The organism is Pseudomonas sp. McL0111, from assembly GCF_052567255.1.
In genome coordinates, this window is the sequence record NZ_CP199585.1 from 1,083,387 (window position 1) to 1,140,491 (window position 57,105).

General features: G+C 60.1%; 53 protein-coding genes and 2 pseudogenes (2 of these 55 running past the window's edge). 24 read left to right on the forward strand and 31 right to left on the reverse strand.

Annotated features, from left to right (window positions below; genetic code table 11):
• The 3 genes from ACTWLJ_RS04895 to rpmE form a co-directional block, all read right to left on the reverse strand.
• On the reverse strand, positions 1-509 hold the 5' end (the start) of the coding sequence (locus tag ACTWLJ_RS04895) for a malic enzyme-like NAD(P)-binding protein (protein ID WP_445180076.1). 760 nt of this gene lie to the left of the window's left edge; the window shows 509 of its 1,269 coding nt (coding positions 1-509); the start codon lies at positions 507-509; its stop codon lies beyond the left edge, outside the window.
• A 184-nt stretch (positions 510-693) separates the two neighbouring features.
• Positions 694-1,494, reverse strand: coding sequence for a thermonuclease family protein (locus ACTWLJ_RS04900; RefSeq protein ID WP_445180077.1), 801 nt, complete (start codon positions 1,492-1,494; stop codon positions 694-696).
• Positions 1,495-1,508: 14 nt separating this feature from the next.
• A complete protein-coding gene (gene rpmE, locus ACTWLJ_RS04905) occupies positions 1,509-1,739 on the reverse strand; it encodes a 50S ribosomal protein L31 (protein WP_401219621.1) in 231 nt (76 codons plus the stop codon).
• 284 nt (positions 1,740-2,023) lie between these two features.
• Between rpmE and ACTWLJ_RS04910 the strand changes: the two genes are divergently transcribed.
• The 10 genes from ACTWLJ_RS04910 (at position 2,024) to ACTWLJ_RS04955 (ending at position 15,025) form a co-directional block, all read left to right on the forward strand.
• Complete coding sequence (locus ACTWLJ_RS04910) at positions 2,024-4,243, forward strand: primosomal protein N' (RefSeq protein ID WP_445180078.1); 2,220 nt, start codon at positions 2,024-2,026, stop codon at positions 4,241-4,243.
• A gap of 210 nt (positions 4,244-4,453) precedes the next feature.
• Positions 4,454-6,190 (forward strand): arginine--tRNA ligase, encoded by a 1,737-nt coding sequence (gene argS / locus ACTWLJ_RS04915; RefSeq protein WP_445180079.1) that lies wholly within the window; start codon positions 4,454-4,456, stop codon positions 6,188-6,190.
• 1 nt (position 6,191) lies between these two features.
• Positions 6,192-6,899 (forward strand): SPOR domain-containing protein, encoded by a 708-nt coding sequence (locus tag ACTWLJ_RS04920; protein ID WP_401219613.1) that lies wholly within the window; start codon positions 6,192-6,194, stop codon positions 6,897-6,899.
• A 285-nt stretch (positions 6,900-7,184) separates the two neighbouring features.
• Positions 7,185-7,721 (forward strand): ATP-dependent protease subunit HslV, encoded by a 537-nt coding sequence (gene hslV, locus ACTWLJ_RS04925; protein ID WP_401219611.1) that lies wholly within the window; start codon positions 7,185-7,187, stop codon positions 7,719-7,721.
• Positions 7,722-7,769: 48 nt separating this feature from the next.
• Positions 7,770-9,107 carry an ATP-dependent protease ATPase subunit HslU gene (hslU, locus tag ACTWLJ_RS04930; RefSeq protein WP_445180080.1) on the forward strand — a complete coding sequence of 446 codons (1,338 nt, stop codon included), beginning with the start codon at positions 7,770-7,772 and terminating at the stop codon, positions 9,105-9,107.
• Between the two features lie 143 nt (positions 9,108-9,250).
• Complete coding sequence (locus ACTWLJ_RS04935) at positions 9,251-9,622, forward strand: gamma-butyrobetaine hydroxylase-like domain-containing protein (RefSeq protein WP_445180081.1); 372 nt, start codon at positions 9,251-9,253, stop codon at positions 9,620-9,622.
• 256 nt (positions 9,623-9,878) lie between these two features.
• Positions 9,879-11,558, forward strand: a complete 1,680-nt coding sequence (phaC, locus tag ACTWLJ_RS04940) for a class II poly(R)-hydroxyalkanoic acid synthase (RefSeq protein WP_401219602.1) — start codon at positions 9,879-9,881, stop codon at positions 11,556-11,558.
• 137 nt (positions 11,559-11,695) lie between these two features.
• Positions 11,696-12,550, forward strand: coding sequence for a poly(3-hydroxyalkanoate) depolymerase (gene phaZ / locus ACTWLJ_RS04945; protein ID WP_034152967.1), 855 nt, complete (start codon positions 11,696-11,698; stop codon positions 12,548-12,550).
• A 141-nt stretch (positions 12,551-12,691) separates the two neighbouring features.
• Positions 12,692-14,374 carry a class II poly(R)-hydroxyalkanoic acid synthase gene (gene phaC / locus ACTWLJ_RS04950; RefSeq protein WP_401219600.1) on the forward strand — a complete coding sequence of 561 codons (1,683 nt, stop codon included), beginning with the start codon at positions 12,692-12,694 and terminating at the stop codon, positions 14,372-14,374.
• A gap of 30 nt (positions 14,375-14,404) precedes the next feature.
• Positions 14,405-15,025 (forward strand): TetR/AcrR family transcriptional regulator, encoded by a 621-nt coding sequence (locus ACTWLJ_RS04955; RefSeq protein WP_401219597.1) that lies wholly within the window; start codon positions 14,405-14,407, stop codon positions 15,023-15,025.
• Positions 15,026-15,230: 205 nt separating this feature from the next.
• Here ACTWLJ_RS04955 and ACTWLJ_RS04960 read toward each other — a convergent pair whose 3' ends face one another.
• The 3 genes from ACTWLJ_RS04960 to ACTWLJ_RS04970 form a co-directional block, all read right to left on the reverse strand.
• Positions 15,231-16,160 carry a phasin family protein gene (locus tag ACTWLJ_RS04960; protein WP_445180082.1) on the reverse strand — a complete coding sequence of 310 codons (930 nt, stop codon included), beginning with the start codon at positions 16,158-16,160 and terminating at the stop codon, positions 15,231-15,233.
• A gap of 10 nt (positions 16,161-16,170) precedes the next feature.
• Positions 16,171-16,593 carry a phasin family protein gene (locus ACTWLJ_RS04965; protein ID WP_401219591.1) on the reverse strand — a complete coding sequence of 141 codons (423 nt, stop codon included), beginning with the start codon at positions 16,591-16,593 and terminating at the stop codon, positions 16,171-16,173.
• A 241-nt stretch (positions 16,594-16,834) separates the two neighbouring features.
• Positions 16,835-17,110, reverse strand: a complete 276-nt coding sequence (locus tag ACTWLJ_RS04970; RefSeq protein ID WP_401219589.1) for a polyhydroxyalkanoic acid system family protein — start codon at positions 17,108-17,110, stop codon at positions 16,835-16,837.
• Between the two features lie 167 nt (positions 17,111-17,277).
• Here ACTWLJ_RS04970 and ubiE point away from each other — a divergent pair, with 167 nt between their 5' ends.
• The 11 genes and pseudogenes from ubiE (at position 17,278) to ACTWLJ_RS05025 (ending at position 25,430) form a co-directional block, all read left to right on the forward strand.
• Positions 17,278-18,048, forward strand: a complete 771-nt coding sequence (gene ubiE / locus ACTWLJ_RS04975; protein WP_008080626.1) for a bifunctional demethylmenaquinone methyltransferase/2-methoxy-6-polyprenyl-1,4-benzoquinol methylase UbiE — start codon at positions 17,278-17,280, stop codon at positions 18,046-18,048.
• Positions 18,048-18,671 carry a ubiquinone biosynthesis accessory factor UbiJ gene (locus ACTWLJ_RS04980; RefSeq protein WP_445180083.1) on the forward strand — a complete coding sequence of 208 codons (624 nt, stop codon included), beginning with the start codon at positions 18,048-18,050 and terminating at the stop codon, positions 18,669-18,671. The genes ubiE and ACTWLJ_RS04980 overlap by 1 nt, the downstream gene beginning before the upstream one ends.
• Positions 18,668-20,272, forward strand: coding sequence for a ubiquinone biosynthesis regulatory protein kinase UbiB (ubiB, locus tag ACTWLJ_RS04985; RefSeq protein WP_401219582.1), 1,605 nt, complete (start codon positions 18,668-18,670; stop codon positions 20,270-20,272). The genes ACTWLJ_RS04980 and ubiB overlap by 4 nt, the downstream gene beginning before the upstream one ends.
• 80 nt (positions 20,273-20,352) lie before the next feature.
• Entirely contained in the window at positions 20,353-20,754 is a 402-nt protein-coding gene (gene hisI / locus ACTWLJ_RS04990; RefSeq protein WP_007909357.1) for a phosphoribosyl-AMP cyclohydrolase, read from the forward strand.
• A complete protein-coding gene (locus ACTWLJ_RS04995) occupies positions 20,747-21,079 on the forward strand; it encodes a phosphoribosyl-ATP diphosphatase (protein ID WP_007909355.1) in 333 nt (110 codons plus the stop codon). Before hisI ends, ACTWLJ_RS04995 begins: the two co-directional genes overlap by 8 nt.
• Positions 21,080-21,104: 25 nt before the next feature.
• Positions 21,105-21,386, forward strand: coding sequence for a twin-arginine translocase TatA/TatE family subunit (locus ACTWLJ_RS05000; RefSeq protein ID WP_401219579.1), 282 nt, complete (start codon positions 21,105-21,107; stop codon positions 21,384-21,386).
• A gap of 10 nt (positions 21,387-21,396) precedes the next feature.
• Positions 21,397-21,876, forward strand: coding sequence for a Sec-independent protein translocase protein TatB (gene tatB, locus ACTWLJ_RS05005; RefSeq protein WP_401219576.1), 480 nt, complete (start codon positions 21,397-21,399; stop codon positions 21,874-21,876).
• Entirely contained in the window at positions 21,873-22,661 is a 789-nt protein-coding gene (tatC, locus tag ACTWLJ_RS05010) for a twin-arginine translocase subunit TatC (protein WP_445180084.1), read from the forward strand. Before tatB ends, tatC begins: the two co-directional genes overlap by 4 nt.
• On the forward strand, positions 22,658-23,365 hold the full coding sequence (locus tag ACTWLJ_RS05015; RefSeq protein ID WP_445180085.1) for a 16S rRNA (uracil(1498)-N(3))-methyltransferase: 708 nt from the start codon (positions 22,658-22,660) through the stop codon (positions 23,363-23,365). Before tatC ends, ACTWLJ_RS05015 begins: the two co-directional genes overlap by 4 nt.
• A 265-nt stretch (positions 23,366-23,630) precedes the next feature.
• Positions 23,631-24,575: pseudogene (locus ACTWLJ_RS05020) on the forward strand (methyl-accepting chemotaxis protein); the annotation flags it as partial.
• A gap of 141 nt (positions 24,576-24,716) precedes the next feature.
• A complete protein-coding gene (locus tag ACTWLJ_RS05025) occupies positions 24,717-25,430 on the forward strand; it encodes a methyl-accepting chemotaxis protein (protein ID WP_445181317.1) in 714 nt (237 codons plus the stop codon).
• A 159-nt stretch (positions 25,431-25,589) separates the two neighbouring features.
• Here ACTWLJ_RS05025 and ACTWLJ_RS05030 read toward each other — a convergent pair whose 3' ends face one another.
• The 20 genes from ACTWLJ_RS05030 to hutC form a co-directional block, all read right to left on the reverse strand.
• Positions 25,590-26,324, reverse strand: a complete 735-nt coding sequence (locus ACTWLJ_RS05030; RefSeq protein ID WP_445180086.1) for an amino acid ABC transporter ATP-binding protein — start codon at positions 26,322-26,324, stop codon at positions 25,590-25,592.
• Positions 26,317-27,276 (reverse strand): amino acid ABC transporter permease, encoded by a 960-nt coding sequence (locus ACTWLJ_RS05035; RefSeq protein WP_445180087.1) that lies wholly within the window; start codon positions 27,274-27,276, stop codon positions 26,317-26,319. The genes ACTWLJ_RS05030 and ACTWLJ_RS05035 overlap by 8 nt, the downstream gene beginning before the upstream one ends.
• 146 nt (positions 27,277-27,422) lie before the next feature.
• Positions 27,423-28,220, reverse strand: a complete 798-nt coding sequence (locus ACTWLJ_RS05040; RefSeq protein WP_445180088.1) for a transporter substrate-binding domain-containing protein — start codon at positions 28,218-28,220, stop codon at positions 27,423-27,425.
• A gap of 175 nt (positions 28,221-28,395) precedes the next feature.
• Entirely contained in the window at positions 28,396-30,966 is a 2,571-nt protein-coding gene (mdoH, locus tag ACTWLJ_RS05045; RefSeq protein ID WP_445180089.1) for a glucans biosynthesis glucosyltransferase MdoH, read from the reverse strand.
• Entirely contained in the window at positions 30,959-32,767 is a 1,809-nt protein-coding gene (locus ACTWLJ_RS05050; RefSeq protein ID WP_445180090.1) for a glucan biosynthesis protein G, read from the reverse strand. The genes mdoH and ACTWLJ_RS05050 overlap by 8 nt, the downstream gene beginning before the upstream one ends.
• Before the next feature lie 321 nt (positions 32,768-33,088).
• Positions 33,089-33,526, reverse strand: coding sequence for a D-aminoacyl-tRNA deacylase (dtd, locus tag ACTWLJ_RS05055; protein WP_445180091.1), 438 nt, complete (start codon positions 33,524-33,526; stop codon positions 33,089-33,091).
• On the reverse strand, positions 33,523-34,494 hold the full coding sequence (gene pip / locus ACTWLJ_RS05060; RefSeq protein ID WP_401218624.1) for a prolyl aminopeptidase: 972 nt from the start codon (positions 34,492-34,494) through the stop codon (positions 33,523-33,525). Before pip ends, dtd begins: the two co-directional genes overlap by 4 nt.
• 104 nt (positions 34,495-34,598) lie before the next feature.
• Positions 34,599-35,501: an alpha/beta hydrolase gene (locus ACTWLJ_RS05065; protein WP_445180092.1), complete on the reverse strand. Its 903-nt coding sequence runs from the start codon at positions 35,499-35,501 to the stop codon at positions 34,599-34,601.
• A 183-nt stretch (positions 35,502-35,684) separates the two neighbouring features.
• Positions 35,685-36,644: a choline ABC transporter substrate-binding protein gene (locus ACTWLJ_RS05070; protein ID WP_445180093.1), complete on the reverse strand. Its 960-nt coding sequence runs from the start codon at positions 36,642-36,644 to the stop codon at positions 35,685-35,687.
• Between the two features lie 254 nt (positions 36,645-36,898).
• On the reverse strand, positions 36,899-37,699 hold the full coding sequence (gene hutG / locus ACTWLJ_RS05075; RefSeq protein WP_445180094.1) for an N-formylglutamate deformylase: 801 nt from the start codon (positions 37,697-37,699) through the stop codon (positions 36,899-36,901).
• A 10-nt stretch (positions 37,700-37,709) separates the two neighbouring features.
• The gene (hutI, locus tag ACTWLJ_RS05080; RefSeq protein ID WP_445180095.1) at positions 37,710-38,915 is read right to left on the reverse strand and encodes an imidazolonepropionase; all 1,206 of its coding nucleotides are present in this window, start codon (positions 38,913-38,915) and stop codon (positions 37,710-37,712) included.
• Between the two features lie 101 nt (positions 38,916-39,016).
• Positions 39,017-40,549 (reverse strand): histidine ammonia-lyase, encoded by a 1,533-nt coding sequence (gene hutH, locus ACTWLJ_RS05085; protein WP_445180096.1) that lies wholly within the window; start codon positions 40,547-40,549, stop codon positions 39,017-39,019.
• 117 nt (positions 40,550-40,666) lie between these two features.
• Positions 40,667-42,190 carry an HAL/PAL/TAL family ammonia-lyase gene (locus tag ACTWLJ_RS05090; RefSeq protein ID WP_445180097.1) on the reverse strand — a complete coding sequence of 508 codons (1,524 nt, stop codon included), beginning with the start codon at positions 42,188-42,190 and terminating at the stop codon, positions 40,667-40,669.
• A 145-nt stretch (positions 42,191-42,335) separates the two neighbouring features.
• Positions 42,336-43,166: a quaternary amine ABC transporter ATP-binding protein gene (locus tag ACTWLJ_RS05095; RefSeq protein ID WP_150692953.1), complete on the reverse strand. Its 831-nt coding sequence runs from the start codon at positions 43,164-43,166 to the stop codon at positions 42,336-42,338.
• On the reverse strand, positions 43,163-44,014 hold the full coding sequence (locus tag ACTWLJ_RS05100; RefSeq protein WP_401218647.1) for an ABC transporter permease: 852 nt from the start codon (positions 44,012-44,014) through the stop codon (positions 43,163-43,165). The genes ACTWLJ_RS05095 and ACTWLJ_RS05100 overlap by 4 nt, the downstream gene beginning before the upstream one ends.
• Positions 44,015-44,097: 83 nt before the next feature.
• Positions 44,098-45,066 carry an ABC transporter substrate-binding protein gene (locus ACTWLJ_RS05105; RefSeq protein WP_401218650.1) on the reverse strand — a complete coding sequence of 323 codons (969 nt, stop codon included), beginning with the start codon at positions 45,064-45,066 and terminating at the stop codon, positions 44,098-44,100.
• A gap of 70 nt (positions 45,067-45,136) precedes the next feature.
• A complete protein-coding gene (locus tag ACTWLJ_RS05110; RefSeq protein ID WP_445180098.1) occupies positions 45,137-46,609 on the reverse strand; it encodes a purine-cytosine permease family protein in 1,473 nt (490 codons plus the stop codon).
• Positions 46,610-46,772: 163 nt separating this feature from the next.
• Positions 46,773-48,452 (reverse strand): urocanate hydratase, encoded by a 1,680-nt coding sequence (hutU, locus tag ACTWLJ_RS05115; protein ID WP_445180099.1) that lies wholly within the window; start codon positions 48,450-48,452, stop codon positions 46,773-46,775.
• 479 nt (positions 48,453-48,931) lie between these two features.
• Positions 48,932-49,501 carry a HutD/Ves family protein gene (locus ACTWLJ_RS05120; RefSeq protein WP_445180100.1) on the reverse strand — a complete coding sequence of 190 codons (570 nt, stop codon included), beginning with the start codon at positions 49,499-49,501 and terminating at the stop codon, positions 48,932-48,934.
• Between the two features lie 9 nt (positions 49,502-49,510).
• The gene (hutC, locus tag ACTWLJ_RS05125) at positions 49,511-50,179 is read right to left on the reverse strand and encodes a histidine utilization repressor (protein WP_401218696.1); all 669 of its coding nucleotides are present in this window, start codon (positions 50,177-50,179) and stop codon (positions 49,511-49,513) included.
• 188 nt (positions 50,180-50,367) lie between these two features.
• On the opposite strand from hutC, the gene ACTWLJ_RS05130 reads away from it, so the two are divergent.
• The gene (locus ACTWLJ_RS05130; RefSeq protein ID WP_445180101.1) at positions 50,368-51,732 is read left to right on the forward strand and encodes a formimidoylglutamate deiminase; all 1,365 of its coding nucleotides are present in this window, start codon (positions 50,368-50,370) and stop codon (positions 51,730-51,732) included.
• 120 nt (positions 51,733-51,852) lie between these two features.
• On the opposite strand, the gene ACTWLJ_RS05135 is transcribed toward ACTWLJ_RS05130, so the two are convergent.
• On the reverse strand, positions 51,853-52,422 hold the full coding sequence (locus tag ACTWLJ_RS05135; protein ID WP_401218665.1) for a lipocalin family protein: 570 nt from the start codon (positions 52,420-52,422) through the stop codon (positions 51,853-51,855).
• A gap of 31 nt (positions 52,423-52,453) precedes the next feature.
• Entirely contained in the window at positions 52,454-52,708 is a 255-nt protein-coding gene (locus ACTWLJ_RS05140) for a hypothetical protein (RefSeq protein WP_401218668.1), read from the reverse strand.
• Positions 52,709-53,002: 294 nt separating this feature from the next.
• Between ACTWLJ_RS05140 and ACTWLJ_RS05145 the strand changes: the two are divergent.
• Both ACTWLJ_RS05145 and ACTWLJ_RS05150 read left to right on the forward strand, forming a co-directional pair.
• Positions 53,003-54,025, forward strand: a pseudogene (locus tag ACTWLJ_RS05145) (HAMP domain-containing protein); the annotation flags it as partial.
• A gap of 93 nt (positions 54,026-54,118) precedes the next feature.
• Positions 54,119-54,883, forward strand: a complete 765-nt coding sequence (locus ACTWLJ_RS05150; protein ID WP_401218698.1) for a methyl-accepting chemotaxis protein — start codon at positions 54,119-54,121, stop codon at positions 54,881-54,883.
• Positions 54,884-55,015: 132 nt separating this feature from the next.
• Here the strand turns inward: ACTWLJ_RS05150 and ACTWLJ_RS05155 are convergent, their stop codons facing one another.
• The 3 genes from ACTWLJ_RS05155 to ACTWLJ_RS05165 form a co-directional block, all read right to left on the reverse strand.
• Complete coding sequence (locus ACTWLJ_RS05155; protein WP_445180102.1) at positions 55,016-55,618, reverse strand: DUF924 family protein; 603 nt, start codon at positions 55,616-55,618, stop codon at positions 55,016-55,018.
• A gap of 3 nt (positions 55,619-55,621) precedes the next feature.
• Complete coding sequence (locus ACTWLJ_RS05160; RefSeq protein ID WP_401218679.1) at positions 55,622-56,632, reverse strand: class 1 fructose-bisphosphatase; 1,011 nt, start codon at positions 56,630-56,632, stop codon at positions 55,622-55,624.
• A 294-nt stretch (positions 56,633-56,926) separates the two neighbouring features.
• Positions 56,927-57,105 carry the 3' portion of a DUF3999 domain-containing protein gene (locus tag ACTWLJ_RS05165; RefSeq protein WP_445180103.1) on the reverse strand. Its footprint extends 1,186 nt past the window's final position, so the window shows 179 of its 1,365 coding nt (coding positions 1,187-1,365); its start codon lies off the right edge, out of view; its stop codon occupies positions 56,927-56,929.

Consider the following 57,105-nt stretch of genomic DNA (forward strand, 5'->3'; position numbering starts at 1 on the left):
GCGGTCACGATAGCGGTGCCGTGCTGGTCATCGTGGAATACCGGAATGTCGCACTGCTCGATCAGAGCACGTTCGATCTCAAAGCACTCAGGTGCCTTGATGTCTTCCAGGTTGATACCACCGAAGGTGATGGAAATGCGTTTTACGGTGTCGATGAAGGCTTGCGGGCTTTCGGAATCGACTTCGATGTCGAAAACGTCGATGCCGGCGAAGCGCTTGAACAGTACGCCTTTACCTTCCATCACTGGCTTGGAAGCCAATGGGCCGAGGTTACCCAGGCCGAGAATCGCGGTGCCATCGGAAATGACTGCAACCAGGTTGCCCTTGCCGGTGTATTTGTAGGCCAGTTCAGGATCGCGAGCGATCTCACGCACTGGTTCAGCTACGCCGGGGCTGTAGGCCAGCGACAAGTCGCGAGCGGTAGCAGTGGCCTTGGTGAGCTCGACACTCAGCTTCCCTGGACGAGGATTGGCATGATATTCGAGAGCGGCAGTTTTCAGATCAGACATTTTGGCATTCCGCTTTTTACTGTTGGACAGACTGGTCAGCGAGGATACGCGCCTCGCAAAGTCCCCACAAGACTGAGCGGTCACCCCTGTCAAGCGCCCTGTCCTACGACTTTGGGCCAAGAGCCACGGCGCACAAGGGCTAGACTGTTCACAATCGATAGAAAAAATGTCTACAATTTTTTCTTCAGCGAGCGCTTTGCAGCATCGACGGATCAGTCAGTGGCAACAACCAGCGTGGCTGGTCCGGATTCAATCCACCACGTCGCGAACGGTCGACGATCCAGCCGCGAGCCTCGATCTGCTTGCCCTTCAGCGCCTGCAATCGAGCACTGTCGAATTGCCCAAGCAGATTGGGTGCAACGCGCAGTACAAGCGAGTCCTGCAACTCGATCCAGATTCCACCTCGATTGCGTTGAACCTTGCTCACGCGCCCACTGACCACGGCAAAACCGGAAGCGTTGATCTGCTGCGCTTTCAGTACAGGAGACTGACGCCAAATGCCGCGACCGGCCTGCCGCGCATCGCGCTCAGCGGCTTGCTGGCAGGCGACAAGATCGACATTGGGCGCGACCGCAACCTGAAAACCCAGGCCGTCGGCGAGCATTTGCGCTTCGAGATTGGCCCCGCTGGCGCTATAGACATGCGCCAGCGTGCGCCCGTAATGGTCTTTGGCTTGCTTGCCCGGCTGAATGCCGACGCGGCCGCCGCTGTCGGCCACCAGTGCTTCCAGGCGCTTGCGCGCAGCAACCGCGAACGGTTCGTCGCTACGACCCTGCCTGCCCAGTTCCGGGGTATTGAGGCCGATCATCCGCACACTGCGCCCGTCGCTCAGGCGCAAGGTGTCGCCATCGACCACGCGTTGCACCGTGACGCTGCTCAGCCCGACAGGCGCCGGACAGAACGCCTGAGCGCCGGACAGCCAAACCGCGGACACAAAAAAGGCGCCCGCAAGGGACGCCTTTTTCAGCAACGAGGAAAAGCCCATCGGGCCTTTCAACCTTACTCTGCAGCAGCAGCAGGTTTCTTGCCGAAAGCACCGAAACGGTCTGCGAAGCGCTGAACGCGGCCGCCAGTGTCCAGAGTCTTTTGCTTACCGGTGTAGAACGGGTGGCATTCGTTGCACACGTCGATTGGCAGAGCTTTGCCGAAAGTCGAACGGGTTTCGAACTTGTTGCCACAGCTGCAGGTAACAGCGATGACTGGGTATTCTGGATGGATATCAGCTTTCATGATGAATTCCTCAGGCTAGCGTGCCGCCACCCAACACTATTGTTGAATACCGCACGTAATTAGGCCGCGGATTCTACCAGACAATGTCAATCGCGCAAGCTGTCCCTCAAACCGGTCGTCTGCTAGGCTCCCGACCCATTGCGCGATCCCTGTAGGAGTGAGCCTGCTCGCGATGGCGGTGTGTCATTGAGTTATCTGTAGCTGACCAACCGCTTCACGAGCACGCTCGCTCCCACAAGTTGTGTGTCATGCCATCCATTGTTTGTTGATCGAGATCCCCCCGCGTGCCCGACGCCATTCTGCGCCTCGCCCTGCCTTCGCCCCTGCGCCGCCTGTTCGACTATCGCGCGCCGGCCGGCGTGCTGCGCTCCCAATTGCAGCCGGGCATGCGCTTGCGGGTGCCGTTCGGCCGTCGGGAGATGATCGGGATTCTGGTCGAAGTCACCGACACCAGCGAAGTGCCGGTGGAGAAGCTCAAGCCGGCACTGGCCCTGCTCGATGCCACCCCGCCGCTGCCACCTGCGCTGTTCAAACTGTGCCTGTGGACTTCCCAGTATTACCAGCACAGCCTTGGCGACACCTTGAGCTGGGCGCTGCCGGTATTGCTGCGCCAAGGCGAACTGGCCGAGGCCCGGCAGGAACGCTTCTGGTCGATCGCACCCGGCGCCAGCCTCGATGACCCGCGCGTCGCCCGCGCACCTCGTCAGCGTGAAGCCTTGGCGACCCTGGCCCAGCATCCGCACGGCGTGCCCCATCAGTTGCTGAGCAAACTGATGCTGAGCAAAGACAGCCTCGATCTGCTGCTGGCCAAGGATCTGGTGCAAGTGGAAGTACGCCGCCATGCACCGGGCGTGCGCCACGAGCATTGGCTGGCGCAGCCGGAACTGCCACTGAACGCCGAACAACGCGCTGCGTATGAAGCGATCCGCGCAGGTTTCGACAGCTATCACGCGTTCCTGCTGGCGGGTGTCACCGGCAGCGGCAAAACCGAAGTCTATTTGCAGTTGATCCGCGAAACACTTGAGGCCGGCAAGCAGGCGCTGGTGCTGATTCCCGAAATCAACCTCGGGCCGCAGACTCTGGCGCGCTTCGAACAGCGCTTCAATGCGCGTATCGCCTTGCTGCACTCGGCGGTCAACGACCGCGAACGCCTCGACGCCTGGCTCGCTGCCCGCGATGGCGAGGCCGACATTATTATCGGCACCCGTTCGGCGCTGTTCACCCCGATGAAAAACCCCGGGCTGATCATCATCGACGAAGAGCACGACGGCTCTTATAAACAGCAGGAAGGCCTGCGCTATCACGCCCGTGATCTGGCGCTGGTGCGGGCGCGGCAGGAAAACATCCCGATTGTCCTCGGCTCGGCGACGCCTTCGCTGGAAAGTCTGCACAACGCCTACACCGGGCGTTATGGCCTGCTGCGCCTGAACGAGCGCGCTGGTGGCGCCAAGCAACCGCGCTTCCTGCGCCTCGATGTGAAAAGCCGTCCGCTGGACAGCGGCATTTCCGGGCCGATGCAACAAGCCATCGGCCAGACCCTCGCCAATGGCCAGCAGGTTTTGGTGTTCCTCAACCGCCGTGGTTTTGCGCCGACCCTGCTCTGTCACGATTGCGGCTGGATGTCCGAGTGTTCGCGCTGCGATGCACGGATGACCGTACACCAGCGGCATGGCGAGTTGCGCTGCCACCATTGCGGCTACGTCGAACGCGTGCCGCGCCAGTGCCCGAAATGCAACAAGGTCGATCTGCGCCCGGTAGGCGCCGGCACTGAACGTGCCGAGGAGCGCCTGTCGATTCTGTTTCCGGATTACCCGGTGCTGCGGGTCGACCGCGACAGCACGTCGCGCAAGGACGCGATGAATAAGCTGTTCGCCACCATTCAAAAGGGCGAGCCGTGCATTCTGGTCGGCACACAGATGTTGGCCAAAGGGCACCACTTTCCGCGAGTGACGCTGGTGTCGATCCTCGATGCCGACGGCGGGCTGTTCTCCGGCGACTTCCGCGCCAGCGAGCGCATGGCGCAACTGATTGTCCAGGTCGCCGGCCGCGCCGGACGGGCGGAAGAGCCGGGCAAGGTGATCATTCAGACGCATCTGGCCGACCATCCTTTATTGGTGCAATTGACCGAACAGGGTTATTTCGCCTTCGCCGAACAGGCCCTGAGCGAGCGCCGCGCCGCCGGACTACCGCCGTTCGCCCATCTGGCGCTGCTGCGCGCCGAAGCGCACAAACCGGGGCAGGCCGAAGGTTTTCTCGATGAAGCGTGCAGCGAGGCTGAGCGTTTGCTGACCGAGCAGAATCTGAGCGGGATTGAATTGCTCGGGCCAGTGCCGGCGCCGATGGAGCGACGTGCCGGACGTTATCGTGCGCAGTTGCTGCTGCAGGCCACGGCCCGGGCGCCGCTGCATCGGTTGCTGGCCAGCTGGTTGCTGGTGCTGGAGCAGATGCCGAGCGGGCGCGCGGTGCGCTGGTCGCTGGATGTTGATCCCGTCGACCTGTACTGATTTGAAGATCGCCTTCGCGAGCAAGCTCGCTCCCACAGGTGAATGCATTTCCATGTGGGAGCGAGCTTGCTCGCGAATTCGCCCTATTTGTCACCACATATCCATAACCTGCCTGCTAAGGTTGGCAAGCCCGTCTTCGCAACGGATAATGCCCAGTTTTTCCACCCGCGCATCGATGCGCCGCCGCGCTTGCGGTCGAAAGAGAAGACCATGAAAGACACCATTCGCCAGCTGATCCAACAAGCCATCACCCAACTCGTCAACGAAGGTGTGTTGCCTGAAGGCCTGTCGCCGGCGATCCAGGTGGAAAATGCCCGTGACAAGACTCACGGCGATTTCGCCAGCAACATCGCCATGATGCTGGCCAAGCCTGCGGGCATGAAGCCGCGCGATCTGGCGGAAAAAATCATCGCCGCGCTGCCGGCTGACGAGAACGTCACCAAGGCCGAAATCGCCGGCCCGGGCTTCATCAACTTCTTCCAGAACACCCAGGCTCTGGCCAGCCGTCTCGACGCGGCACTGGCCGACGAGCATATCGGCGTGCGCAAGGCTGGCCCGGTGCAGCGTACGGTGATCGACCTGTCGGCACCGAACCTGGCCAAAGAGATGCACGTCGGCCACTTGCGTTCGACCATCATCGGCGACGGCGTGGCCCGCGTACTCGAATTCCTCGGCGACGAAGTGATCCGTCAGAACCACGTGGGCGACTGGGGTACCCAGTTCGGCATGCTGATGGCGTACTTGCAGGAAAATCCGATCACCAGCGATGAGCTGTCCGATCTGGAAAACTTCTACCGCGCCGCCAAGCAGCGTTTCGATGAATCCGAAGAATTTGCCGACCGCGCCCGTGGTCTGGTGGTCAAGTTGCAGGCCGGCGACGCCGACTGCCTGGCGCTGTGGACCAAGTTCAAGGACATCTCGCTGTCGCACTGCCAGAAGATCTACGAACTGCTCAACGTCAAACTGACCATGGCCGACGTGATGGGCGAAAGCGCCTACAACGACGACCTGATCAACGTGGTCAACGACCTGAAAGCCGCCGGCATGCTGGTCGAAAGCAACGGCGCCCAGTGCGTGTTCCTCGACGAATTCAAGAACGCCGACGGCGACCCGCTGCCGGTGATCATCGTCAAGGCTGACGGCGGCTATCTGTACGCCACCACTGACCTGGCAGCCGTGCGCTATCGCAGCGGCAAACTGAAAGCTGATCGCGCGCTGTACTTCGTTGATCAGCGTCAGGCTCTGCACTTCCAGCAAGTGTTCGCCGTGGCGCGCAAGGCCGGTTTCGTGACCCATCCGATGGAAATGGAACACATGGGCTTCGGCACCATGAACGGCGCCGATGGCCGTCCATTCAAGACCCGTGATGGCGGCACCGTAAAGCTGATCGACCTGCTGACCGAAGCTCAGGAACGCGCCTACAACCTGGTGAAGGAAAAGAATCCTGATCTGGCTGAAGCCGACCTGCGCAACATCGCCAAAGTGGTGGGCATCGACTCGGTGAAATACGCCGACCTGTCCAAACACCGCGCCAGCGACTACAGCTTCAACTTCGACCTGATGCTGAACTTCGAAGGCAACACCGCGCCGTACCTGCTCTACGCTTACACCCGCGCTGCCGGTGTGTTCCGCAAACTGGGCAAGGACTTCAGCGAAGTTCAGGGCCAGATCGTGCTGGAAGCCGAGCTTGAGCAGGAACTGGGCGCCAAACTGGCTCAGTTCGGTGAAGTGCTGAACGGTGTGGCAGAAAAAGGCACGCCGCATATTCTTTGCACTTACCTGTACGACCTGGCCAGCCTGTTCTCCAGCTTCTACGAGAACTGCCCGATCCTCGCCGCCGACACCCCGGCCCAGATGCAAAGCCGTTTGCGCCTGACCGAGCTGACACGTCGCACCCTTAAACAAGGCCTGGAATTGCTCGGCCTGAAAGTTCTGGAGCAAATGTAAGTTGGCTGCCAAGAAAAAACCTGCACCCAAGCGTGGCGCCAGCCGTTACCAAGCTCCTGCGAAGCAACCGATCCCGGGTTGGCTGTGGATGGCCATCGGCCTGACGGTCGGCGCGTTCATCGTGTTCTTGATGAAGCTGGAGCCGGGCAAAGGCAGCGACACGGTCAAGCGTGAAAAGATCGAACAAGCGCAACAGCAGAAAGCGTCGAAAATCGCCGAGGCCAACAAGACTCCGCCGAGCCCGACGCAACCGGTGAAGCCGAAGTACGACTTCTACACCCTGTTGCCGGAATCGGAAGTGATCGTGCCGCCAGACGCCGTGCCGGAGAAAACCCTGCCGACGCCGCAAGTGCCGACAACGCCAGTCACCCCGGCGGAGGCCGCGAAGATTGACACTGCGCGGGCTCAGGCTGCGCTGTCGGGCATTACTCCGCCGCCAGCACCTCCGGTGGCGAAAGCGGCGCCAGTGACCAAGTTTTTCCTCCAGGCCGGTTCGTTCCGCAAAGAGGCGGATGCGGATAAGGTGAGGGCGCAGATCATTCTGCTCGGTCAAGCGGTGGCGGTTGAGTCGGGCACGGTCAAGGATGAAACCTGGTATCGCGTTCTGGTCGGCCCGTTCAGCAACCGCGAACAACTGACCACCGCCCAGAAACAACTGGCCGGCAGCGGCTTCAGCAACCTGTTGTTACAACAACGCCAGAGCCGCTGATTCTCCTAAGTCGCTCACTCTTCAGAAGTGAGCGGCAATCCTGTGGTGAGGGGATTTATCCCCGTTGGGTCGCGAAGCGGCCCTGAAACCTGCAATTGCGGTACGTCAGAAACAGTGCAAACGGTGGTTTCACGACTGCTGCGCAGCCGAACGGGGATAAATCCCCTCGCCACACTCATCACACACCATTCGTCTCCCGCCGCGCTTACTGGTTGAAATCCTCTCCACCACCCCCATATGAATGGGCATAAGGCATTTTCGCCCCGCTGCGTGGAGACTCTTCCCTTGACCACCATCGTTTCAGTTCGCCGCCACGGCAAAGTCGTCATGGGCGGCGACGGCCAGGTTTCTCTCGGCAACACCGTGATGAAAGGCAACGCGAAAAAAGTTCGTCGCCTGTACCACGGTCAGGTCATCGCCGGTTTTGCCGGTGCCACCGCCGACGCCTTTACCCTCTTCGAACGTTTCGAAGGCCAGCTGGAAAAACATCAGGGTCACCTGGTCCGCGCCGCTGTCGAACTCGCCAAAGAATGGCGTACCGACCGCTCGCTCAGCCGCCTCGAAGCCATGCTCGCCGTCGCCAACAAAGACGCCTCGCTGATCATCACCGGCAACGGTGACGTGGTCGAACCGGAAAACGGCCTGATCGCCATGGGCTCCGGCGGCGGCTACGCTCAGGCAGCGGCCAGCGCCCTGCTGAAAAAGACCGATCTGTCGGCCCGGGAAATCGTCGAAACCGCCCTCGGTATCGCCGCCGACATCTGTGTATTTACCAACCACACCCAGACCATTGAGGAGCAGGATCTCGCTGAAGAAGCCTGATACGGCCCTGTGCCACGGCTTTTTTCTGCTTGAGGACCGTCAACCATTATGTCCATGACTCCCCGCGAAATCGTCCACGAACTCAACCGCCACATCATCGGCCAGGACGATGCCAAGCGCGCCGTCGCGATTGCCTTGCGCAACCGCTGGCGCCGCATGCAGCTGCCTGAAGAGCTGCGCGTTGAAGTGACCCCGAAGAACATCCTGATGATCGGCCCGACCGGCGTCGGCAAAACCGAAATCGCCCGTCGTCTGGCGAAACTCGCCAACGCGCCGTTCATCAAGGTCGAAGCGACCAAGTTCACCGAAGTCGGCTACGTCGGCCGTGACGTCGAGTCGATCATCCGTGATCTGGCCGACGCTGCGATCAAGCTGTTCCGTGAACAGGAAATGACCCGCGTTCGCCATCGCGCCGAAGACGCCGCCGAAGATCGCATCCTCGACGCCTTGCTGCCGCCGGCGCGCATGGGCTTCAACACCGACGAAGCGCCGAGCCAGGATTCCAACACCCGTCAGCTGTTCCGCAAGCGTCTGCGCGAAGGTCAGCTGGATGACAAGGAGATCGAAATCGAAGTCGCCGAAATGGCCGGCGTCGATATCTCCGCGCCACCGGGCATGGAAGAGATGACCAATCAGTTGCAGAGCCTGTTTGCCAACATGGGCAAGGGCAAGAAAAAAGCCCGCAAGCTCAAGGTCAAGGAAGCGCTGAAACTGGTGCGTGACGAAGAAGCCGGGCGTCTGGTCAACGAAGAAGAGTTGAAGGCCAAGGCACTGGAAGCGGTCGAGCAACACGGCATCGTGTTCATCGACGAGATCGACAAGGTTGCCAAGCGCGGCAACTCCGGTGGCGTCGACGTATCCCGTGAAGGCGTACAGCGTGACCTGCTGCCACTGATCGAAGGCTGCACCGTCAACACCAAACTGGGCATGGTCAAGACTGACCACATCCTGTTCATCGCTTCCGGTGCGTTCCACCTGAGCAAACCGAGCGATCTGGTGCCGGAGCTGCAAGGTCGTCTGCCGATCCGCGTCGAACTCAAGGCCCTGACCCCGGAAGACTTCGAGCGCATCCTCAGCGAACCGCATGCCTCGCTGACCGAGCAATATTGCGCACTGCTGAAAACCGAAGGCCTGAACATCGAGTTCCAGCCGGACGGGATCAAGCGCATCGCCGAGATCGCCTGGCAGGTCAACGAAAAGACCGAGAACATCGGTGCCCGCCGCCTGCACACGCTGCTTGAGCGTCTGCTGGAAGAGGTGTCGTTCAGTGCCGGCGATCTGGCCAGCGCGCATGACGACAAGGCGATTCTGATCGACGCTGCCTACGTCAACAGCCACCTCGGCGAATTGGCGGAGAACGAAGACCTGTCCCGTTATATCCTGTAGGTCACTCTTACAGATGTAGTGGAACTGTGGGAGCTAGCCTGCTAGCGAAGACGACAGTACATTCAACCATTGTGTTGACTGAACCACCGCTTTCGCGAGCAGGCTCGCTCCCACAAGGTTCCGCACAAGACGGATACCCGGTCATGATTCCTACCGACATCAAACTGCACAAAGCCTCGAAAACCCTGACGCTCAAATATGCGTCCGGCGAGGAATACACCCTGCCCGCAGAATTCCTGCGCGTGCATTCCCCTTCCGCCGAGGTCCAGGGCCACGGCAAACCGATCCTGCAATTCGGCAAACTCAACGTTGGTCTCGGCAAAGTAGAACCGGCCGGTCAGTACGCACTGAAATTGACCTTCGACGACGGTCACGACAGCGGACTGTTCACCTGGGATTACCTTTATGAGCTGGGGCGACGATTTGACGCACTCTGGGCGGATTATCTCGCCGAGCTCAAAGCCGCCGGAAAAACCCGCGATCCGGATCAGTCCATCGTCAAGCTGATGCTCTAGCCCGAGGGTCGTGCTCTTTAGAGGGCATTTTCTAAATTCATCTGTTTGAATGCTCTGCTGTGTGGCCGAGGATCGGCTGCTTGCGAAAAAAATTAAACTCGGGTAACCAATGGAGCTGGCAAGTTCCCTGCAGTGCTCTACGACTGTAAAGCAGCTATGCAGAATTAACGGTCACCCGAGCAGAAGTACCTGGCCTTGGCTGTGTGACTGCACAGCAGGAACCGGGTACTCGTCTCAGGACAATGGAGCGTCGTAGATGAGTAACAAGAATAACGATGACCTGAAGTACCAAGCCTCGGAAAACACCCTGGGGCTTAATCCCGTCGTTGGGCTGCGCGGAAAGGATCTGCTGGCCTCTGCTCGTATGGTGCTGTCGCAGGCCATCAAACAACCGATCCATAGCGTCAAGCACGTCACCCATTTCGGCCTCGAACTGAAGAACGTGCTGTTCGGCAAATCCGAACTGCAACCGGCCAGCGATGACCGTCGCTTCGCCGATCCGGCGTGGAGCCAGAACCCGCTCTACAAACGTTATCTGCAAACTTATCTGGCGTGGCGCAAGGAACTCCATTCCTGGATCGACGACAGCAGCCTCTCGCCCAAAGACATCGCGCGCGGCCACTTCGTGATCAACCTGATGACCGAAGCCATGGCCCCGACCAATACGGCGGCCAACCCTGCGGCAGTCAAACGCTTCTTCGAGACCGGCGGCAAAAGCCTGCTCGACGGCCTCTCGCATCTGGCCAAGGATCTGGTGCACAACGGCGGCATGCCGAGCCAGGTCAACATGGGCGCGTTCGAGGTCGGCAAGAGCCTGGGCGTGACCGAAGGCGCGGTGGTGTTTCGCAACGACGTGCTGGAGCTGATCCAGTACAAGCCGATCACCGAGCAAGTCCACGAGCGTCCGTTGCTGGTGGTGCCGCCACAGATCAACAAGTTCTACGTTTTCGACCTCAGCCCGGACAAGAGCCTGGCGCGCTTCTGCCTGCGCAACAACGTGCAGACGTTCATTGTCAGCTGGCGCAACCCGACCAAGGCTCAGCGCGAGTGGGGTCTGTCGACTTACATCGACGCGCTGAAGGAAGCGGTCGACGTGGTCACCGCGATCACTGGCAGCAAAGACATCAACATGCTTGGCGCCTGCTCCGGCGGCATCACCTGCACCGCTCTGCTCGGCCACTACGCCGCCATCGGCGAGAACAAGGTCAATGCCCTGACCCTGCTGGTCAGCGTGCTCGATACCACGCTGGACAGCGATGTCGCGCTGTTTGTCGATGAGCAGACGCTGGAGACCGCCAAACGCCATTCGTATCAGGCCGGCGTGCTCGAAGGCAAAGACATGGCCAAGGTCTTCGCGTGGATGCGCCCGAACGATTTGATCTGGAACTACTGGGTCAACAACTACCTGCTCGGCAACGAGCCGCCGGTGTTCGACATCCTGTTCTGGAACAACGACACCACAAGGTTGCCAGCCGCGTTCCACGGTGACCTGATCGAGATGTTCAAAAACAACCCACTGATCCGCGCCAATGCACTGGAAGTGTGCGGCACGCCGATCGATCTCAAGCAGGTCACCGCCGACATCTTCTCGCTGGCCGGTACCAACGACCACATCACGCCGTGGAAGTCCTGCTACAAGTCGGCGCAATTGTTCGGCGGCAAAGTCGAATTCGTGTTGTCGAGCAGCGGGCATATCCAGAGCATTCTGAACCCGCCGGGCAACCCGAAATCGCGCTACATGACCAGCGAAGGCATGGCCGCCAATGCTGATGAATGGCAAGAGAACTCGACCAAGCACACCGACTCCTGGTGGCTGCACTGGCAGGCGTGGCAGGCCGAGCGCTCGGGCGAACTGAAAAAGGCCCCGGTGAAACTGGGCAACAAGGCATTCCCGGCAGGCGAACTGTCACCGGGCACGTACGTACACGAGCGGTAAAACCTGTGGGAGCGAGCTTGCTCGCGAAAGCGTCGTGTCAGTCACCATCAATGTTGAATGATTGATCGCATTCGCGAGCAAGCTCGCTCCCACAGTTATAAATTTGAGAAACAGACTCCATCCACAGGGCCTGACGCATGCCGCAACCGTTCATATTCCGTACCGTCGATCTGGATGGCCAGACCCTCCGCACGGCGGTCCGCCCCGGCAAGCCTCACTTGACGCCCTTGCTGATTTTCAACGGCATCGGCGCCAATCTGGAGCTGGTGTTTCCGTTCGTCGCGGCATTGGACCCGGATCTGGAAGTGATCGCCTTCGACGTGCCCGGTGTCGGTGGTTCCTCGACGCCCAATCGTCCCTATCGCTTTCCCGGTCTGGCGAAACTGACGTCGCGAATGCTCGACTATCTCGACTACGGGCAGGTCAACGTGATCGGCGTGTCATGGGGTGGCGCGCTGGCACAGCAGTTCGCCTACGACTACCCCGAACGCTGCAAGAAACTGGTGCTGGCCGCGACCGCTGCCGGTGCGGTGATGGTGCCGGGCAAACCGAAAGTGCTGTGGATGATGGCCAGTCCCCGGCGCTACATTCAGCCATCCCACGTGATCCGTATCGCGCCGCTGATCTATGGCGGCTCGTTCCGTCGCGACCCGACACTGGCTGCCAGCCACGCGGCGAAAGTGCGTTCGGCGGGCAAGCTCGGCTACTACTGGCAACTGTTCGCCGGGCTTGGCTGGACCAGTATTCACTGGCTGCACAAGATCCATCAGCCGACGCTGGTGCTGGCCGGCGACGACGATCCGCTGATCCCGCTGATCAACATGCGCATGCTCGCCTGGCGCATTCCCAACGCTCAACTGCATATCATCGATGACGGCCATCTGTTCCTGATCACCCGCGCCGAAGCGGTGGCGCCGATCATCATGAAATTCCTCCAGGAAGAACGGCAGCGTGCAGTGATGCACCCGCATCCGACACCGCTGGGCGGTTAAGCCCTGCGGCAGGCTTTATGCAGTGCTTTTGTAGAGACAGTGCGTGGCAGGACGCCACGCAGGCAGCAACCCGTAACAGCGTCTATGGTGTTCTGGTTCGGTGAGTTTGTTTTTGGCCTGAAGACGAAGGAGTGTTGAGTCATGCGCGACAAACCAGCGACGGGCGTGGTGCCCAGCCCCGCCGTGTTCATCAACGCACAAAGTGCGATCACCGGTCTGCGCGGGCGCGATCTGCTCTCGACCCTGCGCAGTGTGGCCGCCCATGGCCTGCGCAACCCGATCCACAGTGCGAAACATGCCTTGCGACTGGGCGGCCAGCTCGGCCGCGTGCTGCTGGGCGAGACCCTGCACCCGACCAATCCGCAGGACAGTCGCTTCGCCGATCCGGCGTGGAGCCTCAACCCTTTCTATCGACGCAGTCTGCAGGCCTATCTGGCCTGGCAGAAACAGGTCAAAAGCTGGATCGACGAAAGCGACATGAGCCCGGAGGATCGTGCTCGCGCGCACTTCGCCTTCACCCTGCTCAACGACGCCGTGGCACCCTCCAACACCCTGCTCAATCCGCTGGCGATCAAGGAGCTGTTCAACTCCGGCGGCAACAGTCTGGTGCGTGGCCTCAGTCATCTGTTCGATGATCTGCTGCACAACGATGGCCTGCCACGGCAGGTCACCAAACAGGCTTTCGAGGTCGGCAAGACCGTAGCCACCACCACCGGCTCGGTGGTGTTTCGCAACGAAATGCTGGAGCTGATCCAGTACAAGCCGATGAGCGAAAAGCAGTACGCCAAGCCGCTGCTGGTGGTGCCGCCGCAAATCAACAAGTACTACATTTTCGATCTGAGCCCGCATAACAGCTTCGTCCAGTACGCCCTGAAGAACGGCTTGCAGACCTTCATGATCAGTTGGCGCAATCCGGATGTGCGCCATCGCGAATGGGGCCTCTCGACCTATGTCGAGGCGGTGGAAGAAGCGATGAACATCTGCCGGGCGATTACCGGCGCCCGCGAAGTCAACCTGATGGGCGCCTGCGCCGGCGGACTGACCATCGCCGCACTGCAAGGTCACTTGCAGGCGAAACGACAACTGCGGCGCATCTCCAGCGCGACTTATCTGGTCAGCCTGCTCGATAGCCAGATAGACACTGCAGCCACACTGTTTGCCGATGAGCAGACCCTCGAAGCGGCCAAGCGGCGCTCGTATCAGAAAGGCGTGCTGGACGGTCGTGACATGGCCAAGGTCTTCGCCTGGATGCGTCCCAACGATTTGATCTGGAGCTACTTCGTCAACAACTACCTGTTGGGCAAAGAGCCGCCAGCCTTCGACATCCTCTACTGGAACAACGACAACACTCGCCTGCCTGCGGCGTTTCATGGTGACCTGCTGGACTTCTTCAAGCACAACCCGCTGACCCACCCCGGTGGCCTGGAAGTCTGCGGCACACCGATCGACCTGCAAAAGGTTACGGTCGACAGTTTCAGTGTGGCCGGGATGAACGACCACATCACGCCGTGGGATGCGGTGTATCGCTCGACCCTGTTGCTGGGTGGCGAGCGGCGTTTCGTGCTGTCCAACAGCGGCCACGTGCAAAGCATCCTCAACCCGCCGAGCAACCCGAAAGCCGCTTACGTCGAGAACGGCAAGATGAGCAGCGACCCGCGTGCCTGGTACTACGACGCCAAACACGTCGATGGCAGTTGGTGGCCGCAATGGCTGGAATGGATTCAGCAACGCTCCGGCGCCCAGCGCGAAACCCTGATGACCCTCGGCAATCCGAATTATCCACCGATGGAGGCGGCACCCGGCACCTACGTGCGAGTGCGCTGACGCTTAACCGAATTACTCTAAGAAGACTGGATGAAAACCCGCGACCGGATACTCGAATGTGCCCTGCAATTGTTCAACGAAAAGGGCGAGCCGAACGTCTCCACCATGGAAGTTGCCAATGAAATGGGGATCAGCCCGGGCAACCTTTACTACCACTTCCACGGCAAGGAGCCATTGATTCTCGGCTTGTTCGAACGTTTCCAGAATGAACTGGCGCCGCTGCTCGATCCGCCGTCGGATGTCGAACTGGCACCGGAGGATTACTGGCTGTTTTTGCACCTGATCGTCGAGCGGCTGGCGCAGTACCGGTTTCTGTTCCAGGACCTGTCGAACCTGGCTGGACGCCTGCCGAAACTGGCGAAAGGGATTCGCAATCTGCTCAACGCATTGAAGCGCACGCTGGCGTCATTGCTGGCCCGGTTGAAGGCGGCGGGGCAACTGGTCAGTGACACTCAGGCGTTGGGGCAACTGGTGGAACAGGTGACCATGACCTTGCTGTTCTCACTGGACTATCAGCGGATTCTGGATCGCGAGGGTGAGGTTCGGTTGGTGGTTTACCAGATCATGATGCTGGTGGCGCCGCATCTGTTGCCGTCGGTAAAAGTGGCGACCGAGCGAATGGCCCTGCAATACCTCGAAGACCACGATTAACCAAATCCGCCTAACCAACATCCTTACCCTGTGGGAGCTAGCCTGCTAGCGATGGCATTAAGTCAGTCAACACAAATGCCGAATGTGAGTCCTTTATCGCTAGCAGGCTAGCTCCCACAAGGGTTTCGCAGTGGTTTTGAGATTATCTACACAAATAAAAACGCCCGACCTTCACAGGCCGGGCGTTTTCTTTTGCCCTGAAAAATCAGGACTGACTGGTTGGCGTCGACGGGGTCGATGCAGCAGTCGGGGTAGCAACCGGAGTCGGGGCAGCGGCGGAGTTCGACGTGCTGGCCGGGGTTGCTGGAGTGGCAGGCTTGGCCGCAGCCACTGCCGGTTTCGGCGCTGCGGCTTTCGGCGCGGCCGGTTTTTTCACTGCTGGCTTCTTCGCGGCAGCAGGTTTTGCTGCTGGCTTGGCGGCCGGTTTCGCGGCAGCGGTTTTCGCTGCTGGCTTGGCAGCCGGTTTTGCAGCAGGTTTTGCCGCAGCTTTGGCAGCAGGCTTGGCAGCCGGTTTTGCAGCGGCTTTGGCGGCAACCGGTTTGGCTGCTGCTTTAGCTGCTGGTTTAGCCGCGGCAGTTTTCGCTGCTGGCTTGGCGGCGGCTTTGGCTGCCGGTTTTGCAGCAGCTTTAACCAGTGGCTTGGCAGCGGTTTTCGCCGCTGGTTTAGCCGCAGCAGTTTTAGCTGCCGGTTTTGCCGCTGCAGTTTTCGCCACAGGCTGAGTTTTCAGACCGGTGAGTTTTTCGATCTGCTTGGTCAGGGTTTCGACCTTGCTGTGCAGAGCTTTGACTTCATTGCGGCTCGGTACACCCAGGCGTGAAATCGCGCTGTTCAGGCGCTTGTCGAAAGCCCCTTCCAGTTCGTCCCACTTGCCCAGTGCGCGATCTTTCACGCCGCTGATGCGCGACTTGGCCGAAGAAGCGGAGTCCTTGGCGGCATCGACTTTCTTGCCGACTGCAGACTTGGTGAGCTTCTCGGCTTTCTCGCCGTCTTTGACCAATGTATCGAAGAGCTTGCTGCCGTCAGTGTCGATCTTCGAGTACACGCCTAAACCAGCCAGCCAGATTTTGCGGGAGTAGTCTTCGACTTTCCCGATCCACGAGCTGCCTTCTTTATCGGTGTTCTTTTTACCAGCCATCCCGTTCTCCTTAAGATTTACGCGCGACGCGTTCGAGCAATGCCGTCAGCTCATCGAGCTTAGCAGAGAGTGTCTCAACGTCATGTTTAGACGGAATGCCGATACGATTCAAGGCGCTTGCAACACGGGAGTCGAACGCCTTCTCGACCTTGTCCAGTTGAACTTCGACGCGACCTTTGAAAGAGGTCACTTCATCCTTGGCTTCATCGATCTCGGCGTTGGCCGCTTCGAGTTTTTCAGCGACGACTTTTTTGCCTTTCTTTTCAACAGTTTGACCAGCCTTGATCAACTCTTGAAAGTACTCGCTGCCCTCGCTGCCGACCTTGGCGTAGGCACCCAGACCTGCCAGCCAGATCTTGCGGGCATAGGATTTGACGTCGCTCAGAGCAGAAGTCGAAGCGTCGATTTTTTTCTTCAAAATAACTTTGGCCATGGTGCACCTCACGCGCAGAAGGTTTGAGGAACTGCCCGCAGGTTTGTCGGGCTCAGGCACAAAGTAGGCAGAAAAATTAGAAACGGCACCCTAACAACTGACATAAACAGCAGGTGCACCACGAAACAAATGTGGGAGCCAGCCTGCTGGCGATTGCGGTGTGTCAGCAACAGAAAGACTGCTGACAGGATGCTATCGCCAGCAGGCTGGCTCCCACAGGGGATGTGATTGCAACAGGAAATCAGACCAGCGCTTTGTCCAGTGCCTTCTCGATCTCGGCTTTGATCATGCCGCTCATGGCCGACATCATCAGGCCCAGTTCCACGTCGACGCGGATCGAATCGTCGCCGACATGTACTGCGCCTTTCACGCCCGAGCGCTTGAGGTTCAGCACGTCGCCCGCCCATTGTGGCTCCAGGCCGTATTGATCGGAGAGTTTCTGCGCCAGCTTGTCGGCTTTCTCGCGGGCGGCTTCCTTGCCCAGGCTGTGGGCACGTTCAACACTAATACGGGCCATTGATTGACTCCTGATTTTTCAATACAGATGTGGATGCTTGTTCGGTAAATCTTGACCGCTGCTGCGGCAAAACGTCCCGTCGGTGATCCATCTTACCTTTAGCCACTCCAAGACAAAGCATGGCTTGGGGATTAGAATGTCGCGCATTCTCTTTTGGTGACAGCGATATGACTGATCAGCGCAAAGGCAGCGATGCCGAACCCACCACTCACTTCGGCTTCAAAAACGTTCCGGAAAGCCAGAAAGCGGAAAAAGTCGCTGAGGTGTTCCACTCCGTAGCCGCCAAGTACGACCTGATGAACGACCTTCTGTCGGGCGGCATGCACCGTCTGTGGAAGCGTTTCGCGATCGAACTGTCGGGCGTGCGCAGCGGTAATCGCGTGCTGGACATCGCCGGTGGCACCGGTGACCTGACCAAAAAATTCTCGCACCTCGTCGGCCCGACCGGCCAGGTGGTTCTGGCTGACATCAACGAATCCATGCTCAAGGTCGGCCGCGACCGCCTGCTGGATCTGGGTGTGGCCGGCAACGTCGAATTCGTTCAGGCCGACGCTGAAAAGCTGCCGTTCCCGGACAACCACTTCGACTGCGTGACCATCGCTTTCGGCCTGCGCAACGTGACGCACAAGGAAGACGCCCTGCGCTCCATGCTGCGCGTGCTCAAGCCCGGCGGTCGTTTGCTGGTGCTGGAATTCTCCAAGCCGACCAACGCGCTGATGTCGAAAGCCTACGACGCCTACTCGTTCGCCTTCATGCCGCTGATGGGCAAGCTGATCACCAATGACTCGGAAAGCTATCGCTATCTGGCCGAATCGATCCGCATGCACCCGAATCAGGAAACCCTGAAGTCGATGATGGTCGATGCCGGTTTTGACCGCGTGACCTATCACAACATGACCGCAGGCATCGTCGCGCTGCACCGTGGCATCAAGCCCTGATGTTGCTGACCGGGCTGCTCGCCAGCGTCGAAACCGGCCTCAACCGCGTGCTGCGTCTCGACAGCACGGCGTTGCCGCGACTGGCGCATCTGACCGGCAAGGTGATTGCCGTCGATTGCCGTAGCCCGGCGCTGCAACTGTTCATCCTGCCGAGCGACGAAGGCCTGATGCTGGCTTCGCACTGGGAAACCGGAGTCGACTGCACCTTGCGTGCGCCGGCGTCGAGCCTGGTGAAACTGGCCCTGAGCAAAGACAAGACCGCCGTGCTACATGCCCCGGAAGTCGAACTCGATGGCGACAGCGGCGTGCTGCTGGATCTGGCCGGCGTCCTGCAGGACCTTGAGCTGGACTGGGAGTACGAACTCTCACGCTGGCTGGGCCCGGTCGCCACGCAACTGGTCGGCGGCCATCTGCGCAGCCGCGCTCGCTGGTATCAACAAGGATTCGCCAGCCTCAACCAGAACCTCGCCGAATACCTCGCGGAAGAATCGCGCACCCTCGTCGGGCAGCGCGAAGCCGAAGCCCGTTTTAGCGAACTGGACCGGATCAAACTTGATCTGGAACGTCTCGAGGCGCGCTTCGAGCGCCTTTCCCGATCCCTCGACCCAAGCGATAACGCATGAAGCTGCTCGCCGTCCGCCGTCTGTTGCGCATCCAGCGCGTCGTGATCCGCTACCGCCTCGATGATCTGCTGTTCGAGCTGCCGCTGCCCTGGTTTCTCTTGGCGCTGCGCTATGTGCTGCCGTGGCGCTGGTTCCCGCGCAAGCCGCTGGAGCTGAGCCGAGGCGCGCGCCTGCGCCTGGCGTTGCAGGATCTGGGGCCGATTTTCATCAAATTCGGACAGATTCTTTCGACCCGCCGCGACCTGCTGCCGGAAGACATCGCCGACGAATTGATGATGCTCCAGGATCGCGTGCCGCCATTCGATTCGCAGCTGTCGATCAAGCTGATCGAAGAACAGCTGGGCAAGAAAATCAGTGAAGTGTTCAGCCGTTTCGACGTCGAGCCACTGGCCTCGGCCTCGGTTGCCCAGGTGCATGCCGCGCAGTTGAAAACCGGCGAAGAAGTCGTCGTAAAGGTGATCCGCCCGGGCCTGAAACCGATTATTGCGCAGGATCTGGCGTGGCTGTTCATCCTCGCCCGCGCCGCCGAGAAGGTCTCGGCCGATGCTCGCCTGCTGCACCCGGTGGACGTGGTTCAGGATTACGAAAAAACCATCTACGACGAACTCGATCTGCTGCGCGAGGCGGCCAACGCCAGCCAATTGAAGCGCAACTTCGAAGGCTCGCCGCTGCTCTACGTGCCGCAAGTCTATTGGGACTGGTGCCGGCCGAAAGTGCTGGTGATGGAACGCATCTACGGGATTCAGGTAACGGATCTGGCGACCCTTGCCGACCAGCGCACCGACATGAAGATGCTCGCCGAACGCGGTGTGGAGATATTCTTCACCCAAGTGTTCCGCGACAGTTTCTTCCACGCCGACATGCACCCGGGCAACATCTTCGTCAGCACCGTCAACCCGTGGAGCCCGCAGTACATTGCGATCGACTGCGGCATCGTCGGCAGCCTGACCCCGGAAGACCAGGATTATCTGGCGCGCAACTTGTTCGCCTTCTTCAAGCGCGATTACCGCCGCGTGGCGCAATTGCACATCGATTCGGGCTGGGTGCCGGCAGAGACCAAACTCAACGAATTCGAGGCGGCGATTCGTACCGTCTGCGAACCGATCTTCGAAAAACCGTTAAAAGATATTTCATTTGGTCAGGTGCTGATGCGCCTGTTCCAGACCGCGCGGCGCTTCAATATGGAAGTGCAGCCGCAGCTTGTCCTGCTGCAAAAGACCCTGCTGAATATCGAAGGCCTCGGTCGTCAGCTGTATCCGGATCTGGATCTGTGGAACACCGCGCAGCCGTTCCTCGAACGCTGGATGCGCGAGCGCGTCAGCCCGAAAGCCTTGATCGGCAACGTGCAGAGCCAGTTCGAACAGCTTCCGCATCTGGCCAACATGGCGCGCGACCTGCTCGAGCGCATGTCCCAGCCACACGCCTACGACCCGCCACCACCTTGGCACAAACGCAAGGACGACTGGTTCCTGCGCCTGCTCGGTTGCGCGCATCTGGCGGGCGGTACGATCCTCGCTGCTGGTGGCCCCTTGCACGAATTGGGGCATTGGCCGGCCGGCATCATGGTGGCCGTCGGCTTGTATCTGGTCGTTCGCCGATAGCCAGTTTCGTGATCGGCTGGCACACTGTTTCAACGCCTGAGCCCAACTATTGACGTGTGGGCTCGCTGTCGGAGTCGAAGATGAAAAACTGGCTGGACGAGATCAAGTGGGACGCTGATGGCCTGGTGCCGGCGATTGCCCAGGATCACAAGACCGGACGTGTACTGATGATGGCCTGGATGAACCGCGAAGCCCTCGAGCTGACCGCGGCAGAAAACCGTGCAATCTACTGGTCACGTTCCCGTGGCAAGCTGTGGCGCAAGGGCGAAGAGTCCGGCCATGTGCAGACCCTGCATGAAATGCGTCTGGACTGTGACGCCGATGTGATCATCCTGATGGTTGAACAGATCGGCGACATCGCTTGCCATACCGGCCGTCAAAGCTGCTTCTACCGCGTCTTTGAAAACGGCGACTGGAAAACGGTCGACCCGGTGCTCAAAGATCCGCACGCCATCTATTCCGCAGGACACAAACATGAGTGACACCCTGACCCGTCTGGCCGAAGTGCTCGAAGAGCGCAAAGGCGCAGCTGCCGACAGCTCATATGTAGCTAGTCTGTATCACAAGGGTTTGAACAAGATTCTGGAGAAAGTCGGCGAAGAGTCGGTCGAAACCATTATTGCCGCCAAGGATGCCGCTATCAGCGGTGACTGCAGCGATGTGATCTACGAAACCGCCGACCTGTGGTTCCACAGCATGGTCATGCTCGCCCAACTGGGGCAGCATCCGCAGGCTGTGCTGGATGAACTGGATCGCCGCTTCGGCCTGTCCGGACACGTCGAGAAAGCCTCGCGTCCGTCCGCCTGAACAATTATTAGAGAGGAACAGCAACATGGGCATTTTTGACTGGAAACACTGGATTGTCATTCTGGTAGTCGTGGTTCTGGTGTTCGGCACCAAGAAACTGAAAAACCTCGGCACCGACGTCGGTGAGTCGATCAAAGGCTTCCGCAAAGCCATGAACGACGATGAAAAACAGGCCGCTGATCCAACCGTGACACCTGCGCAGCCAGTGCCACCGGTTCAGCCGCAAGCCACCGCTCAGGCCAACCCGCCGCACACCATTGATGTGCAGGCGCAGAAAGTCGAAGAGCCGATCCGCAAAGACGTGTGAGCACTGACTAATGTTTGGTATCAGCTTCTCTGAACTGCTGCTCGTCGGCCTCGTTGCCCTGCTGGTGCTGGGTCCCGAGCGTCTGCCGGGTGCTGCGCGCACCGCTGGCCTGTGGGTCGGACGGCTGAAGCGCAGCTTCAACGCGATCAAACAGGAAGTTGAACGTGAAATCGGTGCCGACGAAATTCGTCGGCAACTGCACAACGAGCACATTCTGTCGCTGGAACAAGAGGCGCGGAAAATCTTCACGCCGGTTCAGCAAGAGCCGACGCCGGTCGAGCATGTCGGCGAGCAGACGATTCATGCCCCGACGGCTCCGGCTGCACCGATTGCTCCGACTGCGCCAGTGGCAACTGCACCTGCCCCGGTTGCAACGCCAGCAGAACCGGCGCCCGCCGTGGCAGAACATTCGGTTGAACACGTAGCGCCAACCGCCGCGCCGATCACACCAGCGCCCCACGACACCACTTTGCCGCCGCGAGCCCCATGAGCGATCTCCCCGAAAACGACCAGCACATGCCGCTGGTTTCGCACCTCACCGAGTTGCGCACCCGCCTGCTGCGTTGTGTGGCGGCGATATTCATCATCTTCGCCGGGCTGTTCGCCTTCACCCAGCAGATCTACACCTTCGTCTCGACGCCGCTGCGCCATTACCTGCCGGTCGGCGCGACGATGATCGCCACCGACGTGTCGTCGCCGTTCCTGACGCCGCTGAAGCTGACGATGATGGTCTCGCTGTTCCTGGCGATCCCGGTGATCCTGCATCAGATCTGGGGCTTCATCGCACCGGGCCTGTACAAGCATGAAAAGCGCATCGCGGTGCCGCTGCTGGTCTCCAGCATCCTGCTGTTCTACACCGGCATGGCGTTCGCCTATTACTTCGTGTTCCCGCTGATCTTCAAGTTCTTCGCCGCTGCCACCCCGGCCGGCGTGGAAATGATGACCGACATCGCCAGTTATCTCGATTTCGTCATGACGCTGTTCTTCGCCTTCGGCGTGGCGTTCGAAATCCCGGTGGCCGTGGTGCTGCTGGTCTGGATCGGCGTGGTCGACGTCAAATACCTGAAGAAGATCCGTCCGTACGTGATCATCGGCTGCTTCGTGGTCGGCATGATCCTGACCCCGCCGGATATCTTCTCGCAGACCCTGCTGGCGGTTCCGATGTGGATGCTGTTTGAAATCGGCATTCTGTTCGGCGCCCTCGTCAACAAGCGCGAACGCCCGGACGAAACGGCCGACGATCACAACGACCAGCCGCCAGCGACCCAGGCATGAACCTGCTGTTGCTCGAAGAGGCCGACTTCATCGCGGCCGACCGCGTCGTGCTGCGTGATCGGCGCCTGACGCACATGCAGGAAGTCCATCGCTCGGAAGTCGGTGACAGCCTGCGGGTCGGGCGTATCGGCGGATTGATGGGTTCCGCCGAGTTGCTGCGTCTGGAAGCGGGTGAAGCCGAACTGCGGGTAGTTCTCGACCAGCCGCCACCGGCCAAGCTGCCGCTGACACTGGTGCTGGCCCTGCCGCGCCCGAAAATGCTGCGTCGGGTGTTTCAGACCGTGGCGACCATGGGCGTGCCTCGGGTGATTCTGGTTAACAGCTATCGCGTCGAGAAGAGCTTCTGGCAAACGCCGTTTCTGGAGCCGAATGCGATTCGCGAGCAACTGATCCTTGGTCTGGAACAGGCGCGGGATACGGTGCTACCGGAAATCATCATCGAGAAACGCTTCAAGCCGTTCGTCGAAGATCGTCTGCCGGCGATCAGCGAAGTCACGCTCGGGCTGGTCGGTCATCCCGGCAATTTCCCGCCCTGCCCCCGCGCATTAAGCGAACCGGTCACCCTGGCCATCGGCCCCGAGGGCGGCTGGATTCCTTACGAGATCGACCTGCTGAGCAAATCCGGCCTGCAACCGGTGCAACTTGGGGATCGCATCCTGCGCGTCGAAACCGCCGTCACCGCCCTGCTCGCCCGCCTGTTCTAGAACTGAATGCCAATCCATTGTGGTGAGGGGGCAAGCCCCTTCACCACAGAAGTCTGGCTTCGTGTCGGACAAATGGCGTTACAGATTGCCATCACTCAGCCGATACAGTCCCCATAAGTCCAATTAGTGGTCCGAGGGGAGTCGTCGCATGTACCGTTGGTTAGCCGAGAATCTTGGGAACGTCAGCGTCAAACGCAAGCTGGGCATCGGTTTCGGCCTGGTGCTGTTGCTGACGCTGTTGATCACCTTCACCGGCTGGACCGGCATGAACGGCATCATTAGCCGGGGCGACAAGTTGGGTTACATCTCCAGCCTCAACGAGTTGACCAAGGACTTGCGCCTGGCGCGTCTGGACTATGAAATGCGCCGTGGCGAACAAGGCCCCGGCGCGGTCAATGACTTGCTGGGCAAACTCGACAGCGGCCTGCAAACGGCTCGCGGCATGATCGAACAACCTGCAGACATGACAAGAGTCGACCAGCAACTGGCCGCTGTCGCTGAATTCAAGCGCGCCTTCATCGAGTTGACCCAGGCCGGTGCCAACCGCGAAGACGCCCGTAGCAAGCTCGGCGCTACCGCCGACAACGCGGTGGCCAAGGTTGCTGAAGTCGAAAAATCCATGTTGCAAGGCGACAGCGTTGCCCAGTTCAACGCGGTGATCGACCTGAGCAAACTGATCCAGCAAGCGCGTTTCCAGGTTCGTGGTTACACCTACAGCGGCAAGACCGAAGCCGAGCAGCCCGCGCTCGACGCCATCGACAATGCCCTGAAGAACCTCGAAACCCTGCCGGCCAAACTGCCTGAGCAGCACATCGCCAATCTGCAACAAGCCACCGATTCGCTGAAAGCCTATCGCGCGGCAGTCAGCCAGTTCCGCGATTCGCAAGTCGCCAGTGCCAAAGCGCTGGCGCGCATGGCGACCCAAGGCGATCTGTTGTCCGACGTCAGCAAGCAACTCACCGAGTCGCAGACAGTAGTTCGCGACACCGATGCAGCCGCCGCCAAGAACAAACTGATCATTGCCACCCTGCTGGCCGTGGCTTTCGGCCTGCTCGCCGCGTGGGCAATCACCCGCCAGATCATCATCCCGCTGAATCAGACTCTGAAAGTCGCCGAGCGCGTAGCCGCTGGCGATCTGACGCACAATCTGGTCTCCGCACGTCGCGACGAACTCGGCCAGCTACAACGCTCGATGCAGAGCATGACCCAGGGCCTGCGCGAGTTGATCGGCGGGATCAGCGACGGCGTGACGCAGATTGCCAGCGCTGCCGAAGAGCTGTCCGCCGTGACCGAGCAGACCAGCGCCGGGGTCAACAATCAGAAAATCGAGACCGATCAGGTCGCCACCGCCATGAACGAAATGGCCGCCACCGTGCAGGAAGTTGCGCGCAACGCCGAAGAGGCTTCCGAGGCCGCCGTCGCCGCCGACCAACAGGCTCGCGAAGGCGACAAGGTCGTCGGTGAAGCCATCGCGCAGATCGAGCGTCTGGCCGCAGAAGTGGGTCATTCCACCGAAGCCATGGGCGAGCTCAAGCGCGAAAGCGACAAGATCGGCAGCGTGCTCGACGTGATCAAATCCGTGGCCCAGCAAACCAACCTGCTGGCGCTCAACGCGGCCATCGAAGCGGCGCGTGCCGGTGAAGCCGGGCGCGGTTTTGCGGTGGTGGCCGACGAGGTGCGCAGCCTCGCTCAACGTACGCAGAAGTCCACAGAAGAGATCGAAGAGCTGATCGTCGGTCTGCAGAACGGCACTCAGCAAGTCGCGACCATCATGGACAACAGCCGCACCCTGACCGAGAGCAGCGTTGAACTGACCCGACGTGCCGGTGGTTCGCTGGAAAGCATCACCCGCACCGTTTCGGCGATTCAGGCGATGAACCAGCAGATTGCTGCCGCTGCCGAGCAGCAGAGCGCGGTGGCCGAGGAGATCAACCGTAGCGTGCTGAACGTGCGTGACGTGTCGGATCAGACGTCGGCGGCGAGTGAGGAGACGGCAGCGTCCAGCGTTGAGCTGGCGCGGCTGGGCACCCATTTGCAGATGCTGGTGGGTCGGTTCAAGGTTTGAGGTGATTGATCGGCCTCGGTTCGCTATGGACCGAGGTGATGCTATCGCCAGCAGGCTGGCTCCCACAGAGTTTTGTGGTGTTGCCCAAATAGTGTGAACACCAAAATCCACTGTGGGAGCTAGCCTGCTAGCGATTAGCGGCCCACAGGGCCGCTGCTTTTAAAGGACCTGACGCAGGAAGGCCTGGGCCCGAGGGTCTTTCGGTGCATCGAAGAACTCGGCAGGCGCAGCATCTTCCAGCAGTTTGCCGTGATCGAAGAACAGCACCCGATCCGCCACTTCCCGGGCGAAGCCCATTTCGTGGGTGACGCAGACCATGGTCATGCCTTCAACGGCCAGATTCTTCATCACATCCAGCACTTCGCCGACCATTTCCGGGTCGAGCGCCGAAGTCGGCTCATCAAACAACATCACCTTAGGGTCCATTGCCAGCGCCCGGGCAATCGCCACGCGCTGCTGCTGACCACCGGACAGACGCGATGGATACTCGCGCGCTTTCTGCGCGATACCGACCTTCTCCAGCAACGCCAAAGCCTTGGCCTCGCTTTCCTTCTGCCCGCGCTTGCGCACGACTTTCTGCGCCAGGCACAGATTTTCCAGCACGGTCATGTGCGGGAACAGATTGAAATGCTGGAACACCATGCCGACTTCACGGCGGTAGGCGTTGACGTCGGTTTTCGGGTCGGCCAGTTGCAGACCGTCGATGCTCACCGAGCCCGAGTCGAACTCTTCCAGGCCATTGAGGCAGCGCAGAAAGGTCGATTTGCCGGAGCCCGACGGGCCGATCACCACCAGCACTTCGCCCTTGGCGACCGAGGTGCTGACGTTATCCACAGCACGCACCACCTGACCACGGGTGTCGAAGACTTTTACCAGATCGCGGACTTCAATCACTTTGCGCGAGCCTCCGCTCAAGACGGCTGGCGATTTTCGACAGCGGCAGGTTGATCAACAGGTACAGGCCGGCGACGCAGAACAGAATCTCGAACGGCGAAAACGAGGTGGTGATGACTTCACGACCGCTTTTCAGCAGCTCGGTAATCGCGATCACCGACACCAGCGAGGTGTCTTTGACCAGACTGATGAACTGCCCGGCCAGTGGCGGCAGCACGCGTTTCAGCGCTTGCGGCATCACTACGTGACGCATCGACTGACCGGCGCTCAGACCCAGCGAACGCGCCGCCTCGTCCTGCCCGCGAGCAATCGACTGCACGCCGGAACGAATGATTTCCGCCACGTAGGCGCCGGTGAACAACGCCAGTGCGGCGATCCCGGCGAACTCGCGGGACAGGTTCATCACCGTACCGATGAAGAAGTAGAAAATGAAAATCTGCACCAGCAACGGCGTGCCGCGCACCAGTTCGACGTAAATCGTCGAAAGGTCACGCAGGGTCGGGTTGCTCGACAAGCGGCACAGACCGGTGACCAGACCGATCAGCAGGCCGAGCACGCCGGACACAACCGACAGCCATAACGTCGTCCACAGCCCCCACAAAAGCGGTCCTGCCGCCCAATGCCGGGTCACGCCCACGACGTCGCCTTCGGCCACATCGTCGCCCTGAGCGAATTGCAGGCTGTTCTCGTCGACCGTCAGATGCTGTTCGTCACCGGCATCGTTGCGCAGGATGACTTCAGCCGTGCTGCCCTTGCGCACCAGTTCGCTGACTGTGGAAATATCGGTCGCGCGCTGGGTTTCTTCGGCCTGATAGGCGAAGTACTGCGGCACGCGATTCCAGCGCCATTCGTAGGACATCAGCGACGTGGCGTAATACAACGCGCCAGCCAGGCCGATCAGCACCAGCACGGTCAGAACGTGCCAGGGCCATTGGGCTTTTTTCTGTTTCATGGGTTTAGCAAGATCCGAAAGTTGTATCGCCAGGAAGGCCGCCATCGCCAGCAGGCTGGCTCCCACATTGAATCTGTGGCTTACACAAATCCCCTGTGGGAGCCAGCCTGCTGGCGATTGAAGCGACTCGGTCTATGTGACCGGGCTTATTCCATGTCCTTGAGCCAAGCGGTGTCTTTGAACCACTTGTCATGGATGCGATCGTAGGTGCCGTCTTCGTGGATCTGATGCAGGAAGTTATTGATGAAGTTCAGGCTGTCGTAGTCGCCCTTCTTCAGGCCGAAGGCCAGCGGCTCGTAGGTGAACGGCTTGTCGAGGAACACCAGTTTGCCGGCGCCGACCTTGCTCACCGCAACCACGTTGTACGGCGCGTCATAGATGAAGGCATCAGCCTTGCCATTGACCACGTCGAGCACGGCTTCCTGCTCGTTGTCGTAGCCGTGGTACTTGGCTTTGGAGATCAGCTTCTTCGCGACCATCTCGCCGGTGGTGCCGAGCTTGGAGGTGATGCGGTAGTCGGCGGTGTTCAGGTCTTTATAGGACTTGATGGTGCCTTCCAGCTCTTTGCGGATCAGCAGGGTCTGGCCGACAACGATGAACGGTTCGCTGAAGTTCAGGCGCAGGTTGCGTTCCTGAGTCAGGGTCATGCCGCTGCCGATCATGTCGAACTTGTCGGTCATCAGCGCCGGGATGATCCCGTCGTAACCGGTGGACACCAGCTCCAGCTTGACGCCCATGGCTTTGGTCATGGCTTTGAGGAGATCAACTTCGAAACCGATGATCTCACCGCGCTTGTTGGTCATCTCGAACGGCATGTAAGTCGGGTCCATGCCGACTTTCAAGGTGCCGCGCTTGACGGCGTCATCGATTGCACCGGCGTGCGCCGCATTGACTGCAACCAGTGCCGTGACGCCGACCAGCAGCATCGATAGATACTTCTTCATCTTCAAGTCCCCAAAACCATTGCGTTTGCGGCGCGAAAACCGACAGTGATGGGCAAAAAATGCCCGGGTGCGCCAATTCGGGGACGGATGCTAACGCACTCGCTTGTTTGCACAAGCGTTAATGGACGATTTGTTTAACAATAAAAAAGCCCCGCTGGATGGCGGGGCTTCTCTTTTAGGCCGGTTGAGCCTGCAGGCTCACCGGTTGCAGCGGCAGCAGCGGCGCATGGGGGTCGGCTTTCACCGATGCACGCCAGGCGTCCAGCCATTCGCTGTGGCTTTCGCTCCATACCAGCTCGTGCAGACGCGCCAGGGCTACCGGGTCGCTCAACAGTTGCAGGCGATCATGGTTGCTCAGCGCAGCCGGACCGACTTTCAGTGCGTGACGCACACGTTCCTGACGCAGCAACTCGATCGGCTCGGCCTGACCGTGACGCGAAGTCGCCAGCGAGCACGCCAAGGCGTTCTGCTGCGGATCGACCACGGCGCGGACGAAGCCGTCGTTCAGGGCATGCCAACGGTTTTCGTGGGTGTACTTGTCGGTGGCCACCAACGCCTCTGGCGGATTGTATTCCTCAGGGATGAGGAACAGGCTCTCGTCGCGGGACTTCAGGCCCAAGCCGACACGGCTGGAAATCACCGAAACCGGAATCGACAGCATCAGCGAACCGACAATCGGCACCAGCCACCACAGGAAGCTCGGGTTCAGCCAGATCACCAGCAGTGCCCAGCAGAAACCCAACAGGGTTTGCGGACCGTGGCGTTTGACCGCTTCGCTCCATGGCGTCGAGTCGTCGTCACGTTGCGGCGAGTTCCAGGTCGCGGCCCAACCGAGGAACGCGGCCAGAACGAAACGGGTGTGGAAAATCATCCGCACCGGCGCCAGCAGCATGGAGAACAGCATCTCCAGCAGCATCGACAGGGTCACCTTGAACTTGCCGCCGAACTCTTTCGCGCCCTTGGCCCAGATCAGGATGATGCTCAACAACTTCGGCAGGAACAGCAGCACGACAGTCGTGGAGAACAACGCAATGGCCTTGTCCGGGTGCCATTGTGGCCACAGCGGATAAAGCTGACGGGGTTCGAGGAAGTACTGCGGCTCCATCAGCGTGTTCACCGCCAGCAGCGCGGTCGACAGCACCAGGAAGAAGAACCACAACGGCGCCGACAGGTAAGACATCACGCCAGTCAGGAACACCGCACGGTGCACCGGGTGCATGCCCTTGACCAGGAACAGACGGAAGTTCATCAGGTTGCCGTGGCACCAGCGACGGTCACGCTTGAGTTCGTCGAGCAGGTTCGGTGGAAGTTCTTCGTAGCTGCCCGGCAGATCGTAGGCAATCCACACGCCCCAGCCGGCACGACGCATCAGCGCTGCTTCAACGAAGTCGTGGGAGAGGATCGCACCGGAGAACGCACCTTTGCCCGGCAACGGCGCCAGGGCGCAATGGTCGATGAACGGCTTCATACGAATGATGGCGTTGTGACCCCAGTAGTGGGATTCACCCAACTGCCAGAAGTGCAGACCGGCGGTAAACAGCGGGCCGTATACGCGAGTAGCGAATTGCTGCATGCGTGCATACAGCGTGTCCATGCCCGAAGCACGCGGCGCGGTCTGGATGATCCCGGCGTCCGGCGTCGCTTCCATCAGGCGCACCAGACTGGTCAGGCACTCGCCGCTCATGACCGAGTCGGCGTCCAGAACGACCATGTACTTGTAGTCACCACCCCAGCGACGGCAGAAGTCGTCGAGGTTGCCGCTCTTGCGTTTCACACGGCGGCGACGGCGGCGATAGAAGATCTTGCCGAAGCCTTTGGCTTCGCGGCAGACATCCAGCCAGGCCTGTTGCTCGGCCACGCAGATATCGGTGTCGTTACTGTCGCTGAGGACGAAAAAGTCGAAGCGATCCAGATCACCGGTAGCGGCGACCGACTCGAAGGTTGCACGCAGACCGGCAAACACTCGCGGCACGTCTTCGTTGCAGATCGGCATCACCAGTGCGGTGCGTGCGTCCTTGGCAATCGGTTCGTTGCCGGCACTTTTGCCGGAGATACGGTATTTGTCGTGACCGGTGAGCAATTCGAGAAAGCCCATCAGTGCAGTCCAGAAACCGGCCGACACCCAGCAGAACAGAATCCCGAACAGAATCAGGATGCTGGTTTGCAGTGCATACGGCAGCACTTGCGTGGCGGTTTGCATCAGCGGTTGATGCAGGACTTCGTCCAGATCGACGAACGACCAGCCCTGGTACGGCATGATGCCTTTCATGTACCAGCCGGCGACGATGGTCTGGCCGAGCATCAGCACCAACAGAATGTAACGACGGATCGAACCCACGGTGCGCCAGCGCGCTGCCGGCAGGACGTTTTCGTCCTTCGGCGGCTGCGGCGGATTGGTGCGACCGGTCAGGCGGCGCCAGCCACGCACCAGAATATTGGTGCGCCATGGCTCAGGTACGACCTTGGTCCGGCGGATCGGCGGTGTTGCCTTGAGGCTGACCCGCCCGCTGGCGTCGAGCACCAGCATTTCCGCTTCTTCCAGCTCTTCGGCAGTGCTCAGGACCAGGCGCTTGCCCACCGAAGCCTGGGCGGCTTCGGTCGGTGCGTCGAATGTCGAGGACGACAGGCGTTGATGCAATTCGCTGAACGACTGGCAGCCCGCGAGTTCCGCGCGCTGCTCGTCGGTCATCGGCAGATGCGCCAGATACTCGGAAAGAGTCTCTGGCTGTACTTGAGAATTACTCATCGGCAGGCAACTGATAGCTCCAGGTCTCGGTCAGGACTTCTTCAGTCGGCGCCGATTCCGGTGTGGCTGGGGCCGCAGCCGCTGGCTGCTTGGCATCTTTGTTGGCCTTGTCCTTGGCATCTGCGGCTGGCTTGGCGTCGGCCTGTTTGGCCTCGGCTGCCTTGGCTTCCTTGTCTTCTTTCTCTTGCTGCCTGGCGGCAACCTTGTCGGCCTTGGCGACGGACGAGTTGGACGCCGGCACCGAAGACTTGGCCAGATCAGCCGGAATCACTTGCTGCACCAGCGCGGCACGCATCTCGGTCGCTTTGCTCGCGTCCTTGATTTTCATCCGCAGGGTCAGGCGCCAGCCCTTGGTTTCAGGGTTGTAACGCACGCTGTTCTCGACCAGCTCGGCGTTGTCGCCGACGCTGACCTGGCTGCGAACGTCCGCATCCGGGGCCAATGCCGCGAGCGACGGGCCTTCGAAGTCGACCAGATAGGCAACGCTGCCGTCCGGCTGACGGATCAGGTTCGATTGCTTGACGTCACCGGTCGAACGCAGAGTCTGCTTGACCCAGGCACTGTCCGGCGCGTGAATCGCTGCTTCGTCCATGGTCCAGTGCAGGCGGTAGGCGAAGTCCAGCGGCTGGCCTGGCTCCGGCATTTTTTCCGGGCTCCAGAACGCAACGATGTTGTCGTTGGTTTCGTCAGCGGTCGGAATTTCGACCAGATCAACGCTGCCCTTGCCCCACTCGCCCTTCGGCTCGATCCAGGCGCTTGGGCGCTTGTCGTAGCGGTCGTCGAGGTCTTCGTAGTGGCTGAAGTCACGGCCACGTTGCAGCAGACCGAAACCACGCGGGTTCTCGACGCTGAAGTTGCTCACGGCCAGATGTTTCGGGTTGTTCAGTGGGCGCCAGATCCACTCGCCGTTGCCGGCATGGATCGACAGACCGCTGGAGTCGTGCAGTTCACGACGATAGTTGAGCACTTTCGACGGCTGGTTGGCGCCGAACAGGAACATGCTGGTCAGCGGTGCGATACCGAGTTTGCCGACCTTGTCACGCAGGAACATCTGCGCTTTGACGTCGACGATGGTGTCGCTGCCCGGACGCAGGATCAGACGGTAGGCACCGGTGGCACGCGCCGAGTCCAGCAGGGCAAAGATCACCAGATGCTTGTCGCCCGGCTTCGGCTGTTGAATCCAGAACTCGCGAAAACGCGGGAATTCTTCGCCCGACGGTAGCGCGGTGTCGATGGCCAAGCCACGAGCCGACAGACCGTAAGTGTGACCCTTGCCGACGACGCGGAAGTAACTCGCGCCGAGCATGGTCATGATTTCGTCTTGCTTGTCGGCCTTGTTGATCGGGTACAGCACACGGAAACCGGCATAACCCAGTTGTTCGGTGGCTTTCGGATCGAATTTCAGATCGCCGAAATCAAAGCGCGACGGGTCGTATTTGATCTCTTCGACGGTGTTCGCGGTGATTTCGTTGATTTTCACCGGTGTATCGAAATGCATACCCTGGTGATAGAAGGACAGCTTGAACGGCGTCTTCTGATCAGCCCACTCGGCTTTTTCGGTGAGGAAGCGGATTTTCTGATAGTCCGCGAATTTCATGTCACGGAATTCGTTCGGCAAGTTGCTGCGCGGGGCTTCGAACTTCTGCCCGGCCAGCTCTTTAGCCTTGGCCGATACATCGTCAAGATTGAACGCCCAAAGCTGACCGGCGCTAAGCAGGCACAGGAGCGCCGAGCCCGCTACCAGAGCACTTCGCAAGCGTTTGGCAGACAATTTTGCTGCATTACAGGGACTAACAATCACGAGCAACCCTCGCCGAAAACAGATCAAAAAACCAACGGCCAGATTAAGTGCCTGTGAGGTTATCGGCCTTGAAAAGCCGACCTTCCAGAGCACCCTTGCCAAGTTGGCGAGCATTGTTCCGACTCCGCTGGGGCAAAATGATTCCCCAATCGGACACGGACAAGTCTCTACCTAAGTCAAAAATGGACCAACGAACGCCGATCCCCGCAGCGCGCGATTATCTAGTAGCCCGCGTTACAACGCATCAGGGGTAACCAAGTATTTATCGCGAATACACGCGAAAAACAGTCGAAATTTCCTAAAAAGGTGTTTCAAGTGCTTTCACGTCTGTAACAAAAAGGTAACCGGGCCATCATTGACCAGGTGCACCTGCATATCCGCGCCGAATCTACCTGATGCCACAGTGCCATGCATCTGTTTCGCTTTGCTTAATAGATAGTCGAACAACTCCTCACCGAGGGCCGGAGGCGCCGCGCTCGAAAAACCCGGTCGCAGCCCGCTTTTGGTATCGGCGGCAAGGGTGAACTGAGAGACCAGCAGCAACCCGCCACCCACGTCCGCGAGGGACAAATTCATCTTGCCCTCCGCGTCACTGAATACCCGATAGTTAAGCAGCTTATGCAGAAGTTTGTCGGCGCTTGCACGGGTGTCGTCGGGTTCGACGGCCACCAGCACCAGCAAACCCTGATCTACCGCACCGACAACCTCTCCCGCCACTTCAACCCGCGCACCGCGTACCCGCTGTAGTAGACCCTTCATGCTTCTTCGGGCGGCAAGTCGAGCAGGCGTCGCGCCATATTACTGGCCGCTCGGACCAACGCATCGGTGATGCCCGGTTCGGAGGCGGCATGGCCGGCGTCGCGGATAACCTGCAACTCACTGTTCGGCCAGTTCTGGTGCAATTCCCAAGCGTTGTCGAGCGGGCAGATCACGTCGTAACGACCGTGGATGATCACGCCTGGCAGATGGGCGATCTTGCCCATGTCACGAATCAGTTGATTCGGCTCAAGGAAGGCATTGTTGGTGAAGTAATGGCATTCGATCCGGGCAATCGACAGCGCTCGCTGTGGCTCGGAGAAGCGATCGACCACCAGCGGATTCGGCCGCAGGGTGGCGGTGCGCCCTTCCCACGTTGACCAGGCCTTGGCCGCGTGCATTTGCGCGATCTGATCGTTGCCGGTCAGACGTTTGTGGAAGGCGCTGAGCAGATCGCCGCGCTCGTCCAGCGGGATCGGCGCGATGTAGTCCTGCCAGTAATCGGGAAACAGACGACTGGCGCCCGCCTGATAAAACCACTCGATTTCCTGCGGACGGCAGAGAAAGATCCCGCGCAGAATCAGACCATGCACACGCTCAGGATGGGTTTGCGCGTAGGCCAGCGCCAGGGTCGAACCCCAGGAACCGCCGAACAGCACCCATTTTTCGATGCCCAGGTGTTTGCGGATACGCTCAAGGTCGGCGACCAGATCCCAGGTGGTGTTGTTTTCGAGGCTGGCGTGCGGCGTCGAACGGCCGCAACCGCGCTGGTCGAAGGTGACGATGCGATACAGGTTCGGATCGAAATAGCGACGGCTCTGCGCATCGCATCCGGCGCCGGGACCACCGTGGATAAAGACTACCGGCAGGCCTTCCGGCGAACCGCTTTCGTCGACGTACAGCGTATGGGTGTCATCGACAGCCAGATCGTGCCGGGCATGGGGTTTGATCTGCGGAAACAAAGTCTGCATTGCGCGCTCCGTAAGGGGTCGAGGTCATCCCTGGGGGGACATCTATTATTCTGCCGTCCGGCATCATAAACCCGATTTACGTCAATGAGCATGCTCCAGCGCAGTCACAATTTGTCAGCCATAAACCCGAGCAGGTTTTCGTAGAGACGATCGACCTCGGGGACCTGTCCGCGCGCCCTTAAACAGCCGTGTACCAGTCCCTCGCCGTAATAAAGGGTCGCGTCTGTCAGCCGTTCGGCGTAACGCACGCCGTCATCACGTAGCGGATCGAATTGCGCCACGGCGATGAATGCCGGTGGTAACCCTGTGAAGTCCCTGGCAAGCAATGGCATGGCGTAGGCGTCGGGTTCAGCGCTGCCGCGCAGATACAACGCGTGATAACAATCGACGTCGCTGCTGCTGAGCAGAGGCGCGTCGGCACATTCACTGCGTGACGGCAAATGCTCGTCACCGCCGAGGCCTGGATAGATCAGCACTTGCGCGCTCGGCAGCGGTTCGCCGGCGTCACGCAGGGCCAGACACAACGCGGCCGCGAGATTGCCCCCGGCGCTGTCGCCTGCCACCAGCATCTTTTGCGGATCAAACCAGAACGGTCCACTGCGCAAGGCGCGCCAGACGCTCAGGCAATCGTTGAATCCGGCGGGGAATGGATTTTCGGGTGCCAAGCGGTAATCCACTGCGACCACCATCGCGCCCAACTCCATGGCCAGTTCGAAGCAAATGAAGTCGTGGGAGTCGAGGCCGCCGACCACCCAACCACCGCCGTGCAGGTACAGCACGCACGGCCAGCCGCTGGATGGCGGCTGTATCGGCGGACGGTAGGAACGGACAGCGACGCCGCTTAACTGGAAGTCCATCACCTCAAGTCCGACCGGTGGCGGCGGCGTGAAGTCGCGGCACATCTCGTCGTAGCCGCGACGCAGGCCGGCGAGGCTGCTGTCATCGCTGCTGAAGCTGAGCGTCCTGGCGACAAATGCGGCCATTGAAGCTGAAAGATAAGAATCCATAAGAACCGTCTGGAGTACATCAACTTGTGGCGAGGGAGCTTGCTCCCGCTGGAGGCCGAAGGACTCCCATACCCATCGCACGGGTTACCTCAGCCATACCGGGTTGCTCCTGTCTGGGGCCGCTTCGCAGACCAGCGGGAGCAAGCTCCCTCGCCACGAAAACCCATAAGGCGCATGGGCGACTTATTTTTTCAGGCTGGCCTGCACCGTCGCCACGCCGTCCTTGCCATCCACGCTGCTGACACCCGCCAGCCAGCGCTGCAAATCTTCGGGATGCTCACGCAGCCAGGCTTTCGCCACCTCCTGAGGCGTCTTGCGCTCCATGATCGGCACCATCAACTGGCTTTCCTGCGCGGCGGTAAAGCTCAGGTTTCCCAGCAAGCGGTAAACGTTCGGGCAGCGTTCGGCGTAATCCGGCGCGGTCACGGTCGAGACTGTCGCGGCACCTTCGTTCGGGCCGTAGACGTCTTCGCTACCGGTCAGGTAGGTGATCTTCATGTTGATGTTCATTGGGTGCGGGGTCCAGCCGACGAACACCACGAATTCCTTGCGGTTCACCGCGCGCTGCACGGCGGCGAGCATCCCGGCCTCACCGGATTCGATGATCTTGAAATCCTTGAGGCCAAAGTGATTGGTCTCGATCATGGTTTTGATCGTGGTGTTGGCACCGCTGCCCGGCTCGATCCCGTAGATCTTGCCGCCGAGTTGATCTTTGAATTTCGCGATATCGGCAAAGGTTTTCAGCCCCGCTGCCGCGACATATTCCGGCACCGCGAGGGTTGCCTGAGCGTCAGCCAGACTTGGCTTGGGCATGACTTTGAGTTGATTGGCGGCGAGGAATGGCGCGATGTTGTTGTCCATCGCCGGTTTCCAGTAACCGAGGAAGATGTCCAGGCGCTTGTCGCGGATGCCGGCGAAGATGATCTGCTGCACGGCGCTGGTCTGCTTGCTTTCATAGCCGAGGCCATTGAGCAGTACATCGGCCATGCCGCTGGTGGCGATCACGTCGGTCCAGTTGACCACGCCCATACGCACGGTCTTGCAGGACGCGTCGTCACTGGCCATGGCCCCGGCGCTGAGCAGCGCACTGCCGGAGAGGATCAACGCACAACGCGCTAACAACTGGGTTATCGGTCTTGTCATCGGGAGCGGTCTCGAGCGGCAGCGGATTATTGTCGGATCGGTGTCTGCGCACCGTGGCCGAAACATTACCCAGCCGTCGAGCGGCAAAAGCGAACTGTGGCGACCGTGTTTTGCACGGTGGCGACCCAAAGCGAACACCGTACCTGTAGGAGTGAGCCTGCTCGCGATTGCGGTTGTTCAGTCAACACTTCAGCGACTGGTATTCCGCTTTCGCGAGCAGGCTCACTCCTACAGGGGGTATGTGCCTGACGCTGTTACGCGTAGTGTTTTTCGCCCCAGGCCAGGAAGCCTTGCAGCAACTCCTTGAGCACCACCCGCGTCGGCTCCGCCAGATCGGCGCGGTAGCGGAACGGCTCGAACTCTTCCATGTAAGTGCACTGGCCCAACTCCAGCTGCACGGCATGGATGTTCTGCGCCGGATTGCCGTAATGCCGGGTGATGTGACCGCCCTTGAAGCGTCCGTTGAGCACGTGGCTGTAGTCGCCGTGGCGGGTGCAGATCGCTTCCAGTTGCGTGGCCAGTTGTGGATCGCAACTGGCGCCATTGAAGGTACCGAGGTTGAAGTCCGGCAGCTTGCCGTCGAACAGGTGCGGGATGATCGAGCGGATCGAATGCGCATCGAACAGCAACGCGTAACCGAACTCGGCCTTCAACCGCGCCAGTTCTTGCTGCAAGGTGCGGTGGTACGGCGTCCAGATCTGTTCCAGATACGTCGCACGCTCCTCTTTCGACGGTTCGTGCCCTTCGCGAAACAGCGGAATGCCATCGAACAGCGTCGCCGGATACAGGCCGGTGGTAGCGCCTGCATACAGCGGTTTGTCGTCGGACGGACGGTTGAGGTCGATGACAAACCGCGAATACTCGGCAGCGAGCGTACTGGCGCCCAGTTCTTCTGCGAAGTCGTACAGCTGCGGAATATGCCAATCGGTGTCCGGCAGGCTTTTCGCGTCGGGGATCAGCCCGGCCTCGACAATCGGGGTCAGACGAGTGCCGGCGTGGGGCATGCTGATCAGCAGCGGCACACGACCTTGTTTGAAGTTCAGAACCTTATCCACAACCGCTCTCCTACAGACTTGATTCAACGCCGTGACGCACGACGCGTTTGTCCAGATCACCACCGAGCCAGTACGCCAGATCCGCCGGGCGGTCGATTTGCCAGGCGACAAAATCCGCGACCTTGCCGACTTCCAGCGACCCGTGAGTCTCGGCCATGCCCAACGCTTGCGCGGCGTGAATGGTCGCGCCAGCCAGGGCTTCTTCCGGGGTCATGCGGAAACAGGTGCAGGCCATATTCAGCATCAGGCGCAACGACAGCGCCGGCGAGGTGCCGGGGTTGAGGTCGCTGGCGATGGCGATTTTCACCTTGTGCTTGCGCAGCGCATCCATCGGCGGCAATTGGGTTTCGCGCAGGAAGTAGAACGCGCCCGGCAGCAGCACCGCGACGGTGTCGGATGCGGCCATGGCGATGGCGTCGTCCTCGTCCATGAACTCCAGATGATCAGCCGACAACGCGTGGTAACGCGCCGCCAGACTGGAGCCATGCAGCGACGACAATTGTTCAGCGTGCAACTTCACCGGCAGGCCGAGTTGCTGTGCGGCGATAAACACCCGCTCAACCTGCTCCGGCGAGAACGCCAGGTATTCGCAGAATGCATCGACGGCATCGACCAGCCCTTCAGCCGCCAGCGATGGCAGCATTTCGGCGCAGATGTGTTCGATGTAATCGTCGGCGCGATCCTTGTATTCCGGCGGCAGCGCGTGAGCCGCCAGACAGGTGCTGCGCACGCTGATCGGCAGTTCCGCGGCGAGGCGGCGGATGACCCGCAGGATCTTGCGTTCGTTGGCCAGATCGAGCCCGTAACCGGACTTCATTTCGACCGTGGTCACGCCGTCGCGCATCAGGCTTTTCAGGCGTTTGGCGGCGCTGGCAAACAGTTCGTCTTCTGTGGCTTCGCGGGTAGCGCGTACGGTGCTGGCGATGCCGCCACCGGCGGCGGCGATTTCCGCGTAGCTGACACCTTGCAGGCGCTTTTCGAATTCACCGCTGCGGTTGCCGCCGAACACCGTGTGGGTGTGGCAGTCGATCAGGCCGGGGGTGACCCACGCGCCTTGCAAATCATTGACTGCCGGGTATTCGCCGGAAGGCAGAAGATGGCGCGGGCCGATCCACTCGATGTGCGCACCGGACGTCACGATGGCCGCATCTTCGATGATCGAGTAGACGCCTTGCGCCATGGTTGCGACGTGGCAGTGTTGCCAGAGGGTTTTCATCCCTTAGTCTCCACAGTATTCAAAATCGAATCGCCAGCAGGCTGGCTCCCACACTTGGAAAACATACCCTTGTGGGAGCCAGCCTGCTGGCGAAGAGTCCATCACAGGCTAGGCAAAAGCTTGGCTGGAATCAGCTCAGTCAGGCAGCGCGAAGCCAGCAGATCAGTCGCGGCAATGATGTCCGGCGCAAAGAACCGGTCCTTCTCATAGAACGCCACTTCCTTGCGCAGAATCGCCCGCGCCTGTTCCAGTTTCAGCGAGGTCTTCAGACCATTACGCAGGTCCAGACCCTGAGCCGCCGCCAGCCATTCCACCGCGAGAATCCCGCGAGTGTTTTCGGCCATTTCCCACAGGCGCTTGCCGGCAGCCGGAGCCATCGATACGTGGTCTTCCTGGTTAGCGGAAGTCGGCAGGCTGTCCACCGAATGCGGATGGGACAAGGCCTTGTTCTCGCTGGCCAGTGCCGCTGCGGTCACTTGCGCGATCATGAAACCGGAGTTCACCCCGCCATTCGCCACCAGGAACGGCGGCAGTTGCGACATGTGCTTGTCCATCATCAGCGAGATGCGGCGTTCGCTCAGCGAGCCGATTTCAGCGATGGCCAGCGCCATGTTGTCAGCGGCCATGGCAACCGGCTCAGCGTGGAAGTTACCACCAGAAATCACATCGCCTTCAGCAGCGAATACCAGCGGGTTATCGGACACCGCGTTGGCTTCGACGGCCAGCACTTCGGCGGCCTGACGGAACTGGGTCAGGCAGGCGCCCATGACTTGTGGCTGGCAGCGCAGGGAGTACGGGTCCTGAACCTTTTCGCAATTCTGGTGCGAGTCGGAGACTTCGCTACGCTCACCGAGCAGATCGCGGTAAGCAGCGGCGGCATCGATCTGGCCTTTCTGCCCACGAGCAGCGTGGATACGCGCATCGAACGGCGAACGCGAGCCGAGCACAGCTTCAACAGTCAGACCGCCCAGCGCCAGAGCGCCCGCGAATAAATCTTCACCTTCAAACAGACCACGCAGAGCAAACGCGGTGGATACCTGAGTGCCGTTGAGCAGCGCCAGACCTTCTTTGGCAGCCAGTGTCAGCGGCGTCAGGCCGGCGATTTTCAGCGCTTCGGTCGCCTCCATCCACTCGCCCTTGTAGCGCGCCTTGCCCTCGCCCAGCAGCACCAGCGACATGTGCGCCAGCGGCGCGAGGTCGCCGGAAGCACCGACCGAGCCTTTCAACGGAATGTGCGGGTAAACCTCGGCGTTGATCAGCGCGATCAGCGCATCGATCACCACTCGGCGAATGCCGGAGAAACCACGGCTGAGGCTGTTGACCTTGAGCACCATGACCAGACGCACCAGCGCGTCGCTGATCGGCTGGCCGACGCCAGCGGCGTGGGACAACACCAGCGAACGCTGGAGGTTTTCCAGGTCTTCGCTGGCGATGCGGGTCGAAGCCAGCAGGCCGAAACCGGTGTTGATGCCGTAAGCGGTGCGGTTCTCGGCGAGAATCTGCTCAACGCAGGCAACGCTGGCTTCGATCTGCGCCGAAGCGCTGTTGTCGAGGCTCAGCTTGACCGGGTTCTGATAAATCTCACGCAGTTGGGCCAGGCTCAGTTGGCCGGGAATCAGGTTCAGCGCAGTCATTTTGTGCTCCTTTTGAGAGTTTTCTTGTTAACTCGCCAGACGCTCCGGAGATGTCCGTTGTCCGTCGCGTCTCGCCTTTTGGGGAGCCGCGCCTTGGCACGCTGGCGTGGGTATTTGTCAGTGCAGATTCGGTAGAACGTTGTGCAGCAGATTCGCGTCTTTCAATACGCTCGCAGCGGCGGCGATATCCGGCGCCAGCCAGCGATCCTGATCGTAGGCCGGGACCTTTTCACGCAGCAGTCGCCACGCGATATCGGTACCCGCGCCGAAGCGTTGTACTTTCAAAAATTCGAAGGCCTGAGCCGCCAGCAGATACTCAATGGCGAGGATCTGTGTGCAGTTTTCCAGCGCCCGCTGCAGCTTCAGCGCAGCGTTGGTGCCCATGCTCAGATGGTCTTCCTGCAAGCCGGAAGTGATGTAGTTATCGAGCACGGCCGGTTGCGCCAATTGGCGATTTTCGGCGCACAACGAAGCGGCGACGTATTGCACGATCATCATCCCGGAATTCACCCCCGGATTGGCCACCAGAAACGCCGGCAGACCGCTGACGTGCGGGTTGACCAGACGATCGAGGCGACGCTCGGCAATCGAGCCGATTTCGGCCATGGCTATCGCCAGCAGATCCGCCGCCATCGCCACGGACTGACCGTGCGGGTTGGCTTGCGACATCACCCGAAAATCGTCAGGCGTGCCCAGCAACAATGGGTTATCGGTGCAGCCGTTAAGCTCGGCTTCGACCTGTTTGATCGCGTGTGCGAGTTGATCCCGCGCCGCGCCGTGCACCTGCGGAATCGAGCGGATGCTCAACGCATCCTGGGTGCGAATGCCTTTGCTTGAGGCGATCACTTCGCTGCCATCGAGCAAGCCGCGCAAATTGACGCCCACCTGCTGCATGCCCGGGTGTGGCTTGAGCGCGATGATCTCGGCATCGAACGCATCGATTTGCCCACGCTGCGCTTCGAAACTCATGGCGCCGATGACATCGGCCCATTGCACCAGCCGCATGGAATCGGCAATCGCCAGACAGCTGAGGCCGGTCATGCACGGCGTGCCGTTGACCAGACACAAACCGTCCTTGGCGCCGAGTTGCACCGGCTGCAAACCCTCTTCAGCCAAGGCCTGCTGCGCCGAGACGATCTGCCCGCGATAGCTGACATTGCCGACGCCGAGCAGCGTGATGCCGATGTGCGCCATGTGCGTCAGATAACCCACCGAACCTTGCGCTGGAACCTGCGGGGTGATGCCGCGATTGAGCAGCGCCAGCAGTGCTTCGACCACCCGGCGATGGAGGCCGGATTTGCCGTGGCTGTAGTTGCGGATTGCCGCACAGATGATCGCGCGGGTTTGCTCGTCGGCCAATACCGGACCAACGCCGCAGGCATGGCTGAGTAAGGTGTTGCGCGACAACTGGCTGAGTTGCTCGTCTTTCAGCGAGACGTTGGACAAGCCGCCCAGACCGGTGTTGACGCCATAGGCACGCTCGCCGCTGGCGACGATACGCTGGACGATGGCCTGAGCATTTTCGATGCGCGCCCAGGTCTCGCTCGACAGTTCGAGCACCGCGCCATCACGGGCAACGGCGACCACGTCCTGCCAGCGTAGGTGGTCGCCTGTGATCACTACTTTTTCAGCCTGGGACATCTAAAACCTCAACCGTAATATTGATGCAACTTCACCGGCCTCATCGCTGGCAAGCCAGCTCCCACAGGGATCTTGGCGCTCACACAATCCTTGTGGGAGCTGGCTTGCCAGCGATGGGGTCAGTCAATGCACTGCATAACTCAGATCAAACCACCGCAGCCCGCCGCTGCACGAACCGGTCTACATACTCATCCGCCGGCGAATGCAGAATCTCGCGCGGCGTGCCGACCTGGATCAACCGGCCATCCTTGAGGATCGCAATACGGTTGCCGATGCGCACGGCTTCGTCGAGGTCGTGGGTGATGAAGACGATGGTCTTGTGCAGAGTCTTTTGCAGCTCCAGCAACTGATCCTGCATCTCGGCGCGGATCAGCGGATCGAGGGCGCTGAACGCCTCATCCATGAGGATGATGTCGGTGTCCGCCGCCAAGGCCCGAGCCAGACCCACGCGCTGGCGCATGCCGCCGGAGAGCTGGTGCGGGTATTTGTTTTCGTAGCCTTTGAGGCCCACGGTGTTGATCCAGTGCAGCGCGCGCTCAGAGCACATTTGCTTGCTCTCGCCGCGCACTTTCAAGCCGTAAGCCACGTTGTCCAGCACGGTCTTGTGCGGCAGCAGGCCGAAGCTCTGGAACACCATGCTGATCTTGTGCCGGCGAAATTCGCGCAGGGCGTCCATGTCGTATTGCAGGATGTCCACGCCGTCGACCAGGATCGCGCCGCTGGTCGGGTCGATCAGGCGATTGAAGTGGCGCACCAGCGTCGATTTGCCGGAGCCGGACAGGCCCATGATTACGAAGATCTCGCCGGTACCGATGCTCAGCGACAAGTCGTTGACCCCGACCACGCAACCGGTCTCGCTCAGCACCTGATCCTTGGTCTTGCCCTGACCGACCATGGCCAGTGCATCCTTGGCGCGGTTGCCGAAAATCTTGAAGACGTTTTTGACTTCGATCTTGCTCACGGTTGCGTTGTTCATTTGCTCACCTCATGCCGTGGCCGACCGTATGCCTGAGTAATGCGGTCGATGACCACTGCGAGAATCACGATCGCCAGACCGGCCTCAAGACCACGTCCGACGTTGAGGGTCTGAATCCCCACCAGCACGTCTTCACCAAGACCACGGGCACCGATCATCGAGGCGATTACCACCATCGACAGGGCCATCATGGTGGTCTGGTTGATCCCGGCCATGATGCTCGGCAGGGCCAGCGGCAATTGCACGCCGAACAGTTGCTGCCAGCGGTTGGCACCGAACGCGTTGATCGCTTCCATCACTTCACCGTCAACCTGACGAATACCCAGATCGGTCAGACGAATCAGCGGTGGCGCGGCGTAGATCACCGTGGCGAAAATCGCCGGCACCTTGCCCAGACCGAACAGCATCAGCACCGGGATCAGGTACACGAAACTCGGCATGGTCTGCATGATGTCGAGCAGCGGCATCAGCACCGAACGCAGACGATTGCTGCGCGCCGAAAGAATCCCCAGCGGGATGCCGATCAGCACCGAAATGATCGTCGCGACCATCATCAGCGCCAGCGTCTGCATCAGCTTGTCCCACAGGCCGACGGCGCCGACCAGAAACAGCAGACCGACGATCACCGCAGTGGTGACGACTTTGCGCGTCGCATGCCAGGCCACGCCGCCAACGATTGCCAGCATCAACCACCATGGCGCCGCACGCAGCAGGCCTTCGAGATTGACGATGGCCCACAACAGAGTGTCGGAGATGTGGCGGAACACATCGCCGTAGTTGGTGACCAGCGAATCGACCCAACCGTTGACCCAGTCAGCGATGGAAAAGGTAAAGCTTTCGGGAAACATAAGCGGCTCTCAATCAGAAATCTCAATCCAGCGAATACGGCGATCATCCCGGCCAGCCTCGCGGTTGACCGGGAGGTATCGACCTACAGCGCCGCGTCGATTTTCTTGGCTGCGTCTTCACTGACCCACGCATGCCAGACTTCAGGATGTTCCTTGAGGAAGATTTTCGCCAGTTTCGGCGATTCGATGCGTTCCTTCGCCATGCGTCCGAGGTTCTGGTTCAGCAGATCGATTGGCAGGTTGACCTTTTCCAGCACGGCGACCAGTTCCGGCGCCTGTTCGTGGAAGGTCTTGGACAGGCCGACCTTGATGCTCACGCTCTTGTCGACGCCCGGTTTTTCTTCAAGCTTGACCAGATCGACCTGGCCCATCAGCGGGGTTGGCGACCAGTAGTAGAACAGGATCGGCTCGCCACGCTTGTAGCTCGACAGCACTGCCGCATCCAGCGCCGGGCCGGTGCCCGGGCGGAAGTTGGTGTAGCTGTTTTCCAGACCATAGCTTTTCAGCATTTCGCTGTTGTCGAGCTCGCAGGTCCAGCCGGCCGGGCAGTTGTAGAAACGGCCTTTCGACGGTTCTTCGGCATCCTTGAATACAGCGGAATACTTGGCCAGGTCAGCGATGTTTTTCAGGTCCGGGGCTTTCGGTTCAAGCTTGCGCTTGGCGTCGCCTTCGATCACGTAACGCGGCACGTACCAGCCTTCGACCGCACCCACCACCGGGGCACCGACGCCGATCACTTTGCCGGCCTTCTCGGCCTTGTTCCAGACTTCGCTGCGGCCGACCCACTCTTCGGCAAACACTTGAATGTCGTTGCTGCTCAGGGCGTTTTCCATGGTGATGGAGTTGCCCGGCAGGCTGTCGGTCTTGCAGTCGTAACCTTTCTCCAGCACCAGTTGCAGCACGTCGGTCAGCAGCATGCCGCTTTCCCAGTTCAGGCCGGCGAATTTCACCGGTTTGCCGGATTCGCACCAGCCGGCAGCCTGAGTGGCACCGGCACTGGCGAGCAGGCCCATCGAAAGCAGTGCGGTCAGCAGGGTCTTGTTCGATTTCATTGTTACGACGCTCCTAATCATGAATTGGGCTTACGGCAGTCAAGAGGCATCCAGCCCTGTCCACGTCCAATCAGGCCTGCGCAGCAGCGCGAGCGGCCCCGCTTTTCTTGGTCTCTACAACGCTGTCCTGCTCGACCGGCAGAATCAGGTGATCAGGTACAGCGCTGTGCCATTTTTTCGCGCACAGGTAATAAACGACGGCCGGCAGCACCAGACCGATAATCCACGAGATATCCACATCACCGAGAGCAGCCACCAGCGGACCGGTGTAGAACTTGGTGGAGATGAACGGCAGTTGCACCAGCACACCAAACACATAAACGCTGATCCCGAGCATGTTCCAGCGACCGTAGCGACCTTTCGGATCGGCCAGCGCCGGTACGTCATAGCGCTCGCGGGTGATGCAGTAGTAGTCCACCAGGTTGATCGCGCTCCACGGGGTGAAGAATGCGAGCAGGAACAGGATGAAAGACTTGAACGCACCGAGGAACGAGTGCTGACCGAGCAACGCGATCAGTGTTGCCGTGCCGACGATGACCAGCACAAACACCAGACGCTGCAGGCGCGTGACCGTGAGGTGGCCACGGAAGCCGCTGATGATGGTCGCGATGCACATGAAGCTGCCGTAGGAGTTCAGCGTCGAGATGGTGACTTTGCCGAACGCGATGCTGAAATACAGCAGCGCGGCGGTGGCCCCGGTACCGCCCAGACCAACGATGTAGGCGACTTCATGACCGGCGAACTGGCCGTTGGACGAAGCGGCGGCGAACACACCAAGAATCATCGCCACCTGTGCGCCAATCACCGAACCGGCGCCCGCAGCGAAAAAGGTTTTCACCGCAGAGGTCTTGCTCGGCAAGTAGCGCGAATAGTCCGCCACGTAGGGGCCGAAAGCGATCTGCCACGAGGCCGCGAGCGACACCGCCAGCAGGAAACTGCTCCAGCTGAAGTGGCGAATTTGCAGGAGTGCGCCGACATCAACCTGGCTCAGCAGGCGGCTGAACAGGTAAACAAAAGCAATCACGCCAACGACGCTGGCGACACGACCGATCCAGTGGATCACTCGATAACCGAGCACCGTGACCAGCACAATGACACTGGCGAAAATCAGGATACCGACGGTGTCAGTCACGCCAAACAACTGGCCCAGCGCCTGACCGGAAAGCACCGTACCGGTTGCGGTGAAACCCAGGTACATCAGGCACACCAGCACGATAGGGATCGCCGCGCCATAAACCCCAAACTGCACGCGGCTGGAAATCATCTGCGGCAAGCCAAGTTTCGGCCCTTGCGCCGCATGCAGCGCCATCACGCCGCCTCCCAGCAGTTGCCCGATCAACAGACCGATCAACGACCAGAACACATCACCGCCCAGCACCACGGCCAAAGCCCCGGTGACAATCGCAGTGATTTGCAGATTGGCACCCATCCACAGGGTGAACTGGCTCAACAGACGACCGTGTCTTTCCGCTTCCGGGATGTAGTCGATCGAACGCTTTTCGATCAACGGTTTGTTGCTTGCACGATCGGTGTTAACAGCCATGATTCAACCTCTGTGGATTGTTTTTCGAGTTCACTGAGCTTCGGTAGGGCTGCTTTTCTGTGGGAGCGAGCTTGCTCGCGAAAGCAATCTGTCAGCGGGCACAAATGTCGATTGTGCAGGCCTCTTCGCGAGCAAGCTCGCTCCCACATAAAGCAAAAGCGTGTTACTTGGCGCCGGTGATCATCGGCAGGTTCAGGCCCTGCTCCTTGGCGCAATCAATGGCGATCTGATAACCGGCATCGGCGTGGCGCATCACGCCCGTCGCCGGGTCGTTATGCAGAACGCGAGCGATGCGCTCGGCCGCTTCGTCAGTACCGTCGCAGACAATCACCATGCCCGAGTGCTGCGAGAAGCCCATGCCAACGCCGCCGCCGTGGTGCAACGAAACCCAGGTCGCGCCGCTCGCGGTGTTCAGCAGAGCGTTGAGCAGTGGCCAGTCGGACACAGCGTCGGTACCGTCCTGCATCGATTCGGTTTCGCGGTTCGGGCTGGCTACCGAGCCGGAGTCGAGGTGGTCGCGACCAATCACGATTGGCGCCGACAGCTCCCCGCTACGCACCATTTCGTTGAACGCCAGACCAAGCTTGGCGCGCAGGCCCAGGCCAACCCAGCAGATACGTGCCGGCAAACCCTGGAAGCTGATGCGCTCGCGAGCCATGTCCAGCCAGTTGTGCAGGTGCGCGTCGTCCGGGATCAGCTCTTTGACCTTGGCGTCGGTTTTGTAAATGTCTTGTGGATCACCCGACAGCGCCGCCCAGCGGAACGGGCCGATGCCACGGCAGAACAGTGGACGGATGTAAGCCGGTACGAAACCCGGGAAGTCGAACGCGTTCTCGACGCCTTCTTCCTGAGCCATCTGACGGATGTTGTTGCCGTAGTCGAAGGTCGGAATGCCTTGCTTCTGGAACTCCAGCATCGCTTTGACGTGTACCGCCATCGATTGCTTGGCGGCTTTGATCACGGCAGCCGGCTCGGTCTTGGCGCGAGCGCGGTATTCGTCCCAGGTCCAGCCGGCCGGCAAGTAGCCGTTCAGTGGATCGTGGGCGCTGGTCTGGTCGGTAACCATGTCCGGGCGTACGCCGCGCTTGACCAGTTCCGGGAGGATTTCAGCGGCGTTACCGAGCAGGGCGATGGAGATTGCCTTGCCTTCTTTGGTGTATTTGGCGATGCGCGCCAGTGCGTCGTCGAGGTCTTTGGCTTGCTCATCGACGTAGCGGCTTTTCAGGCGGAAATCGATGCTGACCTGCTGGCACTCGATGTTCAGCGAGCAAGCACCGGCCAGGGTGGCAGCCAACGGCTGAGCGCCGCCCATGCCGCCGAGACCGGCGGTCAGGACCCACTTGCCGGTCAGGTTGTCGTTGTAGTGCTGGCGACCGGCTTCAACGAAGGTTTCGTAGGTGCCTTGAACGATGCCCTGGCTGCCGATGTAGATCCAGCTGCCGGCGGTCATCTGGCCGTACATGGCCAGGCCTTTGGCGTCGAGTTCGTTGAAGTGTTCCCAGCTCGCCCAGTGCGGCACCAGGTTGGAGTTGGCGATCAGCACACGCGGGGCGTTGCTGTGGGTCTTGAATACGCCGACCGGCTTGCCGGATTGCACCAGCAGGGTTTCGTCGTCATTCAGGTTGGTCAGGCTCTCGACGATCTTGTCGTAGCATTCCCAGTTACGCGCAGCGCGACCGATGCCGCCGTAGACCACCAATTCTTTCGGGTTCTCGGCGACTTCCGGGTCGAGGTTGTTCATCAACATGCGCAGCGGCGCTTCGGTCAGCCAGCTCTTGGCGGTCAGCTTGTTACCGCGTGCGGCACGGATCTCGATGTCACGGTACTTAGTAGGCTTAGTCACGAAAAAACACTCCTCGGCAATCAATCCAAACCAACCCTGGCAGTGGGCGAGCAAGCTTGTGCGCGTCGTTGCGCTACAAGCGAATCAGTGGACGTTGCGGGGAGTCTCTAGCGACTCATACGCATACGTCTTTACTTGTACATACAAGCATATGCAATCAAGCGGCCAACTTGCTGGAGGGGTGTTCAAGAAAGATTGCGGACACGGCTGGAGAGCGCCTGAATCAAGGGTTCTGGCGTTGATGAAATTTTTTGCGGGGATTTTTTCGGGGAGCGGCGATTGTCACTTGAGCGCGGTTTTGCGCCACGCTGGGGCGTTCGGTAACAAGTTGGTGCGCTGGTGGAAACAGGAAGTGTGAATGCTTTTGTGGCGAGGGGATTTATCCCCGTTGGGCTGCGCAGCAGACCCCTTCTTTTATTCGAGGAAAGGGGCCGCTTCGCGCCCCAACGGGGATAAATCCCCTCGCCACAGGGTTTTGTTCAGTTCTGGAGGAGTTCGATCACGCAACATGCGGCGTTGGTAGAGACTTCAACCAGCCCGGTATTACCGTCGAGTTGCAGGCAATCATGTCGGCCAAGTTGCGATACGTTGTCGCCGACCTGCACCTCCAGCAGTTCACTGACGCTGAACACCAACACCGTGCCCGCCGAACTGAAGAACCGCTGATCGCCATCCAGCCACTGCAAACGTGCGCTGTAGCGCTGTGGTGCGTAGATCAGGTTGAAGTCGCGAATCGCCCCGCCGAGCAAGGTGCACGACACCTGGCTTTCGCCGCTGAAAGCGAACGGGGCGAGGGGTAACAGCGGCCGCGTGTCGTCGCCATCTACGCACAGGGTCATGCCGTCGCCCTGCAATACAGTGATCACTCGCTGATAACCGGTAAAGCTTGAGAAGCCGCCCGACTCGGCAATGTCGGCAATCGACAAGCGCCAGCCAAAACCATCAAGACCGGCACCCGCATCACGGGTGATTTCTTCAGTGCTGCCGCCGCCGTTTTTCCACGGCATGCGCGGGTAGCCTTCGGCGCGTAAAACCTTCAAACCACTCATTTGTGCTCTCTATTTATGAAACCGCCCTTCCAGACGATGACGGGAACCGGGGTGAATCAAACGCGCAGCGGTCACAGGCTGACGGCCCGACCACGTACGACGACGGATCAACAGGCACGGCTCGCCTTTTTCGATCTGCAGCAACTTGCACTCGGACGGCTCGGCGAGGATCGCTTCAACCACGTGCTCGCCTTCGGTCAGCGGCGCCACCTGGTTCAGATAGGCGTACGGTGTTTGCAGAGTGAAATCCTGCTTGAGGTATTCCGGGGCCACCAGTGCGTTGACGAAACGGTCTTCGATTTGCACTGGAATATCATTTTCGAAATGCACGATCAGCGAGTGAAAGACCTTCTGCCCTTCACGCATGTCCAGCGCCAGCGCCCGCTCGGAACCTGCGGCTTCCTCTTCAAGGGTGATGACCTGACAAGTGTGGCGATGACCACGGGAGGCGATTTCATCGGCGATGTTGTGCACTTCGAACAGCGCGGACTGGCTCTTCGGTTCGGCGACAAACGTGCCGACGCCTTGCATGCGCACCAACAAACCGTCGGCGGTCATTTCACGCAACGCACGGTTGATGGTCATGCGACTGAAACCGAGCTGATTGACCAGTTCACTTTCCGACGGCACACGGTAGTGCGGCGGCCAGTTACCACTGTCGATCTGCTGAGTGATCATCTGTTTGACGCGGGCGTACAAGGGCGCCGGACTGTCGCCCAGGTTCGCGGCCAACGGAGAGACTGGAGGCGGAGTCGGCACGGTTGATCCCTGTTCATTTGATGAAGGTTGCTAGCTTGCCGGAGTTTACCGGGCAGGCAAACGTCTGTATATGTATATACAAATAACACACGATGGGGTGCTGAACCATGTCCGCCTTCTTTGCCGAACGCGCGCTGCTGCCTAACGGATGGGCCAATGATGTACGTCTTGAGGTCAGCGCCGATGGCGTGCTGACCCATATCCAGGCCGATTCCACCGCAGACGGCGCCGAACGACTGAGCGGGCCGCTGCTGCCGGGGATGCCGAATCTGCACTCCCATGCGTTCCAGCGCGCGATGGCTGGTCTGGCCGAAGTCGCCGGCAATCCGAACGACAGTTTCTGGACCTGGCGCGATCTGATGTACCGACTCGTCGGACAAATCAGCCCGGAACAACTCGGCGTCATCGCCCGCCAGCTGTACATCGAAATGCTCAAGGCCGGTTACACCTCGGTTGCCGAGTTTCACTATGTGCATCACGACAACAACGGTCAGCCGTACGCCGACCCGGCCGAACTGGCACTGCAAATCAGCCACGCGGCCAGCAGCGCCGGTATCGGTCTGACCTTGTTGCCGGTGCTCTACAGCCACTCGGGTTTCGGCGGCCAGACGCCGAACGAAGGCCAGCGCCGGTTCATCAACAGCACCGAAAATTACCTGAAACTGCAATCACGTTTGCAGCCATTGCTGGCTCGGCAAAAAGCGCAATCGCTGGGACTGTGTTTCCACTCGCTGCGCGCCGTCACACCGCAACAGATCAGCGAAGTGCTGGCTGCCAGCGACAAGCAATGCCCGGTGCATATCCACATCGCCGAGCAGCAAAAGGAAGTCGATGACTGCCTGAGCTGGAGCGGCCGTCGCCCGTTGCAATGGCTGTATGAAAACGCCGACGTCGATCAGCGCTGGTGCCTGGTGCATGCGACTCACGCCAATGCCGAAGAAGTCACGCTGATGGCCAAGAGTCGCGCCATCGCCGGGCTGTGCCTGACCACTGAAGCCAACCTTGGCGACGGGATTTTCCCGGCGGTGGATTTTCTCGCGCAGGGCGGACGCATGGGCATTGGTTCCGACAGCCATGTGTCATTGAGCGTGGTCGAGGAATTGCGCTGGCTGGAATACGGTCAGCGTCTGCGCGATCAGCGGCGTAATCGTTTGTATGGCGCGGAGCAGCCGATGGTCGGCCGCACCCTGTATGACGCCGCGCTGGATGGCGGTGCTCAGGCATTGGGGCAACCGATTGGCGCGCTGGAAGTGGGCAAGCGGGCGGACTGGATTGTGCTCGATGGCAATGATCCTTATCTGGCCACGGCGAGTGGCGACGGGATTTTGAACCGTTGGTTGTTTGCCGGTGGGGATCGTCAGGTGCGCGATGTGCTGGTCAACGGCCAGTGGGTAGTGCGCGACGGGCGCCATGCCGGGGAGGAACAAAGTGCACGCGACTTCACCCAGGTCCTGCGCGAACTCCTTGGCTGATACACAACCAACTGTGGGAGCCAGCCTGCTGGCGATGAGGGCATATCAGTCGACAATATTTTTGACTGATACGCCGCTATCGCCAGCAGGCTGGCTCCCACATTGATTTTTCGGTGTTCCTTAATTTGAAGTCTTGGCCATCTGCCGATCCGACGCTCGCCAGATCAGCCGCGTCGTGTCGTAACCTTGTTGACGCGCCTTGCTCAGCAGTTCTTCACGCACCACACCGTTGACGGTCGGGGTACGCGACAACAGCCACAAGTACTTGCGACTCGGGTCGCCGACGATGGCGGTCTTGTAGTCATCGCTGACGTACAACACCCAATATTCACCCTTCGCCACACCCGGAATCAGGCGCGAGAACCACGTATCGAACTCGACCCACAACTTGTCGGTCTTGCCCGGCACCTGTGGATAAGCCGTGCCTTTGGCCTCTTCCCATTCCCACTGCGGCGTCAGGCAACGATTCAGCACGTCGATGTTGCCGTCGACCTTGAGGCTGTAATGGGCTTCGGATTGCGCGCAATTGCGCTGGAAGTACATCGGCAAACGCGCCAGCTCATACCAAGTGCCCTGATAACGCTTGAGATTGACGCTGTGGACAGTTTTCGGCGCCAGCGGATCTTCACCGTGCGTGGCGCAGCCGGCCAATACCAGGCCGGCAAAAAGGAGTATCAACAACCGCTTCATTTTTCTTCTCCCGTGGGCGCGTAGCCCCGGTTTACTTCAGGCCTTGGCCGGAAAACATCAGCACTTTGTCACCGGCGTACTGCACGCTGATAAAGCTGTTCTTGTCGCCCCAGGTGCAACTGGACATGCCGAGCGCGCCCGAGCAATCAGTCGGTTTGCCGAGCAATGTTTCGACTTCGCCTTTGGCCATGCCGGCCGAAAGCTTCGAGTAGTTTTCCTGATTGACCTTGCTGCATGCGACCAGCAGCACGCAAAACGAAAGCAGGGCGATAGATCGCAGCGACATGGTGTAACTCCTGGAGCGGAAGGGGGATGGCATGACGCCAACCAGAAGCTTAGAAGAGAAAACCCCTATCTGGTTCCCTCCGGGGCAGGCTATTTGTTAGCCCGCTCGTCTGGCTTTGGCCGCTAAATCAGACACTTTGTGGGGCTATTGAGCATTTCGTCGCATTTCACAAAAGACGCCTAATCTTTGGCGCGCAGCGGTCGAAATAAGAGCAGCGCAAAGCCCTAGAGTGTGGCAAATTGCCGCCCTTTCTTGACCAGCCCCTTCGCGGTAGCTCTCTTAATGACCAGAAACATGAAATTCAGCCACAAGATCCTGCTGGCTGCTGCCCTCGTGGTGGCCGTAGCGTTCGCCTGTTTTATTCTGTTCAACGACTACCGCCAGCGTGAAGCCCTGAGCAGCAGTACCGAATCCTCGATGCAGGAACTCGGCAGCCTGACCACCAGCAACATCCAGACCTGGCTGGAAAGCCGCATTCAGTTGCTGCAATCGATGTCCCAGCAAGTCGTCGCCGACGGCAACGCACCCGCCAGCCTCAAGCGCATCATCGACCTGCCCGCCTACACCGGTAACTTCCAGCTCAGCTACTTCGGCGGCGCCGATGGCGTGATGTTCTCGGTGCCGGCCGGCAACCGTGCGCCGGACTACGACCCGCGTGCTCGTGGCTGGTACAAAGCGGCCGACAGCGCCCGCCAGACCATCGTCACCGAACCGTACATCGCCGCCTCGTCGGGCAAACTGGTGATCACCGTCGCCACCCCGGTACAACGTCAGGGTCAAATGATCGGTGTTGCCGGTGCGGACATCGACCTTACCAGCGTCAGCGCAATCATCAACTCGCTCAATTTTGGCGGCCACGGCCACGCGTTCATTGTCAGTGCCGACGGCAAAATTTTGATCCACCCGGACAGCAAACTGGTGCTCAAGACCCTCGCCGAGGCCTATCCCAACGGCGCGCCGAAAGTCAGCCCGGGCCTGAAAGAAGTCGAGTTCGACGGCAAGACTCAGTTGATCTCGTTCACCCACGTCAACGGCGTACCGTCGGCCGACTGGTACGTGGCGCTGGTGCTGGACAAAGACACGGCGTTCTCGATGCTCAGCGAATTCCGCACCTCGGCGCTGATCGCCATGGCGATTGCCGTGGTGATCATCATCGTCCTGCTCGGCATGCTGATCCGCGTGTTGATGCAACCGCTGCTGACCATGGGCCGCGCCATGCACGACATCGCCGAAGGTGAAGGCGACCTGACCAAGCGTCTGGTGATTCACGGCAACGATGAGTTCGGCGCGCTGGGCACCTCGTTCAACCGCTTCGTCGAGCGTATCCACACCTCGATCCGCGAAGTGTCCTCGGCCACCGGCCAGGTCAACGAAGTCGCCCTGCGCGTGGTCGCAGCCTCGAACTCGTCGATGTACAACTCCGACCAGCAAGCGACCCGCACCAACAGCGTGGCCGCCGCGATCAATCAGCTCGGCGCCGCCGCGCAGGAAATTGCGCAGAACGCCGCCCTCGCCTCGCAGCACTCCAGCGATGCGCGCAGCCTCGCGGTCGATGGCCAGCAGGTTGTGGATAAAACCATCCAGGCGATGCAACAGCTGTCGGCGAAGATCAGCGACTCGTGCGGCAACATCGAAACCCTGAACAGCAACACCGTGAACATCGGGCAGATTCTGGAAGTGATCACCAGCATCTCGCAGCAGACCAACCTGCTCGCGCTCAACGCCGCAATCGAGGCCGCGCGTGCCGGTGAAGCCGGACGTGGTTTCGCCGTGGTCGCTGACGAAGTGCGTAACCTCGCACATCGCACTCAGGATTCGGCGCAGCAAGTGCAGAAGATGATTGAAGAGCTGCAAGTCGGCGCCCGTCAGGCGGTGAGCATCATGACCGAGAGCCAGCGCGAGAGCGAAAACAGCGTCGGCATCGCCAATCAGGCCGGCGAACGTCTGGGCAGCGTGACCCAACGCATCGGCGAAATCGACGGCATGAACCAGTCGGTAGCAACCGCGACCGAGGAGCAGACCGCTGTAGTCGAGTCGATCAACGTTGATATCAACGAGATCAACACGCTGAATCAGGAAGGCGTGGAGAACTTGCAGGCAACACTGCGTGCGTGCTCGGATCTGGAGCAACAGGCGGCGCGGTTGAAGCAGTTGGTGGGTAGTTTCAGAATTTAAGCAGCAGTTCCGGCCTCATCGCGGGCAAGCCCGCTCCCACAGGTATCGTCGGTGCTTACACAAGATGTGTTTCACCACAAAAACTTTGGGAGCGGGCTTGCCCGCGATGACGTCAGCAGCAGCGCTGAAGGTTTAGAACCGTGAACCCGGGCCGGAAAGAAACTCCAGCTCCTCAACCGTAGACTGCCTTCCCAACACCGCATTGCGATGCGGAAACCGGCCAAACCGCGCAATGACCTTCTGATGCCGCTCGGCATAATCCAAATTGTCGGCAAACACTGCGCGCTCTGCTTCCGGCTGTTCAGCCACCAGGTCCATGAATCTGGATACCGCTTCGTTCTGCACCGCGAGGTTTTCGCAGTGTTCAAACACCAGATAAATGAATACGCGCTGGATCGGCTTCAACTGACGGTCAAAATCCGCCGCGATGCCTTGGGCCACAAGCTTCTGCGCGCGCAGATCGCCGGAAAACGCTTTAGGGGTGTCGCGAAAGATCATTCGCGGGAGCTGGTCGAGCAGCAGCACCAGCGCCAGCCAACCTTCGGGACGTTGCGTCCACTCGGTCAATTCGCCGGCCAGGGCCTGATCGACAAAGACCCCGAAACGCGTCTGCGCTTCGAGGTCTTGGCTGTCACGTTTGCCAAACCACAACTTGCCCTTGTCAGCCGAAATATCGTCCGGTGATTCGGCATGTCCGAACCACCAATCGAGCAACGGCTGCCAGGGCGCGTTCATGGTCTAAGCCTTGTGGTAGGCCGTAGCGCGTTCGACTTCTTCTTTCGAGCCGAGGAACACCGCTACACGCTGGTGCAGACCGTCCGGCTGAATGTCGAGGATGCGCTGGTGACCATCGGTGGACGCGCCGCCCGCTTGTTCCACGAGGAACGACATCGGGTTGGCTTCGTACATCAGACGCAGTTTGCCCGGCTTGGATGGCTCGCGGCTGTCGCGTGGGTACATGAACAGACCGCCACGGGTCAGGATGCGGTGAACGTCCGCGACCATCGCGGCAACCCAGCGCATGTTGTAGTTCTTCTTCAGCGGGCCTTCTTCGCCAGCCAGCAATTCGTCAACGTAGCGTTGTACCGGCGCTTCCCAGTGACGCTGGTTGGACATGTTGATCGCGAATTCCTGAGTGGAAGCCGGGATGGTGATGTCTTCGTGGGTCAGTACGAAGCTGCCCATTTCGCGGTCCAGAGTGAAGCCTTTGACGCCGTCGCCCAGGGTCAGCACCAGCATGGTTTGCGGGCCATAGATGGCGTAACCGGCGGCAACTTGCTGAGTGCCTGGCTGCAGGAACGCTTTTTCGTTCAGCGGCTCGTTCTGGCTCAGGTATTCGTTCGGGCAACGCAGTACCGAGAAGATCGTGCCGACCGGGGCGTTGATATCGATGTTCGACGAGCCGTCCAGTGGGTCGAAAACCAGCAGGTAGGCGCCTTTCGGGTATTTGCCCGGGATCTGGTAGGCATTGTCCATTTCTTCGGACGCCATGCCGGCCAAGTGACCGCCCCATTCGTTGGCTTCGAGCAGGATCTCGTTGGAGATCACGTCGAGTTTCTTCTGCACTTCGCCTTGGACGTTTTCGGTGCCCATGCTGCCCAGAACACCACCCAGGGCGCCTTTGGACACGGCGTGGCTGATTTCTTTACAGGCGCGCGCCACCACTTCGATCAGGAAACGCAGATCGGCAGGCGTGTTGTTGCTGCGGGTCTGCTCAATCAGATAACGACTCAGGGTAACGCGGGACATGGAAGGCTCCGGTGGAATGGGGGGCTAAAAACCCGCGCAGTTTACAGGGAGTCTGAAAACGTAGCGAGCAATGACGCCCGGTAACGTGCGTCGGGGTGCAATTGCATCTATCAGACGTGATCGGGTCGAGAGAGTTCATGCACGGCGTTGAGCGTAGTAGGAAATCGGACGGAGTGGCTGGAGCGCAGGCCCTCATCGCTAGCAGGCTAGCTCCCACAGGTTCCGGTGTGAACAAGATATATCACTGTGGGAGCCAGCCTGCTGGCGATCGGGTGCGCAGCACCCGCTGCTGGCTCAGGAATTGGTCGGGGGCTTGCGCAGCAGACTCGCGGCCATTACCCCAAGAAACAGCACACTCACCAGCAACACCGCCCACAAACCGATCTTTTTCCAATTGGTCTCGGCCACCGCCGCCGTGGTCGCGGGCACTGCCTGGGTAGCGAGCGCTTCACCCTGCACCGTCGCCTTGCCCA

What these genes read in the sequence shown, in the direction of transcription:
- ACTWLJ_RS04900 (WP_445180077.1), bottom strand. Translation starts at nt 1,494, where the DNA reads ATGGGCTTTTCCTCGTTGCTGAAAAAGGCGTCCCTTGCGGGCGCCTTT.
- rpmE (WP_401219621.1), bottom strand. Translation starts at nt 1,739, where the DNA reads ATGAAAGCTGATATCCATCCAGAATACCCAGTCATCGCTGTTACCTGC.
- argS (WP_445180079.1), top strand. Translation starts at nt 4,454, where the DNA reads ATGAAAGACACCATTCGCCAGCTGATCCAACAAGCCATCACCCAACTC.
- hslU (WP_445180080.1), top strand. Translation starts at nt 7,770, where the DNA reads ATGTCCATGACTCCCCGCGAAATCGTCCACGAACTCAACCGCCACATC.
- ACTWLJ_RS04935 (WP_445180081.1), top strand. Translation starts at nt 9,251, where the DNA reads ATGATTCCTACCGACATCAAACTGCACAAAGCCTCGAAAACCCTGACG.
- phaC (WP_401219602.1), top strand. Translation starts at nt 9,879, where the DNA reads ATGAGTAACAAGAATAACGATGACCTGAAGTACCAAGCCTCGGAAAAC.
- phaZ (WP_034152967.1), top strand. Translation starts at nt 11,696, where the DNA reads ATGCCGCAACCGTTCATATTCCGTACCGTCGATCTGGATGGCCAGACC.
- phaC (WP_401219600.1), top strand. Translation starts at nt 12,692, where the DNA reads ATGCGCGACAAACCAGCGACGGGCGTGGTGCCCAGCCCCGCCGTGTTC.
- ACTWLJ_RS04955 (WP_401219597.1), top strand. Translation starts at nt 14,405, where the DNA reads ATGAAAACCCGCGACCGGATACTCGAATGTGCCCTGCAATTGTTCAAC.
- ACTWLJ_RS04960 (WP_445180082.1), bottom strand. Translation starts at nt 16,160, where the DNA reads ATGGCTGGTAAAAAGAACACCGATAAAGAAGGCAGCTCGTGGATCGGG.
- ACTWLJ_RS04965 (WP_401219591.1), bottom strand. Translation starts at nt 16,593, where the DNA reads ATGGCCAAAGTTATTTTGAAGAAAAAAATCGACGCTTCGACTTCTGCT.
- ACTWLJ_RS04970 (WP_401219589.1), bottom strand. Translation starts at nt 17,110, where the DNA reads ATGGCCCGTATTAGTGTTGAACGTGCCCACAGCCTGGGCAAGGAAGCC.
- ubiE (WP_008080626.1), top strand. Translation starts at nt 17,278, where the DNA reads ATGACTGATCAGCGCAAAGGCAGCGATGCCGAACCCACCACTCACTTC.
- ACTWLJ_RS04980 (WP_445180083.1), top strand. Translation starts at nt 18,048, where the DNA reads ATGTTGCTGACCGGGCTGCTCGCCAGCGTCGAAACCGGCCTCAACCGC.
- ubiB (WP_401219582.1), top strand. Translation starts at nt 18,668, where the DNA reads ATGAAGCTGCTCGCCGTCCGCCGTCTGTTGCGCATCCAGCGCGTCGTG.
- hisI (WP_007909357.1), top strand. Translation starts at nt 20,353, where the DNA reads ATGAAAAACTGGCTGGACGAGATCAAGTGGGACGCTGATGGCCTGGTG.
- ACTWLJ_RS04995 (WP_007909355.1), top strand. Translation starts at nt 20,747, where the DNA reads ATGAGTGACACCCTGACCCGTCTGGCCGAAGTGCTCGAAGAGCGCAAA.
- ACTWLJ_RS05000 (WP_401219579.1), top strand. Translation starts at nt 21,105, where the DNA reads ATGGGCATTTTTGACTGGAAACACTGGATTGTCATTCTGGTAGTCGTG.
- tatB (WP_401219576.1), top strand. Translation starts at nt 21,397, where the DNA reads ATGTTTGGTATCAGCTTCTCTGAACTGCTGCTCGTCGGCCTCGTTGCC.
- tatC (WP_445180084.1), top strand. Translation starts at nt 21,873, where the DNA reads ATGAGCGATCTCCCCGAAAACGACCAGCACATGCCGCTGGTTTCGCAC.
- ACTWLJ_RS05015 (WP_445180085.1), top strand. Translation starts at nt 22,658, where the DNA reads ATGAACCTGCTGTTGCTCGAAGAGGCCGACTTCATCGCGGCCGACCGC.
- ACTWLJ_RS05025 (WP_445181317.1), top strand. Translation starts at nt 24,717, where the DNA reads ATGAACGAAATGGCCGCCACCGTGCAGGAAGTTGCGCGCAACGCCGAA.
- ACTWLJ_RS05035 (WP_445180087.1), bottom strand. Translation starts at nt 27,276, where the DNA reads ATGAAACAGAAAAAAGCCCAATGGCCCTGGCACGTTCTGACCGTGCTG.
- ACTWLJ_RS05040 (WP_445180088.1), bottom strand. Translation starts at nt 28,220, where the DNA reads ATGAAGAAGTATCTATCGATGCTGCTGGTCGGCGTCACGGCACTGGTT.
- mdoH (WP_445180089.1), bottom strand. Translation starts at nt 30,966, where the DNA reads ATGAGTAATTCTCAAGTACAGCCAGAGACTCTTTCCGAGTATCTGGCG.
- dtd (WP_445180091.1), bottom strand. Translation starts at nt 33,526, where the DNA reads ATGAAGGGTCTACTACAGCGGGTACGCGGTGCGCGGGTTGAAGTGGCG.
- pip (WP_401218624.1), bottom strand. Translation starts at nt 34,494, where the DNA reads ATGCAGACTTTGTTTCCGCAGATCAAACCCCATGCCCGGCACGATCTG.
- ACTWLJ_RS05065 (WP_445180092.1), bottom strand. Translation starts at nt 35,501, where the DNA reads ATGGATTCTTATCTTTCAGCTTCAATGGCCGCATTTGTCGCCAGGACG.
- ACTWLJ_RS05070 (WP_445180093.1), bottom strand. Translation starts at nt 36,644, where the DNA reads ATGACAAGACCGATAACCCAGTTGTTAGCGCGTTGTGCGTTGATCCTC.
- hutI (WP_445180095.1), bottom strand. Translation starts at nt 38,915, where the DNA reads ATGAAAACCCTCTGGCAACACTGCCACGTCGCAACCATGGCGCAAGGC.
- hutH (WP_445180096.1), bottom strand. Translation starts at nt 40,549, where the DNA reads ATGACTGCGCTGAACCTGATTCCCGGCCAACTGAGCCTGGCCCAACTG.
- ACTWLJ_RS05090 (WP_445180097.1), bottom strand. Translation starts at nt 42,190, where the DNA reads ATGTCCCAGGCTGAAAAAGTAGTGATCACAGGCGACCACCTACGCTGG.
- ACTWLJ_RS05095 (WP_150692953.1), bottom strand. Translation starts at nt 43,166, where the DNA reads ATGAACAACGCAACCGTGAGCAAGATCGAAGTCAAAAACGTCTTCAAG.
- ACTWLJ_RS05100 (WP_401218647.1), bottom strand. Translation starts at nt 44,014, where the DNA reads ATGTTTCCCGAAAGCTTTACCTTTTCCATCGCTGACTGGGTCAACGGT.
- ACTWLJ_RS05105 (WP_401218650.1), bottom strand. Translation starts at nt 45,066, where the DNA reads ATGAAATCGAACAAGACCCTGCTGACCGCACTGCTTTCGATGGGCCTG.
- ACTWLJ_RS05110 (WP_445180098.1), bottom strand. Translation starts at nt 46,609, where the DNA reads ATGGCTGTTAACACCGATCGTGCAAGCAACAAACCGTTGATCGAAAAG.
- ACTWLJ_RS05120 (WP_445180100.1), bottom strand. Translation starts at nt 49,501, where the DNA reads ATGAGTGGTTTGAAGGTTTTACGCGCCGAAGGCTACCCGCGCATGCCG.
- hutC (WP_401218696.1), bottom strand. Translation starts at nt 50,179, where the DNA reads ATGATCACTCAGCAGATCGACAGTGGTAACTGGCCGCCGCACTACCGT.
- ACTWLJ_RS05130 (WP_445180101.1), top strand. Translation starts at nt 50,368, where the DNA reads ATGTCCGCCTTCTTTGCCGAACGCGCGCTGCTGCCTAACGGATGGGCC.
- ACTWLJ_RS05135 (WP_401218665.1), bottom strand. Translation starts at nt 52,422, where the DNA reads ATGAAGCGGTTGTTGATACTCCTTTTTGCCGGCCTGGTATTGGCCGGC.
- ACTWLJ_RS05140 (WP_401218668.1), bottom strand. Translation starts at nt 52,708, where the DNA reads ATGTCGCTGCGATCTATCGCCCTGCTTTCGTTTTGCGTGCTGCTGGTC.
- ACTWLJ_RS05150 (WP_401218698.1), top strand. Translation starts at nt 54,119, where the DNA reads ATGTACAACTCCGACCAGCAAGCGACCCGCACCAACAGCGTGGCCGCC.
- ACTWLJ_RS05155 (WP_445180102.1), bottom strand. Translation starts at nt 55,618, where the DNA reads ATGAACGCGCCCTGGCAGCCGTTGCTCGATTGGTGGTTCGGACATGCC.
- ACTWLJ_RS05160 (WP_401218679.1), bottom strand. Translation starts at nt 56,632, where the DNA reads ATGTCCCGCGTTACCCTGAGTCGTTATCTGATTGAGCAGACCCGCAGC.